55 protein-coding genes and 1 pseudogene (2 of these 56 running past the window's edge) are annotated in these 56,490 nt (G+C 66.5%); 33 read left to right on the forward strand and 23 right to left on the reverse strand.

Annotated features, from left to right (window positions below; all coding sequences use genetic code 11):
* A protein-coding gene (locus FOZ70_RS06380; protein WP_059587094.1) for an XRE family transcriptional regulator crosses the window boundary here: on the forward strand, positions 1-281 show its 3' portion. 40 nt of this gene lie to the left of the window's left edge; 281 of the gene's 321 nt are visible here — the last part of the coding sequence; the start codon falls outside the window, past its left edge; its stop codon occupies positions 279-281.
* A gap of 93 nt (positions 282-374) precedes the next feature.
* On the opposite strand, the gene FOZ70_RS06385 is transcribed toward FOZ70_RS06380, so the two are convergent.
* From FOZ70_RS06385 to FOZ70_RS06400, 4 genes are all read right to left on the reverse strand, one after another.
* Positions 375-779 carry a hypothetical protein gene (locus tag FOZ70_RS06385; RefSeq protein ID WP_021160608.1) on the reverse strand — a complete coding sequence of 135 codons (405 nt, stop codon included), beginning with the start codon at positions 777-779 and terminating at the stop codon, positions 375-377.
* A 264-nt stretch (positions 780-1,043) separates the two neighbouring features.
* On the reverse strand, positions 1,044-2,630 hold the full coding sequence (locus tag FOZ70_RS06390; RefSeq protein ID WP_059488564.1) for a DHA2 family efflux MFS transporter permease subunit: 1,587 nt from the start codon (positions 2,628-2,630) through the stop codon (positions 1,044-1,046).
* The gene (locus FOZ70_RS06395; protein ID WP_059860135.1) at positions 2,627-3,745 is read right to left on the reverse strand and encodes an HlyD family secretion protein; all 1,119 of its coding nucleotides are present in this window, start codon (positions 3,743-3,745) and stop codon (positions 2,627-2,629) included. The genes FOZ70_RS06390 and FOZ70_RS06395 overlap by 4 nt, the downstream gene beginning before the upstream one ends.
* A 47-nt stretch (positions 3,746-3,792) precedes the next feature.
* The gene (locus FOZ70_RS06400) at positions 3,793-5,217 is read right to left on the reverse strand and encodes a TolC family protein (protein WP_155635002.1); all 1,425 of its coding nucleotides are present in this window, start codon (positions 5,215-5,217) and stop codon (positions 3,793-3,795) included.
* Between the two features lie 194 nt (positions 5,218-5,411).
* Here FOZ70_RS06400 and FOZ70_RS06405 point away from each other — a divergent pair, with 194 nt between their 5' ends.
* Together FOZ70_RS06405 and FOZ70_RS06410 are read left to right on the forward strand one after the other, a co-directional pair.
* A complete protein-coding gene (locus FOZ70_RS06405) occupies positions 5,412-6,185 on the forward strand; it encodes a helix-turn-helix transcriptional regulator (protein WP_176131095.1) in 774 nt (257 codons plus the stop codon).
* Positions 6,186-6,287: 102 nt separating this feature from the next.
* Positions 6,288-6,458, forward strand: a pseudogene (locus tag FOZ70_RS06410) (LysR family transcriptional regulator); the annotation flags it as partial.
* A 104-nt stretch (positions 6,459-6,562) separates the two neighbouring features.
* On the opposite strand, the gene leuA reads toward FOZ70_RS06410, so the two are convergent.
* Positions 6,563-8,272: a 2-isopropylmalate synthase gene (leuA, locus tag FOZ70_RS06415; protein ID WP_219705516.1), complete on the reverse strand. Its 1,710-nt coding sequence runs from the start codon at positions 8,270-8,272 to the stop codon at positions 6,563-6,565.
* A 509-nt stretch (positions 8,273-8,781) separates the two neighbouring features.
* Positions 8,782-9,090, reverse strand: coding sequence for a hypothetical protein (locus tag FOZ70_RS06420; RefSeq protein WP_124923610.1), 309 nt, complete (start codon positions 9,088-9,090; stop codon positions 8,782-8,784).
* A gap of 124 nt (positions 9,091-9,214) precedes the next feature.
* Here FOZ70_RS06420 and FOZ70_RS06425 point away from each other — a divergent pair, with 124 nt between their 5' ends.
* The 3 genes from FOZ70_RS06425 (at position 9,215) to FOZ70_RS06435 (ending at position 11,546) form a co-directional block, all read left to right on the forward strand.
* On the forward strand, positions 9,215-9,604 hold the full coding sequence (locus FOZ70_RS06425) for a fucose-binding lectin II (RefSeq protein WP_021160613.1): 390 nt from the start codon (positions 9,215-9,217) through the stop codon (positions 9,602-9,604).
* A gap of 124 nt (positions 9,605-9,728) precedes the next feature.
* Positions 9,729-10,547 (forward strand): fucose-binding lectin II, encoded by an 819-nt coding sequence (locus tag FOZ70_RS06430; RefSeq protein ID WP_219705227.1) that lies wholly within the window; start codon positions 9,729-9,731, stop codon positions 10,545-10,547.
* Positions 10,548-10,700: 153 nt separating this feature from the next.
* On the forward strand, positions 10,701-11,546 hold the full coding sequence (locus FOZ70_RS06435) for an AraC family transcriptional regulator (RefSeq protein WP_219705229.1): 846 nt from the start codon (positions 10,701-10,703) through the stop codon (positions 11,544-11,546).
* Positions 11,547-11,682: 136 nt separating this feature from the next.
* On the opposite strand, the gene FOZ70_RS06440 is transcribed toward FOZ70_RS06435, so the two are convergent.
* Positions 11,683-13,047: a M23 family metallopeptidase gene (locus FOZ70_RS06440; RefSeq protein ID WP_059621173.1), complete on the reverse strand. Its 1,365-nt coding sequence runs from the start codon at positions 13,045-13,047 to the stop codon at positions 11,683-11,685.
* 339 nt (positions 13,048-13,386) lie between these two features.
* On the opposite strand from FOZ70_RS06440, the gene FOZ70_RS06445 reads away from it, so the two are divergent.
* A complete protein-coding gene (locus tag FOZ70_RS06445; RefSeq protein ID WP_219705231.1) occupies positions 13,387-14,256 on the forward strand; it encodes a mechanosensitive ion channel family protein in 870 nt (289 codons plus the stop codon).
* A gap of 80 nt (positions 14,257-14,336) precedes the next feature.
* Here the strand turns inward: FOZ70_RS06445 and FOZ70_RS06450 are convergent, their stop codons facing one another.
* Together FOZ70_RS06450 and FOZ70_RS06455 are read right to left on the reverse strand one after the other, a co-directional pair.
* Positions 14,337-15,479, reverse strand: coding sequence for a branched-chain amino acid ABC transporter substrate-binding protein (locus FOZ70_RS06450; protein WP_059621172.1), 1,143 nt, complete (start codon positions 15,477-15,479; stop codon positions 14,337-14,339).
* A 69-nt stretch (positions 15,480-15,548) separates the two neighbouring features.
* On the reverse strand, positions 15,549-16,586 hold the full coding sequence (locus FOZ70_RS06455) for a histone deacetylase family protein (RefSeq protein ID WP_059489445.1): 1,038 nt from the start codon (positions 16,584-16,586) through the stop codon (positions 15,549-15,551).
* A gap of 115 nt (positions 16,587-16,701) precedes the next feature.
* On the opposite strand from FOZ70_RS06455, the gene FOZ70_RS06460 reads away from it, so the two are divergent.
* The 5 genes from FOZ70_RS06460 to dbpA all read left to right on the forward strand — a co-directional run bounded on the left by FOZ70_RS06460 (position 16,702) and on the right by dbpA (position 21,871).
* A complete protein-coding gene (locus FOZ70_RS06460) occupies positions 16,702-17,190 on the forward strand; it encodes an Lrp/AsnC family transcriptional regulator (RefSeq protein WP_059489442.1) in 489 nt (162 codons plus the stop codon).
* A gap of 65 nt (positions 17,191-17,255) precedes the next feature.
* Positions 17,256-17,543, forward strand: a complete 288-nt coding sequence (locus tag FOZ70_RS06465; protein ID WP_059553753.1) for a hypothetical protein — start codon at positions 17,256-17,258, stop codon at positions 17,541-17,543.
* Positions 17,544-18,065: 522 nt separating this feature from the next.
* Positions 18,066-19,727 (forward strand): malate dehydrogenase (quinone), encoded by a 1,662-nt coding sequence (mqo, locus tag FOZ70_RS06470; protein ID WP_175892689.1) that lies wholly within the window; start codon positions 18,066-18,068, stop codon positions 19,725-19,727.
* 552 nt (positions 19,728-20,279) lie between these two features.
* Complete coding sequence (locus tag FOZ70_RS06475) at positions 20,280-20,477, forward strand: hypothetical protein (RefSeq protein ID WP_021157994.1); 198 nt, start codon at positions 20,280-20,282, stop codon at positions 20,475-20,477.
* A complete protein-coding gene (gene dbpA / locus FOZ70_RS06480; protein WP_048021368.1) occupies positions 20,474-21,871 on the forward strand; it encodes an ATP-dependent RNA helicase DbpA in 1,398 nt (465 codons plus the stop codon). Before FOZ70_RS06475 ends, dbpA begins: the two co-directional genes overlap by 4 nt.
* 138 nt (positions 21,872-22,009) lie before the next feature.
* On the opposite strand, the gene FOZ70_RS06485 is transcribed toward dbpA, so the two are convergent.
* A complete protein-coding gene (locus FOZ70_RS06485; RefSeq protein WP_059676326.1) occupies positions 22,010-22,834 on the reverse strand; it encodes a PhnD/SsuA/transferrin family substrate-binding protein in 825 nt (274 codons plus the stop codon).
* Positions 22,835-23,132: 298 nt separating this feature from the next.
* Between FOZ70_RS06485 and FOZ70_RS06490 the strand changes: the two genes are divergently transcribed.
* Both FOZ70_RS06490 and FOZ70_RS06495 read left to right on the forward strand, forming a co-directional pair.
* Complete coding sequence (locus FOZ70_RS06490; protein WP_175851075.1) at positions 23,133-24,158, forward strand: fatty acid desaturase; 1,026 nt, start codon at positions 23,133-23,135, stop codon at positions 24,156-24,158.
* 240 nt (positions 24,159-24,398) lie between these two features.
* Positions 24,399-25,601, forward strand: a complete 1,203-nt coding sequence (locus tag FOZ70_RS06495; protein ID WP_219705233.1) for a benzoate/H(+) symporter BenE family transporter — start codon at positions 24,399-24,401, stop codon at positions 25,599-25,601.
* Positions 25,602-25,635: 34 nt separating this feature from the next.
* Here FOZ70_RS06495 and FOZ70_RS06500 read toward each other — a convergent pair whose 3' ends face one another.
* Positions 25,636-26,523: an NAD(P)H-binding protein gene (locus FOZ70_RS06500; RefSeq protein ID WP_060220982.1), complete on the reverse strand. Its 888-nt coding sequence runs from the start codon at positions 26,521-26,523 to the stop codon at positions 25,636-25,638.
* Between the two features lie 289 nt (positions 26,524-26,812).
* Here FOZ70_RS06500 and FOZ70_RS06505 point away from each other — a divergent pair, with 289 nt between their 5' ends.
* The 5 genes from FOZ70_RS06505 to FOZ70_RS06525 all read left to right on the forward strand — a co-directional run bounded on the left by FOZ70_RS06505 (position 26,813) and on the right by FOZ70_RS06525 (position 29,670).
* Positions 26,813-27,040 carry a hypothetical protein gene (locus tag FOZ70_RS06505; protein ID WP_059676330.1) on the forward strand — a complete coding sequence of 76 codons (228 nt, stop codon included), beginning with the start codon at positions 26,813-26,815 and terminating at the stop codon, positions 27,038-27,040.
* 78 nt (positions 27,041-27,118) lie between these two features.
* On the forward strand, positions 27,119-27,682 hold the full coding sequence (locus tag FOZ70_RS06510) for a PAAR domain-containing protein (RefSeq protein ID WP_059858050.1): 564 nt from the start codon (positions 27,119-27,121) through the stop codon (positions 27,680-27,682).
* Entirely contained in the window at positions 27,679-28,428 is a 750-nt protein-coding gene (locus FOZ70_RS06515) for a hypothetical protein (RefSeq protein ID WP_059676331.1), read from the forward strand. Before FOZ70_RS06510 ends, FOZ70_RS06515 begins: the two co-directional genes overlap by 4 nt.
* 4 nt (positions 28,429-28,432) lie before the next feature.
* Entirely contained in the window at positions 28,433-28,864 is a 432-nt protein-coding gene (locus tag FOZ70_RS06520) for a hypothetical protein (RefSeq protein ID WP_219705235.1), read from the forward strand.
* Between the two features lie 293 nt (positions 28,865-29,157).
* Positions 29,158-29,670, forward strand: coding sequence for a hypothetical protein (locus FOZ70_RS06525; protein WP_133295788.1), 513 nt, complete (start codon positions 29,158-29,160; stop codon positions 29,668-29,670).
* Between the two features lie 203 nt (positions 29,671-29,873).
* Here FOZ70_RS06525 and FOZ70_RS06530 read toward each other — a convergent pair whose 3' ends face one another.
* Entirely contained in the window at positions 29,874-30,782 is a 909-nt protein-coding gene (locus FOZ70_RS06530; RefSeq protein ID WP_059586520.1) for an AraC family transcriptional regulator, read from the reverse strand.
* Positions 30,783-30,976: 194 nt separating this feature from the next.
* Between FOZ70_RS06530 and FOZ70_RS06535 the strand changes: the two genes are divergently transcribed.
* Positions 30,977-31,171 (forward strand): hypothetical protein, encoded by a 195-nt coding sequence (locus tag FOZ70_RS06535; RefSeq protein WP_048021356.1) that lies wholly within the window; start codon positions 30,977-30,979, stop codon positions 31,169-31,171.
* Positions 31,172-31,197: 26 nt separating this feature from the next.
* Here the strand turns inward: FOZ70_RS06535 and FOZ70_RS06540 are convergent, their stop codons facing one another.
* The gene (locus tag FOZ70_RS06540) at positions 31,198-32,151 is read right to left on the reverse strand and encodes a LysR family transcriptional regulator (RefSeq protein ID WP_021158002.1); all 954 of its coding nucleotides are present in this window, start codon (positions 32,149-32,151) and stop codon (positions 31,198-31,200) included.
* 100 nt (positions 32,152-32,251) lie between these two features.
* Here FOZ70_RS06540 and FOZ70_RS06545 point away from each other — a divergent pair, with 100 nt between their 5' ends.
* From FOZ70_RS06545 to FOZ70_RS06555, 3 genes are all read left to right on the forward strand, one after another.
* Positions 32,252-33,610 carry an NAD(P)/FAD-dependent oxidoreductase gene (locus FOZ70_RS06545; RefSeq protein ID WP_219705237.1) on the forward strand — a complete coding sequence of 453 codons (1,359 nt, stop codon included), beginning with the start codon at positions 32,252-32,254 and terminating at the stop codon, positions 33,608-33,610.
* Positions 33,611-33,934: 324 nt separating this feature from the next.
* Positions 33,935-34,369 (forward strand): hypothetical protein, encoded by a 435-nt coding sequence (locus FOZ70_RS06550; protein ID WP_021158004.1) that lies wholly within the window; start codon positions 33,935-33,937, stop codon positions 34,367-34,369.
* A gap of 179 nt (positions 34,370-34,548) precedes the next feature.
* A complete protein-coding gene (locus tag FOZ70_RS06555) occupies positions 34,549-36,168 on the forward strand; it encodes a histidine-type phosphatase (RefSeq protein WP_219705239.1) in 1,620 nt (539 codons plus the stop codon).
* A 90-nt stretch (positions 36,169-36,258) separates the two neighbouring features.
* Here the strand turns inward: FOZ70_RS06555 and FOZ70_RS06560 are convergent, their stop codons facing one another.
* The 3 genes from FOZ70_RS06560 to FOZ70_RS06570 all read right to left on the reverse strand — a co-directional run bounded on the left by FOZ70_RS06560 (position 36,259) and on the right by FOZ70_RS06570 (position 38,754).
* The gene (locus FOZ70_RS06560) at positions 36,259-36,789 is read right to left on the reverse strand and encodes a YcxB family protein (protein WP_059651883.1); all 531 of its coding nucleotides are present in this window, start codon (positions 36,787-36,789) and stop codon (positions 36,259-36,261) included.
* Between the two features lie 229 nt (positions 36,790-37,018).
* Positions 37,019-37,699, reverse strand: a complete 681-nt coding sequence (locus FOZ70_RS06565) for an alanyl-tRNA editing protein (RefSeq protein ID WP_111999486.1) — start codon at positions 37,697-37,699, stop codon at positions 37,019-37,021.
* A gap of 35 nt (positions 37,700-37,734) precedes the next feature.
* A complete protein-coding gene (locus tag FOZ70_RS06570; protein ID WP_059489608.1) occupies positions 37,735-38,754 on the reverse strand; it encodes a sterol desaturase family protein in 1,020 nt (339 codons plus the stop codon).
* A gap of 94 nt (positions 38,755-38,848) precedes the next feature.
* Between FOZ70_RS06570 and FOZ70_RS06575 the strand changes: the two genes are divergently transcribed.
* Positions 38,849-39,895 carry an AraC family transcriptional regulator gene (locus FOZ70_RS06575; RefSeq protein WP_219705241.1) on the forward strand — a complete coding sequence of 349 codons (1,047 nt, stop codon included), beginning with the start codon at positions 38,849-38,851 and terminating at the stop codon, positions 39,893-39,895.
* Positions 39,896-39,979: 84 nt separating this feature from the next.
* Entirely contained in the window at positions 39,980-40,285 is a 306-nt protein-coding gene (locus FOZ70_RS06580) for a hypothetical protein (protein ID WP_219705243.1), read from the forward strand.
* A 35-nt stretch (positions 40,286-40,320) separates the two neighbouring features.
* Here the strand turns inward: FOZ70_RS06580 and FOZ70_RS06585 are convergent, their stop codons facing one another.
* On the reverse strand, positions 40,321-40,617 hold the full coding sequence (locus tag FOZ70_RS06585; protein ID WP_219705246.1) for a hypothetical protein: 297 nt from the start codon (positions 40,615-40,617) through the stop codon (positions 40,321-40,323).
* Positions 40,618-41,081: 464 nt separating this feature from the next.
* Between FOZ70_RS06585 and FOZ70_RS06590 the strand changes: the two genes are divergently transcribed.
* Positions 41,082-42,650 carry an EAL domain-containing protein gene (locus FOZ70_RS06590; RefSeq protein WP_219705247.1) on the forward strand — a complete coding sequence of 523 codons (1,569 nt, stop codon included), beginning with the start codon at positions 41,082-41,084 and terminating at the stop codon, positions 42,648-42,650.
* Between the two features lie 91 nt (positions 42,651-42,741).
* Here the strand turns inward: FOZ70_RS06590 and FOZ70_RS06595 are convergent, their stop codons facing one another.
* The 4 genes from FOZ70_RS06595 to FOZ70_RS06610 all read right to left on the reverse strand — a co-directional run bounded on the left by FOZ70_RS06595 (position 42,742) and on the right by FOZ70_RS06610 (position 45,478).
* Positions 42,742-43,662: a hypothetical protein gene (locus FOZ70_RS06595; protein WP_059709225.1), complete on the reverse strand. Its 921-nt coding sequence runs from the start codon at positions 43,660-43,662 to the stop codon at positions 42,742-42,744.
* On the reverse strand, positions 43,659-44,033 hold the full coding sequence (locus FOZ70_RS06600) for a hypothetical protein (protein ID WP_219705249.1): 375 nt from the start codon (positions 44,031-44,033) through the stop codon (positions 43,659-43,661). The genes FOZ70_RS06595 and FOZ70_RS06600 overlap by 4 nt, the downstream gene beginning before the upstream one ends.
* A gap of 317 nt (positions 44,034-44,350) precedes the next feature.
* Positions 44,351-44,848 (reverse strand): hypothetical protein, encoded by a 498-nt coding sequence (locus tag FOZ70_RS06605; protein WP_111999490.1) that lies wholly within the window; start codon positions 44,846-44,848, stop codon positions 44,351-44,353.
* A 255-nt stretch (positions 44,849-45,103) separates the two neighbouring features.
* On the reverse strand, positions 45,104-45,478 hold the full coding sequence (locus tag FOZ70_RS06610) for a nuclear transport factor 2 family protein (protein WP_219705251.1): 375 nt from the start codon (positions 45,476-45,478) through the stop codon (positions 45,104-45,106).
* A gap of 103 nt (positions 45,479-45,581) precedes the next feature.
* On the opposite strand from FOZ70_RS06610, the gene FOZ70_RS06615 reads away from it, so the two are divergent.
* From FOZ70_RS06615 to FOZ70_RS06630, 4 genes are all read left to right on the forward strand, one after another.
* Positions 45,582-46,562 (forward strand): LysR family transcriptional regulator, encoded by a 981-nt coding sequence (locus FOZ70_RS06615; RefSeq protein WP_060218450.1) that lies wholly within the window; start codon positions 45,582-45,584, stop codon positions 46,560-46,562.
* A gap of 185 nt (positions 46,563-46,747) precedes the next feature.
* Positions 46,748-49,132 carry a DNA polymerase II gene (locus tag FOZ70_RS06620; RefSeq protein WP_060341408.1) on the forward strand — a complete coding sequence of 795 codons (2,385 nt, stop codon included), beginning with the start codon at positions 46,748-46,750 and terminating at the stop codon, positions 49,130-49,132.
* A gap of 150 nt (positions 49,133-49,282) precedes the next feature.
* Entirely contained in the window at positions 49,283-49,603 is a 321-nt protein-coding gene (locus FOZ70_RS06625; protein ID WP_060229000.1) for a DUF4148 domain-containing protein, read from the forward strand.
* 108 nt (positions 49,604-49,711) lie between these two features.
* Complete coding sequence (locus tag FOZ70_RS06630) at positions 49,712-50,839, forward strand: J domain-containing protein (protein ID WP_219705253.1); 1,128 nt, start codon at positions 49,712-49,714, stop codon at positions 50,837-50,839.
* A gap of 63 nt (positions 50,840-50,902) precedes the next feature.
* Here FOZ70_RS06630 and FOZ70_RS06635 read toward each other — a convergent pair whose 3' ends face one another.
* Together FOZ70_RS06635 and plcR are read right to left on the reverse strand one after the other, a co-directional pair.
* Positions 50,903-52,279, reverse strand: a complete 1,377-nt coding sequence (locus FOZ70_RS06635) for a pectin acetylesterase-family hydrolase (RefSeq protein WP_027790043.1) — start codon at positions 52,277-52,279, stop codon at positions 50,903-50,905.
* Between the two features lie 66 nt (positions 52,280-52,345).
* Positions 52,346-53,077 (reverse strand): phospholipase C accessory protein PlcR, encoded by a 732-nt coding sequence (gene plcR, locus FOZ70_RS06640; RefSeq protein ID WP_219705255.1) that lies wholly within the window; start codon positions 53,075-53,077, stop codon positions 52,346-52,348.
* 430 nt (positions 53,078-53,507) lie between these two features.
* Here plcR and FOZ70_RS06645 point away from each other — a divergent pair, with 430 nt between their 5' ends.
* From FOZ70_RS06645 to FOZ70_RS06655, 3 genes are all read left to right on the forward strand, one after another.
* Positions 53,508-54,734, forward strand: coding sequence for an amino acid deaminase/aldolase (locus FOZ70_RS06645; protein WP_219705257.1), 1,227 nt, complete (start codon positions 53,508-53,510; stop codon positions 54,732-54,734).
* A 65-nt stretch (positions 54,735-54,799) separates the two neighbouring features.
* Entirely contained in the window at positions 54,800-56,218 is a 1,419-nt protein-coding gene (locus FOZ70_RS06650; protein ID WP_219705259.1) for a D-arabinono-1,4-lactone oxidase, read from the forward strand.
* Positions 56,215-56,490: the 5' end (the start) of an MFS transporter gene (locus FOZ70_RS06655; protein ID WP_219705261.1), read on the forward strand. 909 nt of this gene lie beyond the right edge of the window; 276 of the gene's 1,185 nt are visible here — the first part of the coding sequence; the start codon lies at positions 56,215-56,217; the stop codon falls past the right edge of the window. The genes FOZ70_RS06650 and FOZ70_RS06655 overlap by 4 nt, the downstream gene beginning before the upstream one ends.

Consider the following 56,490-nt stretch of genomic DNA (forward strand, 5'->3'; position numbering starts at 1 on the left):
CAGCCGACTTCGGCCTCGATGACGCGGCCGCACTGTCGGCCAAATCCGCGCTCGTACTGAAGATCAACGCACTGACCGTCTCGCGCGGCCTGAGCGAAGACGAGGCGGCGGCGCTCGCGGAGATGGCCCGGCCGGTCGTCACGCCCGACCAACGCGAAATGCTCCGGAACGTCTCGCTGGAACTGTTGATGCAGACGCTGGTGTCGCTGGGTCAGCAGGTGGAAATCGTGGTGCGGCCTGCGGGGCCATCAAATTCGGCAGGCATCACGGTTTCGGTCTGACAGTCGGCAACATGAATGAAGGGGAGGGCGTAGCGGCCGGGCCCGGCCGCGCCCCCGTCGCCCCGCGTTCAGGCGATGCGCCGGACCCGACGATCAGGGGCGCGACAACACCATCACACGACCCGACACGCGCTGCAGCTTCAACCAGCCCGTGTCGGCCGTAAATTGAAGCTGCTGCAGCGGAAAATCGAACTCCGCGCGCTGTGCGGCGCTGATCACCGCATCGGCGATCCAGCGGATCAGTTCCTTGCCTTCGTCAGTCGTCTGGTGGCCGTTCTGGACACCATAAAAATAGCGGTTCCCGGCGTTGACCTCGTTCTGAACCTGCATCCAGTGCCCCGGCAGGCCCCGCTGCGTCCTGAACAGATCGGCCACCCGCTGCGTCGTCAGTCCGCGCGCCCACAATGCGCCGTTCACGGCGGGGCGCGCCAGGTTGTGGCGATCGGCTTCCTGGGCTTGCTCCTTGATGTCGCCTTTCAGGGAATCGGGTTTCGTCATGACGCTTTCCTCGCGATGGGCCCGACAAAGGGCCGGTTGAATGGACAAGGACCACGGAGAGGGAGGCTGACGCGCGAACCTGCGCGACCCTGGCGTCCGTGGCCACCACGAACGACAGGCCGGCGACACGCGCCGGCCTGGCTCACGATATCGGCCGCAGGCCGGTCGTCCCGCCTGCGCCGGGTGAACGATACCCCCATTGCGGGAATTCTTCGCCTGTCAGGTATGTCAGGCTTCGATATCGGGTGTCCGTCCCCATCACGCTTACCTTTTCCCCTTCAACAGGAACGCCGCCGCCGTACACCCCGCCATCGCAACACCCGCGATCAGGAACGTATCGCTGTACGCCATCAACAGCGCCTCGCGCATCACGCGCTGGTTCACGAGCGCGAGCGCCAGCTCGTGCACGCCGCCGGTCGCCGAACCCGGCAACGCATCGGCACGCGGCACATGCACGCGCGACAGCAACCGCACCAGCATCGCCATCCGCTCCTGAAACGCTTCCGAGAACGGCGTCACGGCCTCGCCGATCCGCATCGCATGCAGCTTCTGCCGCTCGACGACGATCTGGCTCGCCACCGCGATGCCGATCGCACCGCCGACGTTGCGCACCATGTTGAACACGCCGGACGCCGAACCGAGCTGCGCCTTCTCGATTCCGTCGACGGCCATCACCGACAGCGCGATCACGACGAGCGACTGCCCGATCCCACGCACGACGAGCGACGGCACGATCACGTTCGACGCGGCGTCGGCGGTCAGGTGGATGTTCATCAGGCAGCCGGCCGCGACGAGCGCGAAGCCGAGCACGATCGTCGCGCGCGGGCTCGTGCGGCGCATCAGCGGCGGCGTCAGGAACGACATCACGAACTGCACGAGCCCGTACGGGATCATCGCGAGGCCGATGTCGCGCGCGCTGTAGCCGTGCAGCTCGGCGAAGTAGTTCGGCACGAGAAACACGACGCCGAACACCACCGCGCCGAACAGGAACTGCATCAGGCTCGCGATCCCGAAGTTGTAGCGGCCGAGCAGCCGCAGGTTGATGAACGGCGCCTCGCGCCGCAGCTCGATCGCGACGAACGCGACGAGCCCCGCCACCGCGACGATCGACAGCTCGACGATCAGGTCGGATGCGAACCAGTCCTTGCGCCCGCCCTCTTCCAGCACGATCTGCAGCGCGCTCAAGCCGATCGCCATCGTTGCGATCCCGAACCAGTCGGCCTGCCGCAGCTTCGCCAACTGCACGGGCACCGGGCGGATCGCCCACGCGATCGCCGCGATCAGCGCGATCGCGGGCGGAATCTGCAGATAGAAGATCCAGCGCCACGAATACATGTCGGTGAGCCAGCCGCCGAGCGACGGCCCGGCCGCCTGCGCGACGTTGTTCGCGACCGCGAACAGCGCCATCCCGAGCGGATGCTTCGACGGTGGCAGCTCGGTGACGATCAGCTGGAACGACAGCGGAATCAGCACGCCGCCGAACGCGCCCTGCAGCGCGCGCGCGACGATCATCGTCGAAATGGTCGGCGCGACCGAGCACGCGATCGAAAACGCGAGGAACCCCGTTGCGCCGACGAGCAGCACGCGGCGCGCGGAGAACACCTGCACGAGCCAGCCGGTGAGCGGAATCACGACGATCTCGGCAACCAGGTATGCGGTCGAGATCCACGAGCCTTCCTCGAAGCTCGCGCCCAGCGACCCGCGGATGTCGGGCAGCGACGCGTTCGTCACGTGCACGTTCATCCCCGCCATGAAGCAGCCGAACACACCGCCGAGCACCGCGACCCACGCGCGCAGCGAGACGGTTTCATCTTTCGCGGCCTGCGCGGCCCGCGATGCCGCGGCCGTCACGATCCGGCTCCCGGTGCGCCGCGCGTATCGACGCGCGCGATCACCGACATGCCGGGCCTCAGCACGAGGCCCGGCGGCGGCGCATCGAGGCGGATCTTCACGGGTACGCGCTGCACGATCTTCGTGAAGTTGCCGGTCGCGTTGTCGGGCGGCAGCAGCGCGAATTCGGCGCCCGAGCCCGGGGCGAGCCCCAGCACGCGGCCATGCAGCGTGCGGCCCGAGTAGGTATCGACGTCGATCTCGACCGGCTGCCCGTCGTGCATCGCGCCGAGCTGCGTCTCCTTGAAGTTCGCGACGACGTACACGTCGCGCAGCGGCACGACCGCGAGCAACGGCATTCCGACCTCGACGTACTGGCCCGCGCGCACCGCCCGCTGGCCGATCGTGCCGTCGCGTGTCGCGCGGATCACCGTGTGCTCGAGATCGAGTTGCGCCAGCGCGAGCTTCGCGCGCGACGCCGCGAGCCGCGCACGCGCCTGCTCGATCGCGGCCGTGCTTTGCGCACGGCGCCGGCGCAACACCGTCTGCTGGTCGTCCTGTGCGCGCACGGCCGCGCCGGCGCGCGCCAGTTCCGCGCGCGCCTTCAGCGCATCGGCGTGCGCCTGTTCCCAGCGCTGCCCGCTGGCGGCCGATTCGGCGAGCAACTGCTTGTAGCGCGCCGCATCCGCGTCGCGTCGGGTCGCCTCGGCACGCGCGGCGGCCGCGGCGGCCTGCGCCTGCTCGATCACGCTGCGCTGCTGGCCGACCTGCGCGTCGAGCGTCGCGGCCGCGGCTTCCTCGGCCTGCAACGTCGCATCGGCGGCGGCAACGGCCGCCTGCGCGTCGTCGAGCTTCGCGCGATAGTCGCGATCGTCGAGCGTGACGAGCACGTCGCCGCGCTTCACGGGCTGGTTGTCGTCGACGGCCACGCTTGCGACATAACCGGCCACCCGCGGGCTGACGGTCACGATGTCGGCGCGCACGTATGCATCGTCGGTGTGTTCGATGAAGCGGCCGACCGTCCACCAGCGCCAGCCGAACCCGGCCAGCACGATGACGGTGATGAAGGCGCCGGCGGCGATCCAGTGGCGCCGCGCGAAACGGGCGGATTTCTCGGGTACGGCTGTGGTGCTCATGATCGGAATCGGAAGGGTTGAATGCGTGCGGATTCACGAACGGCCGGTCAGGGCCCGTTCACGTCAACAACGGGCTTGCGCTGGCCCTGACGCTGCCAGCCGCCCCCCAGTGCCTTGAAGACGGCAACCTGATCGAGCGCGACCTGCTGCGTCGACGCGGCCAGTGCCGCATCGACCGCGACAAGGCTGCGCTGCGCGTCGAGCACGCCGAGAAAATCCAGCGCGCCCGCGTCGTAGTTCAGTTCCGCGAGCCGGAAAGCGCGCGCGTGTTCGGCACGCGCGGTTTCGAGCGCGGCCTTGTGGCGCCACTCGGCGCCATATCGCGCGAGCGCCTGTTCGGTTTCCTTCAGCGCGCGCAGCACCTGCGCGTCGAACGACGCGCGCGCGGCCGCATCGTCAGCGCGGGCCTGCGCGAGCTGCGCGCGGCTCGCCGCGAGATTCGGAAAGCGCCAGGTAATCAGCGGCCCGACGCCCCAAGCGATCGCGTACTTGTCGCCGAGCGACGACGGATCGCCGGTCGTCGACAGCCAGTTCACCGACCCGCCGAGCACGATCGACGGATACAGCTCGGCCGTGGCGGCACCGATCCGCGCGTTCGACGCGGCGAGCCGGCGCTCGCTTTCGCGCAGGTCGGGCCGGCGCCGGAGCAGCGCGGCACCATCGCCGACCGGAAACGGCCGCGCCAGCGCCGGCGTCGCATGGCAGCGCGCGGCCGCATCGGGAATCGCACCGGGCGCGTGCCCGGTCAGCACGGCCAGCTCATACAACGCGGCGCGGCGCGCGCCAGTCAGCGCCGGCAGTTCGGCACGCGTATCGTCGGCGAACGCGCGCGACCGCGCGACTTCCAGATCGGACACGAGACCGTGCGTGCGCTGCCGTGCGGTCAGCGCGGCGAGGCGGTCGGCGATCGCGACCGAACGCTCGGCCACGTCGATCCGCTCGCCGTACGCGCACGCCTGCGCGTAGGCGGCCGTCGTCTCGGCGGCCACCGCGACGCGCATCGCATCCGATGCCGCCTGCACGGCCTCCGAATCGGCGCGCGCGGCATCGACGAGATGGCCGACACGCCCCCACAGATCGACTTCCCACGACAACGCGAACGACGGCGCGAATCCCCGGCGCGTACGCGCATCCGTGCCGTTCGCGCTCGCGACGACCTGGTCGGGCGCGTGCTTGCCGTAGTCGACGCCGAAGCTGGCCGTCGTATCGGGCAATCGCGCGGCACCCGCTTCGTCGAGCACGGCGCGCGCACGCGCGACGCGTGCCGCGGCCACCGCGAGATCGCGGTTTTGCGCGAGCGCTTCGCGCACGAGTGCGTCCAGCGCCGGATCGTCGAACAGCTGCCACCAGCGATCGGGCAACGCACCGCTCGACGCGACGGGCGCATCGACGGCGGCATCGAACGGCGCGCGATGTGTCGCATCGATCGACGGCGGACGATACGGCTCGCCGACGGAGCATGCGCCAAGCATTGCCGCGCTCAGCAGCGTGGCGGCAATGCGCGGCGCGCAAGACGAGGCGGCAAAGGGTAAATCGAAGGAAAGCGAAGCAAGGAAGGAGGCGCGCATCGTGCGGTGGCAGTCGAACAAACGATGGGCCTATGGTAATTTCGGCACATTCAGTCGATCTCGCGCGCAAAGCGCATTCGTCGTCGAGAAAAGGACACGTGGACCCATTTTTCAGCGCGCTCGAGCGCAAGGACAAGCACAAGCAGATCGCGGTCGCCGTGTCCGACGCGGCGTCCGGCGTCCTGTATCCGCCGCATTCGCACCGGCACGGCCAGCTGATTCACGCGATCTCCGGCGTGATGCTCGTGTATGCGGATGCCGGCAGCTGGGTCGTGCCGACCGGGCGCGCGGTGTGGGTGCCGGCGGGCACACAGCACGAGATCCGGATGGCCGGCGACGTGCAGATGCGCTCGGTGTTCGTCGCACGCGAAGTGCGGCCGAGCCTGCCGGCCGAGTGCCGCGTGATCGAGGTCGGCACGTTGCTGCGCGAACTGATCGTGACCGCGTGCGAACTGCCAGCCGACTATGACCTTTCGCATCGCGCGGGACGCGTGCTCGCGCTGATCCTCGACGAAATCGAAATCGCGCCGCTGCTGTCGCTGCATGTGCCGATGCCACGCCATCCGGCACTCGCCGCGCTGTGCACGCAGCTGATCAGCGACCCGTCGGTGACCGTCACGCTGCAGTCGTGGGCGCGCGATGCGCACATGAACGAGCGCACGCTCGCACGCACATTCAAGCGCGAGACGGGCATGACGCACGGCGCATGGTGCCGCCATGCGCGATTGCTGCTGAGCCTGCCGCGCCTCGCGGCCGGCACGCCGATCCTCGAACTCGCGCTCGAGCACGGCTACGATAGCCCGAGCGCGTTCGCGGCGATGTTCCGCAAGGCGCTCGGCGTGCCGCCGAGCGAATACTTCCGGCGCCGATAAGCGGCGCTGTCCGTTTCGCGACGATCGCGCGCTACCGCGCGTGCGCGGCGCAACGTGTGGCCCGCTACCGTGGCGGCATCGCACGACACTCGCGCTCCGCCGATGGATCTGATTCAACGCATTCAGGTTTTCGTCACGCTCGCCGACGCGGGAACCTTCACCGAAACCGGCAAGCGGCTCAAGCTCACGACCGCGTATGCCAGCCGCGCGATCGCGTCGCTCGAAACGCATCTCGGCATCCGGCTGCTGAACCGCACGACGCGCTCGATGTGCCTGACCGGAACTGCGCGATGCGCTTGCCGGGCCGCGCGGCGGCCACCGCGGCGGCGGCAACGCGACCGCGCCAGGCACCGCCGGCGCAGCCGCCACGACGCCGCTTACGCGACAGCCTTCACCGCCTGCTGCGCGCCAAAAAACGTCGCCTGCGCCGCTTCGTCCGCGCGCGCATACGCGCGGTTGACCCCGCTGATCACCGCGCGGATCGACGCGGTCGTCAGGTTCGCGTCGATGCCGACGCCGAACGCGCTGCCGCGCACGCCCGTGCCGGCCAGTTCCGCGATCGCGATCGCCTTCGCGTCGGCGCCTTGCGACAGCGCGCGTTCCTCGTAGTGCTGGATGCGCAGCGGCGTACGCAGCGCGTGCATCAGCGCGTCGAGCGGGCCGTTGCCTTCACCGCGCAGCACGCGGCGCTCGCCGTGCACATCCGCGGTCAGCACGATCGTCTCGCGGCCGTCGCGTTCGCTCAGCTCGTGGCCGACATAACGCAGCGGCGCATCGCCTTCCACGTATTCCTGCTGGAACAGCGACCAGATCTGCGCGCTCGTCACCTCGAGCCCGCTGTCGTCGGTCAGGCGCTGCACGGCCGCGCTGAAGTCGACCTGCAGGCGGCGCGGCAGCGCGACGCCATAACTCTGCTCGAGCAGGTACGCGATACCGCCCTTGCCCGACTGGCTGTTCACGCGAATGATCGAGTCGTACGTGCGGCCGACATCGCTCGGATCGATCGGCAGGTACGGCATTTCCCATACGGCGTCGGGTTTCTGTACCGCGAAGCCCTTCTTGATCGCGTCCTGATGCGAGCCGGAGAACGCGGTGAACACGAGGTCGCCGACATACGGATGGCGCGGGTGGATCGGCAACTGGGTGCATTCCTCGGACGTGCGCGCGACTTCGTTGATCTGCGAGAAATCGAGGCCCGGATCGACGCCCTGCGAGTAGAGGTTCAGCGCGAGCGTGACGAGATCGACGTTACCGGTGCGCTCGCCGTTGCCGAACAGGCAGCCCTCGATCCGGTCCGCGCCGGCCATCACCGCGAGCTCGGCCGCCGCGACCGCGGTGCCGCGGTCGTTGTGCGGATGCACGGACACGATCAGCGCATCGCGGCGCGCGAGGTTGCGGTGCATCCATTCGATCTGGTCCGCGTAGAAGTTCGGCGTGCCGACTTCGACCGTGGCGGGCAGGTTCACGATCGCCTTGTGCTCCGGCGTCGGCTGCCAGACGTCGAACACGGCGTCGCAGACTTCCTTCGCGAAATCCAGCTCGGTCGCCGTGAAGGTTTCCGGGCTGTATTGCAGCGTGAAATGCGTGTCGGTCGCGGCGTCGGCGAAGCGCTTGATCGTGCGCGCCGCGTTCACCGCGAGTGCCTTCACGCCGTCGCGGTCGAGGCCGAACACGATCTTGCGGAATTCCGGCGCGGTCGCGTTGTACAGGTGCACGATCGCGCGCTTCGCGCCGCGCAGCGAGTCGAAGGTACGCTCGATCAGGTCGTCGCGGGCCTGCGTGAGCACCTCGATCGTCACGTCGTCGGGAATGTGGCCGCCTTCGATCAGTTCGCGCACGAAGTTGAAGTCGGTCTCCGACGCCGACGGAAACGCGACCTCGATCTCCTTGAAGCCGATCGCGACCAGCATCTTGAACATTCGCATCTTGCGCGCCGCGTCCATCGGCTCGAACAGCGACTGGTTGCCGTCGCGCAGGTCGGTGCTCATCCAGATCGGCGCTTGCGTGATCGTGCGCGTCGGCCACGTGCGGTTCGGCAGGTTGACGGGCGTGAACGGTCGGTACTTCGTCGCGGGGTTCTTCAGCATCATGATGTTCGGTCCTCGGTCGGTTGGTCGGGAAACCGCGGCGCGATGGCCATCAGTCGTGGTGGCAGGCTGCGCGCACAGCGGTGAAAACGGTGGAAAGCGGCACAACGGCAAAGCGGTACGGCGAACGACAGCCTTGGCGGTTGAGCGACCGGGACGGAGCGGAACGATTCGGAAGAAAGACGAACTCAGGCGCCGGTCGACAACCGGGGCCAGGTCGGTGATGCGGGGGAAATCTGGCGCTTCAGGAAAGAAGCAGATGGAAAGCGCGCAGCCGCAGACCCAGCCCGGAGAAACGGGCTAGTAGTCGTAGCGAGAAGAGGGGCTGGGCGGCTTGCATGGCCGGAATCAAATCACAAGGTGACGGGGGCTGTCAACGGGCCGGGCGCAAATGGCGCCGAATTTGATCGCTCAGAATCAGTCGTGTCCGATAGGCATCGCGCAGCCCCGTCGATATGCTTCATGGGTGCGGCGCCGGTGGGGCCCTGTTCGCGTTCGGAGTGAGTGGGTCAATCCACTTCGCCGGTTGCCGCACCCCATTTCCGTTGCGATCGGGTTTCGGCGCGGGCGTTCGGTGGTGGCCGGTGGGCGCGGCCATGACCGAGATGCTGATGTTGAAACGAACGCTGCCAAATGCGAACACCGAACGTCCGCGCCCAAGCCCGCTTGCTGTCGCCTCCGCTGCCCCGCCGGCGCAATCGCGCATCGTTCAGAAAAGCGATATGCACGCCGATATAGTTTCCCGAATATTTCCCAATAGCGCCAATTAAACACGCTTCATTAAATCGATTAACCTTGGTTTTCGATTTACTGAACAATAGCCATTCCTCGGTGAATATTTTCTGATTTATTTTTCGGCATGCTCGATGCGTCGCATTTCAAACGGAAAACGTTTGTGCGACATGGCTCCAAGCCTTACCCATCATTCCTCAGGAGGAAAGCATGGCCGATTCTCAAACGTCTTCCAATCGCGCCGGCGAGTTTTCGATTCCGCCGAATACCGATTTCCGCGCGATTTTCTTCGCGAATGCCGCCGAGCAGCAACACATCAAGCTGTTCATCGGCGACAGCCAGGAACCCGCCGCATATCACAAGCTGACGACGCGCGACGGCCCGCGTGAAGCGACGCTGAATTCCGGCAACGGCAAGATCCGCTTCGAAGTGTCGGTGAACGGCAAGCCGTCAGCCACCGACGCGCGCCTCGCGCCGATCAACGGCAAGAAATCGGACGGCTCGCCGTACACGGTCAACTTCGGGATCGTCGTGTCGGAAGACGGCCACGACAGCGACTACAACGACGGCATCGTCGTGCTCCAGTGGCCGATCGGCTGACCTGACGCACGGCTGACAACCGACCACCGCCGGCCGCCTCCGGGCCGGCCGGCGGTCGGGCACCGCATTCAGCGGCGCCTTGCGCCGCACTCCACGAAAACCCGCCCAACCAACGGAGACATCCATGCCCCTCCTTTCGGCTTCGATCGTCAGTGCCCCCGTGGCGACCTCGGAGACCTACGTCGACATCCCGGGCCTGTACATCGACATCGCCAAGGCAGAGATTCGGAACGGGAAACTGCAGGTCATCCTCAACGTGCCGACGCCGTACGCGACCGGCAACAACTTCCCCGGCATCTATTTCGCGATCGCGACCAACAAGGGTGTCGTCGCGGACGGCTGCTTCACCTATTCGTCGAAGGTGCCCGAAAGCACCGGGCGCATGCCGTTCACGCTCGTCGCGACGATCGACGTCGGCACCGGCGTCACGTTCGTGAAGGGCCAGTGGAAAAGCGTGCGCGGCAGCGCGATGCATATCGACTCGTACGCGAGCCTGTCCGCGATCGGGGAAACCGCTGCATCGTCTTCGCCCGCCGTCGGCGGCAGCGAAACCGGTGCGGAGGGCGGCAGCGGTGCCGGCGGCATCGGCGGCGGCGAGCGCGACGGCACGTTCAACCTGCCGCCGAACATCAAGTTCGGCGTCACCGCGCTCACCAACGCGGCGAACGACCAGACGATCGACATCTACGTCGACGATAACCCGAACCCGGCCGCCACGTTCAAGGGTGCCGGCGCGCAGGACCAGAACCTCGGCACCAAGGTGCTCGACTCCGGCAAGGGACGCGTGCGCGTGATCGTGATGGCGAACGGCAAGCCGTCGCGGCTGGGCTCGCGGCAGGTCGATATCTTCAAGAAGTCGTATTTCGGGATCGTCGGCTCGGAAGACGGCGCCGACGACGACTACAACGACGGCATCGTGTTCCTGAACTGGCCGCTGGGCTAAGTAGCACCGCCCTGCCTGCCGTCGCCACGCCGCCCGGCGTGGCGATCCGTTCCAGTGCGTCAGCCGGCGCACTCCCCGCCCGCGCAGCAAGAACGATCAAGTGCCCCCGGCACCGATACCATATAGTCCGACCGACACCCTCATTGGCACGCCATGAACCCGGTAGGAAAAGCACTCTGGTTGATCGAAACCGAACTGGACAGGGAACTGACGCTCGACAGGATCTCCACCGGTTGCGACATGTCGCGCTTCGGCTTCTCGCGCCTGTTCTCGATGAATACCGGCTGGCCGGTGATGCGCTATGTGCGGTCGAGGCGGCTCACGCGCGCGGCACGTGCGCTGGCGCAAGGCACGCCGGACATCCTGCACGTGGCGCTCGATGCCGGCTATGGCTCCCATGAGGCGTTCACGCGCGCCTTCCGCGATCTCTTCGGCGTCACGCCCGAGGACGTGCGGGCACGGCGCACCCTCGACGGATTGTCTCTTGTGGAGCCGCTGCGCATGAAAGAACTGAAGATCATCGACGTGAGGCCATCGCGCTTCGAAACCGCCGGCAAGCGGTTGATCGCGGGCATGAGCGACCGCTATACGTTTGACACCAATGAAGGGATTCCGGCGCTCTGGCAAGCGTTCATCCCATACATCGGTACCCTTCCCGGCCAGGTCGGCGACGTGACGTACGGCGTGTGCTGCAACCCCGATGCGGACGGCAGCTTCGAATACATCGCGGGCGTGGAAGTCACGAGCCGCGACCGGCTGCCCGCACCGTTTCGCTGGGTCGAACTGGCGCCACAGCGGTACGCGGTGTTCGAACACGCCGGGCATATCTCGACGTTGCACCAGACCTTCTACAGCATCTGGAACGGCTGGCTGCCGACGTCGGGATTCAACGCGGTGGACGCACCCGAGTTCGAGCGCTACAGCGGCGACTACGATCCGGTGACGGGCGCCGGCGTGCTGGAGATCTGGTTGCCGGTCGAACCTGTAGCGTCAACGTGAACGAACGTTACAACCCATCGGACCACGCTGATTCTGCAGCCAACGTATTCGACCAGGATGTGTCCACACGATGAACCGGACGGGTTGCCGTTTCTCGAGGTGCGCGATCCCATTCTCACGTTTCACGTCCGCAGGCTCAACCATCGCGCGACGGGGAAAGCGTCGACATCGCAACTGGCTGCAGCCAGGCGGCAGACGCGAGCTGCGTGCGTGCATCGAGCGCCACCTGGTTGAACGCCACGCGCCGCTCGCCCTTCAGCTTCGCCGCGTCGCCCGCCTGTACGAGCGCGACCGGGTCGACGAGACGGTCATGCCTGCGCACCTCGAAATGCAGATGCGGCCCCGTGGCCGTCCCGGTGCTGCCGACGGCACCGACACACTGGCCGCGCGCGACCCGCATGCCGGTTCGCAACGTCGGCTCGAACGCCGACAGGTGCGCGTAGTACGACGCATAGCCGCCGTCATGGCGAATCACCACGTACTTGCCATAGCCGCGCGGTTCGGTGCCGATGAACGTCACGACCCCACGTTCCGACGCATGAACCGCGCGCCCGGCCGGTGCCGCGAGATCGACGCCGGAATGCACATGACGCACGCCGGTCACCGGATGCACGCGCGCCCCGAAATGCGAGCTGATCCGCGTGGCGTTGACCGGCATCGCAAACCGCGAACCGGCGAGCGGCACGCCGTCGAAGTCGTAATAGCCCCCCGACGCGCCGCCAGCGGGCGCAAACCACACGCCCGCGACGTACTGGCCGCGGAAGCGGAGCTCGAGTGCCGTCACGCGCGTGCCGCCCGGCTGCATCGCGCTGTCGTCGGGTTCGTATGCGACGCGGAAGGTGTCGCCGAGTGCGCCGTGCCGTTTCAGGTCGATGCGCCCGGCGACCATGCGGATGACCTGCGCGGCAACGCCGGCCGGCAGATCGGCGCGCGCCAGCGACGCCCGCAGGTTGCCGACGATCGCGCCGCTACGCGCGCCGCGCTCGGCCTCTTCGAGCACGAACGGTTCAGTGGCGGCGAGATCGACGGGACGCCGTTCGTACGCGACCCGTTCACCCATCGCGGGCAACGCCGATGCAAGACCGTAATCGAACCTCGACGCGTACGCGCGCTCGACCGCACCACGCGCCGCATCGCACAGCACGCGGTAGGCGACACAGGCACCGAAGCGCGCAACGGCGCCGTCGCGTTCATGCGCGCTCGGCACGGTCAACGCAGGCGACGCATAGGCTACGTCGAGCGGCGCTGCCGACGATGCGTGCAAGCCGCCCCACGTCGTTCGCGCGGCATTGAAAAAGGGCACGTCGACAAGGTCGGCCGTCACGGACGGGAACGGCGCGGTGTCGTTGGACACATGCGCCGGCGCGCCCGGTGCACCCGCCACACAGGCGGCCGCGACGACACCACGCAGCAGCGCGCGGCGCATCGGGAAGCCGCAAACGCCGCGGAGCGCAGGTAGACCTTGTTCGCGTGCGAGACGGAAACGCAGGTCTAACCGCATGACGTCGTCACTCGCTGTCTGTCAATGAAAAATCGGGAAAGAACCGGGTGTCGCGGAGGAACGATCGTCGCGACCCGGCAACGTGAAGACGAGTGTATCGGCGCGATCGAAACAGCTGAATAGGACACGTCTTATTTACAGGAAAAGCCGTTTCGTACTAAATCGAAATCGCAATGTCGCGCGCAGGCGGCACGCCTGTGCGGCATTCGACCCCACCCATGCGGGAGAACCATCGCGCCGCAGGGACAGTCGAACGCTGCCGGCGCGTGAACGCGAGCGTGCCCGACCACGGCACGCTCGCGTCGCATCGCGCACTGCTCCCCAACCCGGAATCCCTTCATGTTTCTCGACCAACTACATCCGGAACGCTGGACGTTCCTGTGGAACGCGTTGTCCACCCTCTCCCTCAAGCTGTCCGCCGGCCTGGCGTTGCTCGTCGTCGGCTGGTGGCTGTCGAAACGCATCGGCAACTGGCTGAACCGTCTGCTCTCGAACAAGGAGCGCGTCGACGACACGCTGCGGCCGATCCTCTGCGACGTGGCCGTGTGGGGCATCCGCATCGTCGCGATCGTCGGCGCGCTGTCGCAGCTCGGCATCGAGACCGCGAGCATCGTCGCGGTGCTCGGCGCCGCAGGCCTCGCGATCGGGCTCGCGCTGCAAGGCACGATGCAGAACATCGCGGCCGGCATCATGCTCCTGCTGCTGCGGCCGTTCAAGGTCGGCGACTATATCGACGGCGGCACGGGTGTCGCGGGCACCGTCGACGAGGTCGGGCTCTTCATGACGCGGCTGACGAAACCGGACGGCATCTGCGAGTACGTGCCGAACAGCGCGCTGTGGGGCAGCTCGATTCGCAACTACACGCGCAATCCGACACGCCGCCTCGATCTCGAAGTGGAAGTATCGGTACACGACGACATCGACCGTGCGCTCGATGCGCTGCGCAAGCTGGCGCTCGCCGATCCCGACGTGCTCCGCGAGCCGGAACCGGACGTGATGGTGATGCGGTTCGACGACAGCACGGCGGTCGCGAGCATGCGCGTGTGGACGCACACCGACAAGTTCTGGGCGATGCGCTGGCGCCTCGCGCGCCAGGTGCGCAAGACGCTTGCCGATGCGGATTGCGTCCTGCCGATCCGCGCACGCGAGCTGCACATCGTGCACGACGCGGAGCGCCGCGCCGACAGCACGCGAGTGCGCGCGCTGTAAACGGCGAGGGCCGCGAAGCCTGTCCCGCTTCGCGGCCCCCGCGATATCTGGTGCGACATCAACGCAACATCAACGCTGCGTCACATCTTGACGATATCCAGCAGCGCCTTCTTGCCGCTCTTGTACGTGAACACGGAAATCGCGCCGTGCTTCAGGTCGCCCTGCGGCGTGAAGCTCGTTTCGCCGATCACGCCGCGATAGTCGGTGGCCGGCATCGCCGCCAGCACCTTCGCCGGGTCCGTCGAGTTCGCGCGCTTCATCGCGTCGACGATGATGTACACCGCGTCGTACGAGAACGGCGCATACACCTGCATCGGCTGGTGGTAACGCGCTTCGTAGCGTTTCGCGAACGCCGCGCCGCCCGGCATCTTCTCGAGCGCGATCCCGGCTTCGGAGCACACGACGTTGTCGGAGGCCGGGCCCGCGAGCTTCGGCAGGTCGGTCGAGCACACGCCGTCGCCGGCAAGGATCTTCGCGCGCATGCCGAGCTGGCGTGCCTGCTTCGCGAGCGGGCCGCCCGTCGCGTCCATTCCGCCGTACATGATCGCGTCCGGGTTCGTGCCCTTGATCTTCGTGAGGATCGCGCGGAAGTCGATCGCCTTGTCGTTGGTCGCGTCGCGCGACACGACCTTCATGCCGGCCGCCTTCGCGGCCTTCTCGAACTCGGTCGCGAGGCCCTGCCCGTACGCGGTCGAATCGTCGACCACGGCGACCGTCCTGATGCCCATGTTCTTCGCCGCGTACATCGCGAGCGCGGGCCCCTGCTGCGCGTCGGTCGCGACGACGCGATAGGTCGTCTTGAAGCCCTGCTGCGTGTACGTCGGATTGGTCGCGGCCTGCGAGATCTGCACGACGCCGCCGTCGCGATAGACGCGCGACGCCGGAATCGACGTGCCCGAGTTGTGATGGCCGACAACCCCGATCACCTTGTCGTCGACGAGCCGCTGCGCGACCTGCGTCGCGGTGCGCGGATCGCCCGCGTCGTCCTGTGCGTCGAGCTGCAGCGTGACCTTCTTGCCGCCGATCACGAGCCCCTTCGCATTGATTTCCTCGACCGCGAGGCGCGCGCCGTTCTCGCTGTCCTTGCCGAGATGCGCGATCGCGCCGGTCAGCGGCGCGACGTGGCCGATGCGCACGATCTCGTCCGCGTGCGCGGGCCATGCGGACAGCGCGCACGTCAGTGCGGCCGCGCTGGCGAGTACCGTCTTGTGATGTCGATTCATGGTTGTCTCCGTCCTTGTCGCGCTTCGTTCGTGTTCAGATCCGTCGTTCGTCGAAGTCATCCCGCACGCTCACGCGCGCCCTTCGAATCCCAGCAGTACGTTCACCGCGTTGATGCCGATCTCGTCGACCATGTAGCCGCCTTCCATCACGAACAGCGTCGGCAGGTTCAGGCGCGCGAGCGCCGCGCCGATGCGCAGGTAGTCGGGCGAGCGCAGCCGGAAATGGCTGATCGGGTCGTGCTCGAAGGTATCGACGCCGAGCGAGACGACGAGCGCGTCGGGCGCATGCGCGGCGATCGCGGTTGCCGCCTGGTCGAGCGCCGCCGAATAGGTGTCCCACAGCGTGCCCTTCGGCAGCGGCAGGTTCAGGTTGAAGCCTTCGCCCGCGCCGATGCCGCGCTCCTCCGCGTAGCCGGAGAAGTACGGGTACGACACCGGCGCCTCGCCGTGGATCGACGCGAACAGCACGTCCGCACGGTCGTAGAAGATGTCCTGCGTGCCGTTGCCGTGGTGGAAATCGACGTCGAGCACCGCGACGCGCGCGGCGCCCTGCGCGATGCAGTGCTGCGCAGCGATCGCCGCGTTGTTCAGGTAGCAATAACCGCCCATGTACTCGCGGCCCGCGTGATGGCCGGGCGGGCGGCACAGCGCGAACGCCGCGCGCGCGGCGCCGCTCGACAGCAGGTCTGCGCCGGTGAGCGCCGAGTTCGCGCTCGCGCTCACGGCGTCCCACGTGCCGGCGTTGATCGGTGCGCCGGCGTCCATCGCGTAGAAGCCGAGCTTGCCGTCGATGAACGCGGGCGGCGTCGCGGCGGCCGGCATCGCGCGCACCGGCCACACGAGCGGCAGCGCCTGGCAGGTGCGGCCCGTCGCGGCCCACTCGTCCCACGCGCCGGCGAGGAAATCGACGTAGCGCGCGCTGTGCGCGGCCGCATAGTGCGCGCGATCGAACGGTTTCGGCGCGATGACGTCGCCCAGTCCTGCGGCACGCACCTGCGCGAGCACCGTTTCGGCGCGAAGGGGGTTTTCGAACGAATCGGTGATCGCGCCGTCCTTCAGTTCGACGCCGCGATGCAACTGGTGATCGCTGCTGTAGACCGTGAGCATGGTTGACTGTTGCAGTGAGGGTGGCAACAGTTTATTGACCGCAGGCGGCAATAACTTTGCTTTCGACGCGCGCCTTTCGTACAATTTTGAGAAAACCGCCTACGGAATCCCGGAAATGAGCAAAATTCGCGCTTCGGTCGAACTGGATGGCGTGGACCGCGCCATGCTCCGCCTGCTGCAGGACGATGGCGCGCTGTCGAACGCGACACTCGGCGAGAAGCTGTCGCTGAGCGTCACGCCCTGCTGGCGCCGCCGCAAGCGGCTCGAGGACGAAGGCGTCATCACCGGCTACCAGGCGAATCTCGACCGGCGCGCGCTCGGCATGAACGTGTTCGCGTTCGTGCAGGTGACGTTCAACATGCATTCCGACCAGGATTCCGATCACTTCGAGGAGGTGATGCGACGGCACGACGAAGTGACGTCGTGCCACAAGATCACCGGCGCGGCCGACTACATCCTGCAGGTCGTCGCGGCCGATCTCGATGCGTACGCCGAATTCGTCGAGCGCGTGCTGCGCAAGCAGGCCGGGGTTTCGTCGATCCAGTCGAGCCTCGCGTTGCGCGAAGTGAAGTTTTCGTCGCGCGTGCCGGTGCCGGGCGCCTGAACGACGCGGCGAACGCAGGGGCCGTCGGCCGATTCTCCGAATACTCATCCCATGGAGCACCACCCATGAAGCGTTTCGTCCCTTCCCTGTCGCTGGCCGCCACGCTGGCCTGCGCGTTCGCCCTGAGCGCCTGTGCCGCACCATCCACGCCGCCGGCCCAATCGTCGGCGCCGCCCGCACCGCCGATGGTCGGCAGCGATCGCGACGCGCACGGCTGCATCGGCTCGGCCGGCTATTCGTGGTGCGAAACGACCCAACGATGCGAGCGCCCGTGGGAACTCGCGAAGCAGAAGGGTTTCGCGAATTCGGCGCAAGCGTACGACCAGTTCTGCCGGAACGCTGCCGCCAGGTAAAGTGACGTGACGTCGCGCGATCGTGTCGCGGCACGCTGCCGCGACACGACGAGACACAAGCAAGACGCTCCCGAAAAACCGTCACGATCCCGCGCAGTTATCCACACGTTCCCCGGTTCCGCCGACCGTCGTTCCGGAAACCCGGACACGCAAAAAACCCCACGAAAACAACGGTATTTTTCGTTTGTGACACAGCAAACGAGTTCGGTTACATTACGCGCCCCTTGCCACCCCGCCCCCCGCAAAACGCGTCGCGCGCGGCCTCTTTCCACGCAGCCTGAAGCGCCTTCCGCCCAGGCTTGCCGCAAGGGCCCGGGCGCGTCGTGCGCCACTGTGACGCAGGCGCTTGCCTGCCCGCGGGAAGCCGATCCGAAGGTGTCCTTCCCGATGGTTTCGCGTGCGCAAATGCAACGCGGCGCGGCGTCGATCCGGAATTCCGGATTCGCGATCCGGATCTCCGGATCGACGTTTCACCGCGGTCGACACGCACGCCGGGCGGCTTGGCAAACCGATGCATCCAAGTTGAAAAAGGGATCTGCTGTGATCAAAACGTTACGGGTAATACTGTCGGCGCTCGCGCTGTGCGTCGCCGCGTCGTCCGCGCACGCCGCCGATACGAAGAAGGTCGACGTCCTGCTGGTGGGCGGCGGCATCATGAGCTCGACGCTCGGCGTCTGGCTGCACGAGCTCCAACCTGACTGGTCGATGACGATGGTCGAGCGCCTCGACGGCGTCGCGCTGGAAAGCTCGAACGGCTGGAACAACGCCGGCACCGGCCACTCGGCGCTCGCCGAACTCAACTACACGCCGGAGAAGGCGGACGGCAAGGTCGACATCTCGAAGGCCATCGAGATCAACGAGTCGTTCCAGATCTCGCGCCAGTTCTGGGCGTGGCAGGTCAAGCAGGGCGTGCTGAAGAACCCGCACTCGTTCATCAACTCGACGCCGCACATGAGCTTCGTGTGGGGCGACGACAACGTCCGCTTCCTGAAGAAGCGCTACGAGGCGCTGCAGGCCAGCCCGCTGTTCCGCGGCATGCAGTATTCGGAAGACTACGACCAGATCAAGCAGTGGGTGCCGCTGATGATGGAAGGCCGCGACCGCAACCAGAAGGTCGCGGCGACGTGGACGCCGATCGGCACCGACGTGAACTTCGGCGAGATCACGCGCCAGTTCGTCGGCTACCTGAAGACGCAGCCGAACTTCACGCTGTCGCTGTCGAGCGAAGTGCGCGAGATCACGCGCAATGCCGACGGCACGTGGCACGTGACGTGGGTCAAGCTGCACTCGGATGAACCGGCGCAGTCGGTCGACGCGAAGTTCGTGTTCATCGGCGCGGGCGGCGGTGCGCTGCATCTGCTGCAGGCGTCGGGCATCCCCGAGGCGAAGGACTACGGCGCGTTCCCGGTCGGCGGCTCGTTCCTCGTGACGGAGAACCCCGAGGTCGTGAAGCAGCATCTCGCGAAGGCGTACGGCAAGGCGTCGGTCGGCTCGCCGCCGATGTCGGTGCCGCACCTCGACACGCGGATCATCGACGGCAAGAAGATCATCCTGTTCGGGCCGTTCGCGACGTTCTCGACCAAGTTCCTGAAGAACGGTTCGTACTTCGACCTGGCGAAGAGCACCAACCTGCACAACGTCGCGCCGATGATGCGCGTGGGCGTCGACGAATTCCCGCTGGTCCAGTACCTCGCCGGCCAGCTGATGCTGTCCGACGACGACCGTTTCAACGCGCTGAAGGAATACTTCCCGAACGCGAAGAAGGAAGACTGGCGCCTGTGGCAGGCCGGCCAGCGCGTGCAGATCATCAAGCGCGACCCGGTGAAGGGTGGCGTGCTGAAGCTCGGCACCGAGATCGTCAGCTCGCAGGACGGCAGCATCGCGGGCCTGCTCGGCGCGTCGCCGGGTGCGTCGACGGCCGCGCCGATCATGCTGAACCTGATGAAGAAGGTGTTCAAGGACAAGGTCGCGACGCCCGAGTGGCAGCAGAAGATCCGCCAGATCGTGCCGAGCTACGGCACGAAGCTGAACGACAGCCCGGCGAAGGTCGTCGAGGAATGGACCTACACGAGCGACGTGCTGCAACTGGCGCCGCCGCCGAAGATCGACATGGCGACGCCGTCGCAGGCAACGGGCACGGTCCCGGCACGCCCCGCGAAGGCGTCGGCCGACATGGCGCTGTAACGCGTCCGGCCCCGATTCGCCGCACCGCACGGCCACCCTCCGGGGTGGCCGTTTTGCATGGCGGATGCGGATGACGTGGCGTGCTTCGTCCTGCGGAGGCTTCGCCGGCTGCCATGCCGCCCGCGCGCCGCTGCCGATCGTCCGCAGCCGGCCGCCCGCAGCCGGCCGTCCGCCACCGGTCGTCCGCCACCGGCCTTCCGCCACCGGCCTTCCGCCACCGGTCGTCCGCCACCGGTCGTCCGCCACCGGTCGTCCACCACCGGTCGTCCGCCACCGGTCGTCCGCCACCGGCCTTCCGCTATCAGCCGAACCGCAGCCGGTCGCCCCGGCTGCTCGCCCGCTACGGGCCGTGCGCGGGCGGCCACCCCCAGCCGCCTGCCCGCATCCGCTAGAATGCGGGCACGCGCGACGCCGTCGCCACCGATCCACCATCCGCATCGACGCGGTCCACGCGACCGCCGGTGCGGCCCGCGCCCGAGCCGCGCGAGCGCCGCACCTCGTTGCCGCGCCCGCCGGGCGCGCCATCAACCGAATTCAGCTGGAGAAAAATCCGTGTTTACCTGCCGAAACCAGAGCTGCGGCACGCAGTGGGAACAGTCCGACGTCGTCATCAAGGACGAAGGCCAGGGGCTGCTGTTCCGCTGCCCGCTGTGCGGCGCCCGCAACTACCTCGAGCGCTTCGAGGACGATGAAGGCAACGTCGCCTACGAACAGATGGAAGGCAAGCCTTACCTCGGAGACCTCGAATGACCCAGCCGACCGCCACGCCCTTCAGCGCGCTGCCGCTGACGCCGGCCACGCTCGCCAACCTCGCCCAGCTCGGTTATGTCGACATGACGCCGATCCAGGCCGCGAGCCTGCCGATCGCGCTGGCCGGCCAGGACCTGATCGCGCAGGCGAAGACGGGCAGCGGCAAGACCGCCGCGTTCTCGCTCGCGCTGCTGGCCCGCCTCGACGCACGCCGCTTCGACGTGCAGGCGATGATCCTGTGCCCGACGCGCGAACTCGCCGACCAGGTCGCGCAGGAAGTGCGCCGCCTCGCACGCGCCGAGGAGAACGTGAAGGTGCTGACGCTCTGCGGCGGCACGCCGATGCGCCCGCAGGCGCAGAGCCTCGAGCACGGCGCGCACATCGTCGTCGGCACGCCGGGCCGCATCATGGATCACCTCGATCGCGGCAACCTGAAGCTCGACGCACTGAACACGCTGGTGCTCGACGAAGCCGACCGGATGCTCGACATGGGCTTCTTCGACGACATCGCGAAGGTCGCGCGGATGTGCCCGACCACGCGCCAGACGCTGCTGTTCTCCGCGACCTATCCGGACGGCATCGTCAAGCTGAGCCAGCAGTTCCTGCGCAATCCGAAGGAAGTGAAGCTCGAGGAGCGTCACGACAACAGCAAGATCCGCCAGCGTTTCTATGAAGTGACGGAGAACGAGCGTCTGCATGCGGTCGGCCAGTTGCTGAACCATTACCGGCCGGTGAGCACGATCGCGTTCTGCAACACGAAGCAGCAGTGCCGCGACCTGCTCGACGTGCTGCACGCGCAGGGCTTCCACGCGCTCGCGCTGCACGGCGAGCTCGACCAGCGCGAACGCGACCAGGTGCTGATCCAGTTCGCGAACCGCAGCTGCTCGGTGCTGGTGGCAACCGACGTCGCCGCGCGCGGGCTCGACATCGCGCAGCTCGAAGCCGTGATCAACGTCGACGTGACGCCCGATCCCGAAGTGCACGTGCACCGCATCGGCCGGACGGGCCGCGCGGATCAGGACGGTTGGGCGCTGAGCCTCGCGAGCATGGACGAGATGGGTCGCGTCGGTGCGATCGAGCAGGCGCAGAAGCGTGACGTCGAATGGCATCCGCTCGCGGAACTGAAGCCGGCCGACGACGGCGTGCTGACGCCGCCGATGGAAACGCTGCAGATCCTCGGCGGACGCAAGGACAAGATCCGCCCGGGCGACGTGCTCGGCGCGCTGACCGGCGACGCCGGGTTCGACGGCAAGCAGATCGGCAAGATCAACGTGACCGAGTTCTCGACCTATGTCGCGATCGAGCGCGGCGTCGCGCGCGACGCGCTGCGCAAGCTCAATGCGGGGAAGATCAAGGGCAAGCGGGTCAAGGTCCGGTTGATGGACGAGGAGTAATGCCTGCGCGCGCCGTGCGACTTGCGCGGCGCGCGCCCGGCATCGTCGGATACTGACGCCTCCCGTTGCGCGTCGATCCGGCTGAGCGCGGCGCAGCGGTGCTCACAACGCTCATGCTGCTCATGCCGCTCACATCGTTCACGCCAGCGCGGGATACCCGTGCGCGGCGGCCTCCTGCACGAATCGCTCGATCGTGTCGTAGTCGTTCGGCGACAGCCGCTCGAATCCCTTCAGCCGCAGCACGCGCGCCCGTTCGTCATCGGCCGCGACCGCGACGTCGAGCGCATCCTGCAATGCGGCGACCCGTGTGTCTTCCAGCGCCCGCGATGCGACGAACGGCAACCCCGGCGCGGCGGCAGTCATGCCGATGACCCGGATGTCCTTGAGCAACCCGGGCAGCGCGTCGCCCACATACGCGAACGTCACGCAGTCGATCGCCGCGCAATCCGCTTCTTCCGCAGCCAGCGCACGCAATACGTTAAGGTGCGAGCCGAGCGCGGCAACCGAGCCGAAGAAGCGTCCGTCGTGCGCATGCGGCGCAACCGCATGCCGGAGCGCATTCATCCCGCTGTGAGAGTCCTCACCGTTGAATGCGGCCCGCAGCCCCCGGCAGGCAGCAAGCGTCGTCGCGCCGCCGGCATGTGCGCATGCCGACACGACCAGCATGCTGCGGTATTGCGCACCGTCGCAGCCGTCCGCATCGAAACGCGGTGTCGCGATCAATCGCACCTCGTCACGCAAGCCCAGCATACGGTACGGGTAACCGCAGGTCTGCGACAGCAGCAGGTCACCGCGCCGCCACAGCGCGTGCAGGTCGCCGAACGGTTCGTCGGGCAGCGCGACATCGGCGGGCCCGCCCGCGTTCGCAAACGCGACGAACGCGTCGCGCAGCAGCGCGCGCCACAGCACGGCATGGCGCGGCGTCACGTTGTACATCGGCAGGGCGGCGATCCATTGGCTCATGCGGGCATTCTACGCAGCGACGGCGGCACAGTGGAACCCGGTTCAGCGCGCCGGAACGGGGCACGACCGCCAGGCCGCGCGCCCGAAGCTTATCGGCCGCGCAGCGATAAGCAAATGCGAATCGATTGGTTGGCCGTGCCGGGCGATCCCGGTACCGTCGTGATGCCTGCCCGAGCATCGCGATCGCCGCAATGCCGGACAGGCCGACCGTGATCCGCGAGACACCTGCGCACCGGGCCGAGCGCACCGGTTCAACCGCTCGTTCCCCGCACTGCCCGTTCAATCCTGCCTCAACGCCATGGCCGAATACTTCGACGTCGACCACGCACGTGCGATCGCCGCGCTCCACGCCCGCTTCACCGCCCGTACCGAGTGGCCGACCTGGCTGCTGGTCGCCGTCATCTACGGCGGCTGGCTGGCCGTGCTGCTGCTCGTGCGCGACGGGCACCTGTCGCTCGCGGCCGCGACGCCGCCGCTGATCCTGCTCGGCGCATGGCACATGTCGCTGCAGCACGAACTGCTGCACGGCCATCCGACGCGTTCCGCGTTCGTGAACAAACTGCTCGGCTATCCGCCGCTGACGGTCTGGTATCCGTACACGCTGTATCGCGACACGCACCTCGACCATCATCGCGACGAAGACCTGACCGTGCCGGGCGTCGATCCCGAAACGAATTACGTGACGCGCGAACGCTGGGCGCGGCTGCCGCGCTGGCGTCGCGCGCTCACGGTCGCGCGCAAGACTTTCATCGGACGAATCGTCGTGGGGCCGCCGCTCGCCATCGCCGCGACGGCCGCCGATGCGGTCGCCAGGTTCCGGCGCGGCGACTTCCGCCATCTGCCGATGTGGATCATGCACGTAGCCTGCGTGGTCGTGCTGCTCGCATGGCTGCAACGCGAGATCGGCGTGCCGTGGTGGTACTACCTGCTGGCCGTCACGTGGCCCGCGCTGTCGCTCGCGATGATCCGCTCGCTGTACGAGCACCGCGCCGCGTGGCACCCGAAGGCACGCATCACGATCAACGAAGCCGGCTTCGCGATGCGGCTGCTGTACCTGAACAACAACTACCACCTCGTTCATCACGACCTGCCGAAGCTGCCGTGGTACGACCTGCCGCGCGCGTACCGGATGCGGCGCGACGCGTATGCGAAGAAATGCGGCGGCTTCGTGATCCGCGGCGGGTATCGCGCGTTGCTCGCGCGCCATGCGTGGACGCCGACCGATACGCCCGTGCATCCGTTCGACCAGGGCACGGCGTCGCTGTCGACGGGGAGCGGGGTGAAGGTGGCCGTTGTCGACAAGGTGCTGCAGATCAGTACGTGACGTGCGGCGGCGCCGCACTTCTTCGTGAAGCAGCCGGATTCAGCGACGTGGGCGTCAGGCCGTACGGCCGCCGATTCGTCCGCCGCGTCGCATTTTTCTTACGAAATGCCGACGATGCCGCTCGCGCTCGCGCATTGCCAATTGCGCCGCCAATGCCCAGAATGACGGCTCATCCGGGGCTTCCAACAATCATTCGCCCCGGCTCTGCCTCGCGACCGCGCGCCGCATTCCCCGACGACGATGCAACCGAACTCCCCGCCCGGCGCAATCCGCGCGATCGGCAACGACTGGTCCATTTCCGCGATCACCGCGGGCTTTCTCGCGGTCCTGATTTCCTACGCGGGCCCGCTCGCGATTTTCTTCCAGGCGTCGCAGGCCGCGCATGTGCCCAATGAAATGGTGTCGTCGTGGGTCTGGGCGATCTCGATCGGCGCGGGCATCTCGGGCCTGTTCGCGAGCTGGAAGCTGAAGGTGCCGGTCGTCACCGCGTGGTCGGCACCCGGCACCGCGCTGCTCGTCGGCCTGTTTCCGCAACTGACGCTCAACCAGGCCGTCGGCGCCTACATCACGGCCGCGCTGATCATCCTGCTGATCGGCGTGACCGGCTATTTCGACCGGCTCGTGCGTCACATTCCGCGCGGCATCGCATGCGGGATGATGGCCGGCATCCTGCTGCCATTCGGCACGCACGCGTTCGCCGCCGCATCGGAGCAGCCCGCGCTCGCGTTCGGGATGATCGCGGCCTACGTGATCTTCAAGCGCCTGCTGCCGCGCTACAGCATCGTGCTCGTGCTGCTGACGGGCGCCGCGCTCGCGACGGCGCTCGGGATGACGCATCTCGGCAACGTGTCGCCGAGCATCGCGCACCCCATCTTCATCGCGCCCGAATGGACGCTCGGCACGACGCTCAGCCTCGCGCTGCCGCTCGTCGTCGTGAGCCTCACCGGCCAGTTCCTGCCGGGCATGACGATCCTGCGCGTGTCCGGCTATCACACGCCCGCGCGCCCGATCATCACGGCGACCAGCGTGATGTCGCTCGTGGTCGCGTGCTTCGGCGGGATCACGATCGTCGTCGCGGCGATCACGGCCGCGCTGTGTACCGGCAAGGACGCGCACGAGGATGCGGGCCGGCGCTACGTCGCCGGGCTCGCGAACGGTGCGTTCTACCTGGTCGGCGGGCTCTTCGCGGGCACGATCGTCACGGTGTTCTTCGCGCTGCCGAAGGCGTTCGTCGCGATCCTCGCGGGGCTTGCGTTGATCGGCGCGATCGGCGCGAACGTGCACGGAATCTTCGAGGACGAGAATCACCGCGAGGCGTCGGTGATCACGTTCCTCGCGACGGCGTCGGGCATGACGTGGCTCGGGCTCGGTTCGGCGTTCTGGGGGATCGTGATCGGGTCGTTTTCGTATGCGGTACTGAACAAGGTGCGGCGACAAGTGTGAAGCGCCACGCGCGCAACGCTCGCCGCCGCGTCGTTCAGCGCGCGTGCTGGCGCAATAGCTGCACGAGTGCATCGGCCGGCGCCGTCGCCCCGTAAAGTCGCTCCGACACGCCCTCCTCGACGTCGATCTGTCCGGCGTTGTGCACGTCGTAGAGATCGACGATCAACTGCGCATGGCGTTCGCTGAGGCCCGCGCGCAGCAACGTCGCGGTCCAGGTGTCGCGCGGCAGTTCATGCGCGACGATGGCACGGCCGGCCGCCGCGCCGAGCGTATCCGCAATCGTCGTCACGCTCACCCGCTGCGGCCCTTCGACGCTGACGATGCGCGGCCCGTTGCCGCCTTCTGGCGCATCGAGCAGCAGCCGCGCCGCGACGACGCCCACATCGGGCGCCCAGACCGTCGGGAACACCTTGCCGACAGGATGGTGGAAGCTCGGCAGCACGCCGGTGCCGAGCGCCACCGGCAGGATGCGCGTCCAGTTCTGCAGGTGCTCGGCCGAACGTAGCAGCGTCAATTGCGTCGGGATCGTTCTCAGCCGTTCCTCGAGGTAATGGAACAGACGGGTGATGCCCGTGTTGCCTTCGCGCTCCGCGCCGTAATCCGACAGGGCGAGCAGCGCAGGCGGCGGGTTGGCGGCGAGCGCGGCGGTCGCGACGTCGATCGTGCGCATCATCGTCGCCGCCGGATCGGGGTCGGCGACCGGCACCGGGCACAGTATCTGTACGGCCTGTGCGCCGTCGATTGCCGCAGCTATCGCGTTTGCGTCCGTCAGCTCGGCGATCACGACGTCGCAGCCGAGCTGCGCGAAGCGTTCACGATGGCGTGCGTCGCGCAACACCGCGCGCACGGGATGGCCGGCGTTGCGCAAGGTCGTCACGGTCGACTGGCCGACGTTGCCTGATGCTCCGAAGATCACGAACACGATCCGCTCCTGGGGGGATGAAGGTGGGGTGATTGTCGGGCTGGAGAGCCGGGGTGTCGGACACAAACGGATGAATCGGACAGAAATGGACGAACGATTCAACATCTGACGATTTTTTCTGATTTCAGAAGCGTTCAGCTCCTACCGGACGAAAGCGTCCCCCAACCGGAAGTACCTGTCACCCACGTTCGACGGGATGTCGATGAGCGACATTGGCGTTACCAATTTTCGGACTCGTCTCATAGACGCTTAGTGATTCAAAAGACCACTATTCGACTGTGGAAAGCCGATGCTGTTGAGCACCGGCAAACCCAAACCGGTGAGCGATGGCGGCCATCGAAAATTCGAAATGACTTACGACGCCGAGAAGCGCACTTTGACCGCCGCCGTGTGTATTGAAGTCGAGCTTCTGGATCTTCATCACATCAACCAGTTCACCGGACAAGCTGCCGTCCGTCGGCTTGGGACGTTCGAAAGACGAAGCCCGCGTCACGTGGGTATGGATGCGGCCACTTGATGTGGCGGTGCGCTAGGTAGCATCGCCGCCCTTTCAGGCAAGGCATCCCGCAAGGCCATGGGCCAAGGAGTTGCGAACATGAAGATTCTCGGATGGATACGTCAAGGCGACCAGGCCGCCTGCGGCGCCCCCGTATCCGCAGGCGACGCGGCTTATGAAAGCCACGGCAGGTCGCTGGCATATCGCGGTGCTTCGATGGCGTGCCCCAAACGATGCGTCATTGCCGAAGGGCACCCTGATTTTGTGCTGCCTAACGGTTGCACGGTGCCGCATCATGGGCAGCGCACCAGTGGTGGGTGTCCACTACAGTCCTCTCTCAACGACGTGCACGGCCTGCGTAATGCGAGTGGTAAGCCAGTCGCGACAACGTTCTATCTGTCCAGTAGCGGCACATGGCTGCCCCGGTTCGGCCCCGAGCGGCTGACCAACAGTAGCCCCGACGAGCAGGTGCGCGCCATCGACCCGAAAACGGGCCGCCCTATCCCTCATCTGGCCTACTACATCGAGGCACCGGATGGTTCGGTCTACATGGGGCACACAGATGCTCAAGGGCTATGCAAGCGCATTGCGACCCATCATCTGGAAACGTTGATCGTATGGTTCGGCGAGGAGGCAACCCGGAAGCAGGAGGACAGCCGATGACCAGGAAGGCGCAGACCAATCGTCAGCAAGGCTCCGTGGCGCAACTGCCCTATCGGCGCAAAATCCGCCTTGTATTGTGGGGTGGCGCGGCCACAACGGGAGATAACTCGGCCTTTCAGTTCGCGGCACTCAACGTCATCAAGGATTACAAAGCACGCGATAAAGGTAACTACGAGATCATCCAGAAGAACATCGCCGTCGCGAAGGACATCGTGTTTCATGTCAACGCCCAAGAGGACGACAGCATCGCCTCGCTAGACATTTTCACGCACGGCGGACCGCAGGCCCTGTACTTGACAACGGCCAGCCCCGACACCAGCCCGACGCTACGCTACGTACTTCATAACTCCAGCCTTTATCGCTCGGTGGGGCGGATGGTTTTCAACGCCGCCGGATGGACGGCCGGATCGGCACTCATCCGCGAAATCTCATTTTCAACGTTTATCACCAACGCCAAGATCGAACTGCATGGCTGCAAGACGGCGGATGCCGCCTCCGACGGTGACAATATCGCCGCCGATTTTTCGCAACGCCTTTTTGCCGCCGGAAAATCGACGTCCACCGTGATCGGCCACGCCGACAAGGCCACCCCCAACATCAAGGGAGGCGGCGAGAAACTTAACGAGCAGGACTATAGACATGGGCTGCGCCTGATCTATCGGAACGGCCAGGTATTGAAGACAACCCGGCAGAAGGGCCAGCTCTCCGAGCGTGAGTTGGAAGCCTTGTCGAGTGAGGAAGGTTAGTGCGATGGTCCGAGGAATCCTGCGCTCACTCGCGGTAGCGTCGCTGGCCGTAGCCGTTGCCCTGGTCTTCTATGGCTTGCTCGACCTATCCCACACGGCTAACGGCGACGAATACGTCGACACCCGGCGAATGCTGTTTGATAACGGCGTCTACCCCTTCTTGTGGGGCGTCTCGTTCCTGGTGATCGGCCAACTCACACGATGGTGGGGTTATTGCCCCGTGGTACGGATAAGCTCGCTGGCCGCGCTTGCGTGGTTGGTGACGTTGCGCTTGACCACCCCCGCCCTCGTTCCGGATAGCGGGGTCTTTCCTTCGCTACGGCTATTGGACGAATTGCTCGTCCTGAGCGCAGGATGGCTGTTGCTTACCATGGCGGACGGCTACATCCAACGCGCAATCGCCGCGATACGCCACCTATTTTGGCGCCGCTCCTGACATGACACCAAGCGAAATGGATGAGGTGATTTGTCAGCCTGAAGTCAGAGCGACCACAGCGGCACGCGCGCAACCTAATCTCCATCGTCCGAGATTCACGAAACGCTTGTTCGCCACCGCGGTCCAGACGGAAACAGCGTAGGCACCCTCATCGTCAAAGGTCAACCTCGGAGAACAAGATAGTGCGTAGCCGCCCCCTTTTCACCGCTTGCTTTCTCGTTGCGTTCATCGGGTTCTCCGGTTGTTCATTCGCATCATCTGATTTAAACAGCAGTCCCGCAACCGAGTGGACCATGTTCAGAAGAACAGTCGAAGGATATCGAGAAAATATAAATAAAAAGGAGAGCATTAAAAATGCCAGGGAAGCCGAGGAGAGAGGTCGAAAGGCATTCCTAAATGGAGATCTTCAAAAGGCTTACCTCCATGGCTACGGTGACGCAATAGCATGGCTCCCGAGGCCCGAGTATTTTTTTATAGTCGGAGATATCAATCTTCGCCACAAATTATCACTTCACAGCGACTCCCCTTACGCAACATCAGAATACAAGAAATGTTGGGATAAGTATCTATTCGCCGTCGATGTACAGAGAACTATCAATTACGATTTTCAAAGAGGATTCGGGCTGACAGAGGAATTGAATTTATCGACCACCAGGAACTCAAAAATCTACAAGCAAGCCATCGCCAACGCATCCTGCTTCGCACGATTGACAAGCAAATATTCTGAAGGAGTAGGTCCACAGTGCGTGCCAGTCAATGAAGTAAAAGCATGCCTTGGGAGTCCGCTCTTGTTTCTATATCACTAGGCCATAAAACCGCCATCGCCGCTGTTTAGGTTGGGGGTGGCGTCCACTCGCGCTCCCTTTCACCAACCCCATTACTGCCCCAGACACATCGCCGTAATCGGTGTACGTTCATGCCCGGATTCCCGGCCGATTGCCTGCAATCACGGTGGCCGTGTCGAAACAGGTACCGAAACCGACACGGTCACCGGACTTGTGGCCATGCGTCAGCCCTTCCCCTCGCCGTCATACGCCAGCCTCAACCCACCCCGCTCCCCCGATCGCGCAATCTCCGTCGGTGTCGCACCCACCACGCGATTCATCCAGTTCGCCATGTGACTCTGGTGCGCAAACCCGGCTTCGAGCGCGATCTGGCTGATACTCAGCCGGCCTTCGAGCAGCAACGCCTTAGCCCGCTCGACGCGGCGCCGCACGACATACTGGTGCACGGGCATCCCGAGCGTTTCGCGGAACAGCACCTTGAAATGCGGGACGCTGATCGACACGAGCGCCGCGAGTTCGGCAAGCGTCATGCGCCGCTCGAGATTCGCTTCGACATAGTCGATCACGCGTGCGGCCGCCTTCGGCGCGAGCGTGCGGCGGCGCTCGCGAAACGCCGGCTGGCCGTCGACCAGCCGCGCGACGAGCGCCGTGCACAGGCTTTCCGCATAGAGCGGATCCGACGCGTCCTCCGCTTCGAGTTCGGCCGCCATCGCCCACGCGATGTGCTGAAGGCGCGGGTCGCGCACCTGCAGCCGGCGACGGATCTGCCCCTGCGACGGCTTCAGTTCGAGCTGCTCGACCGTGCGCCGCACGAACGTGTCGCTGAGCATGATGTGCAGGATCCGGCAGTCGGCGCTGTCGGTCCACTGGCCGGGCAAGCCGGCCGGAATCACGTCGACGTCGCCATGCGCCTGGATACGCGATACGCGCTCGCCGTCGCACACGCAATCCGCGCGAACGGGCCCGCCGATATGCACGCCGATCCGGTGATGCTCGGCCGCCGGAATCCGGTAGGTGCCCGCGCGGATTTCCAGCAGCGACGCGCCGAAGCCCTGCCAGCCGAGCCCGCGGCTGGAGCGCAGGCTGACCGGGACGCCGTTGTCCGTCGGCGCCGCGAGAATCGCATCGCTCATGGCCTTCCTCCGGTTGATGGGGATGTCGAACGCGCATTGTGACTCGTTTTTGGCCCGCCTGCCGGGCCTGCCGGCGGCTCACCCCGGTCGAGCAGAAAAAGATCATCCGTTTCTGCTCGAGGCCATCCTTGCGTGTGCGCCGGCGGGCGCCGTGCCGCTTACGATGGCCCCATCCGACACCTACGGAGACCGTCATGCCTCACTGCCTTGCGCAACGCACCGCGCTCACTGCACCGTCGCCCGCCGCCACCCGCCCCTCGTCCGGCCCCCGCTCCCGCAACGACCGCACCACGCTCGCCGCCCGGTGCCTGCGCATCGTCGGCTGGTACCGGCTCGAACGGCTGCTCGCGTCGATCCCCGACAGCAACGACGACTTCGGGCTCGTCTGACTGGCCGCGCGGCCGGTGTCGTCTACCTACTTGCGCCGCCGCTCGTGCGGTGCCACCGTCGCGCCGTCGATCACCGGCGCGCCCTGCTTGATCAGGAAATCGCGGAACAGCCCCGTGACCTGCGAAATGCGCCGGTCGGCGAGCGTGACCACATACCATTCGCGTTCGATCGGGTTGCCGGGGAACGGCAGTTGCCCGAGCAGCCCGGTGCGCAATTCGAGTGCACACGCGTGCAACGACAGGAACGCGACACCGAGCCCGGCTTCGGCCATCTGCTTGATCGCCTCGTTGCTCGACAGTTCGGAGCCCACATGGAAGCGGTGGCCGGCCGTCTTGAACAGGTTCTCGACGGTCGAGCGCGTGCCCGCACCGCGTTCGCGCACGAGCAGGTGCGCGGATTCGAGATCCTTCAGCGAGATGCGCTTGCGCTGCATCAGCGGATGGCCAGGCGCCGCGACGAACACCATCGGATGCTTCGCGAACTCCACCGCATGCGTACGCAATTCCTTCGGCGCGCTGCCCATCACCGCGAGATCGATTTCATGCGTGGCGAGCATGCGGATGATGTCGTCGCGATTTCCAACCTTGAAATAAGTCTTCACATGCGGACGCGTCGCGGTGAATTTCACGAGCAGCGGCGGAATCAGGTACTCGGCCGTCGTGATCGCGCCGATCCGCAGCGTGCCGCCGAGATCGCCCGTCAGCGCGGCCACTTCGTCGCCGGCCTCGCTCCACAGATGCAGGATCTCGCGCGCATAGCGCGACACGATCTCGCCGGCCGCGGTCAGCTGTACCCCGCGCCCCACCCGCTGCAGCAAGGCGGCGCCCACCGCCTCCTCGAGCAGGCGAACCTGCAGCGACACGGCCGGCTGCGTCAGGTTCAGCTCCTCGGCCGCCCGCGACACGCTGCCGAGCCGCGCAATCATGTCCAGCGCCTTCAGCTGCCGGAACGTCGCGGTCTTTCCTATAAGTGAATACATATGGGTCGCTTATAAACATTAAATTGTTCGAGTGGGTTCGAAACTATATCGTCGGTTCTTGAGCAATGTCATCCGAATCGTCATTCAGCGGGAGCCCCACATGGACAACACCACGCCCAACCTTGCAACGGACCGCGCACCGCGCCTGCCGCGCATCGTGATCGTCGGCGGCGGCGCCGGCGGCCTGCACCTCGCCACGCGTCTCGGCGATACGGTCGGACGCCGCGGGCAAGCCGAAGTCGTGCTCGTCGACCGCTACCCGACGCACTTCTGGAAGCCGCTGCTCCACGAAGCCGCTTCGGGCCATCGCGACCCGGCATCGCACACGATCGAGTACGCGGCGCAAGCAAAGCGCCACGGTTTCCGTTTCGTGCAGGGCGCGTTGCAGCGGGTCGACCGCGCGGCACGCACCGCAACGATCGCGGCCGTGCAGGACGCGGACGGCACGGAAATCCTGCCGCAGCGCGAACTCGACTATGACGACCTCGTACTCGCCGTCGGCAGCGTGACGAACTTCTTCAACGTGCCGGGTGCCGCGCGCCATGCGCTGCCGCTCGAAAACCTCGACCAGGCCGAGGATTTCCGCCGGAAGTTCCTCGCGGCCTGCACGAAGGCGAATCACCTGGCCGAGCAGCAACCCGCGCGGCGCGCGGCGCCGATCTGCATCAACGTGATCGGCGCGGGTGCGACGGGCGTCGAGCTGGCCGCGGCATTGCGGCATGCGATCCAGCAGCTGACGACGTACCGCTTCAAGGCGCTGGTATCCGCACGCGACGTGCACATCCGGTTGATCGAAGGCGGCCCGCGCATCCTGCCGGCACTCGACGCGCGGCTGTCCGGCAAGATGCACGCGCAGCTTCGCGCGCTGAACGTGGACGTGCTGACCGATACCCGCGTCGCGGAAGTCGGCGCGGATGCGGTGACGACCGCGACGGGCGTACGGCTCGCGAGCGACATCACGATCTGGGCGGCCGGCGTGGCGGGCCCCGCGATGCTGCGCGAAATCGGCGACATCGCGCTCAATCGTGCGAACCAGGTGATCGTGACCGACACGCTGCAGACGCCCGACGATCCGCACGTGTATGCGTTCGGCGACTGCGCCGCATGCCCGACGGCCGGTGCGAGCGGCTTCCTGCCGCCGCGCGCGCAGGTTGCGTACCAGCAGGCCGTGTATCTGGTCAACGCGTTCGCGCGCCGTGTCGCCGGCAAGCCGGTGGCCGGCTTCACGTTCCGTGATGCAGGCACCGTCGTGTCGCTCGGGCATGCGGGCGCCGTGTACCAGGCCGACCTCGGCGTGCGTTCGCGCTCGCTGATCGTCGACGGGCTCGCCGCGATCGGCCTGTACAAGTTCCTGTATCGCAAGCACCTGTTCAGCGTGGTCGGCGTGAAGCGTGCGGTGTTCCAGTCGCTGAGCCACTGGCTGCAAAGCCGCAACCAGCCGTCGATCAAGCTGCACTGAGCGACGACTCGCACGCAGCATCGCACAACGGCATATCGGGCGGCCATCGCTCGATATGCCGTTTTTTTATATGCATATAACGGTTGCATCCACAACGTGCGCGAGTTTGGTGCATCACATCGAAGACCGTCGATGCGAGGCTTGTCGCTCGAAAAATGTCGCGCGACACACATCCCGCGCCGGTTCTGGCTGACACCCCGATTCATTAGTCGAATTGTATAGGTCGGATAAAAATATTAATTGGTTGTGTTTTCAGGATCGACGCTAAGGTGTGTGGCATTCCCGTCGGCGAACGGATCATCACGTTTCTGAAGAGGAATCACCGTGGTTATCGAAGCCATCGTCACCCGTCTCGACGCAGCATTCGCGCAAATCGAAGCAACACCGGATTCGCATGAATCGCGCCATCAACGCGACGCGATCATCCAGTGGCTCGACCGGGCATCGGAAGAAGGATATCGACTCGGTCTCGTCACGACGCTGCCGGCTGCACGGCTCAGCGACATGTTCGAAGGCCAGTTCGGCCGCGCGAACCTCGACCGCTTTTCGGTCGTCGTCACCGACGCCAATCAGCAGGACTCCGGATCAAACCAGCATCCTTTCGACGTCGCACTGCAGGCACTCGGCGTACCGCCCGAACGCGCGGTGGGGATCGCGAGCAGCGAACCGGAGCGCCGGGAAGCCGAGCATTTCGGCCTGTCGCGCTGCGTGAACATCACCGACACCGTGCGCTCGATCGCATCGGCCGGCCTGCACTGACCGCCGGCAAACCGGCTGGCGACGGCCGGCCACCCTCGATCCGGCGGCCATCCGACGATTGCCCGACCGAATCCTGACATTCTGCTGTCAAAGTCGCTTGCAACACTTCCGGGCTTGACCGATCCCTCCCGGAGACGGGACGACGCGAAACCGCATCGTCCCGCCCGTTGCACACCACGATGACACGCCCGACCCGCACCGCCGCCGCCCTTGCCGTTGCCTGCCTGCTGCTCGCCGCTTGCGGCGGGGACGATTCGACACCGCCCGCGGCCTCGGCCGACAACAGCGGCTCGACGCCCGCACCGCAACCGCAACCCGAGCCCACGCCGGCACCCGCGACCTATTACCAGACGAAGACGCCATACCGTCCGCAGCAGGACGCCGCGACGTACGAAGCACCGCCCGCCGGCTACGCGCCCGTCTACACCGAACTCGTCGCGCGCCACGGCTCGCGCGGGCTGTCGGGTTTCAAGTACGACGGCGCGATCTACGCGATGCTGGTCAAGGCCGAAGCCGACGGCGCCCTGACCGCGCTCGGCGCACAGCTCAAGGCCGATACGTACGCGATGATGAAAGCCAATGCGCTGCTCGGCTATGGCGTGGCGGGCATCTCCACGCCCGGGTACGGCAACCTCACGCAAACCGGCATCCGTGAACACCAGCAACTCGCCGCGCGCCTCGCGCAGCGGCTGCCGGCGCTGTTCGCGGCCGGGAACCGGCAGATCGTCGTCGTCAACTCGGGCCAGGACCGTGCGGTCGACAGCTCGACCTTTTTCTCCGCGTCGCTCGTGGCCGCGCAACCGGCGCTGGCCCCGGCTATCACGCTGCCGGCCGCGCCGTCCGGTTATCCCGCGAGCGCGCCGGTCGCGCAGCCGGCCGGCACCAACCGTTTCCTGCTGTACTTCCACTCGCTGAAGCCGGCCACCGACCTCGTGACCGATGCGGGCAATTCGTACTACGCGACCTACCAGGCGAGCCAGGCCTACCAGGCCTATGCGAACGACGCGACGGTGGCCGCGAAGCTCAACGCGATCAAGGCCGCGCCGCAGGCGGCCGACGTCGCGCAAACGGTGCTGTCCGCGCTCGTGTCGCAGGCATTCATCGCGAAGCTCGGCACCAACGGCTACACGTTCGCGAACACGGGCACCTATGCGTTCACGTCGGCGGACGGCAAGTTCACCAACACGCTGAAGGGCGACGGCAAGACGAAGATCGCGACGGCTGTCGATGCGGTGAACGTGCTGTACAACCTGTTGCAGGTCGCGCCCGCGATGGTGGCGGAAACGGGCGGCGTCACGATGGAAAAGTACATCGGCGCGGAGCAGGCGCAGTATCTCGCGTATCTGCAGGATGCCGAGGACTACTACCAGAAGGGGCCCGGCATCCAGGAAGCGAACCCCGTCACGTACCGGATGGCGAAGGTGCTGCAGGACGATTTCTTCGGCGAAGTCGATGCGATCGCGCGCGGCGACCTGACCCACGCCGCGAAGCTGCGCTTCACGCATGCGGAGATCATGATTCCGTTTGCGTCGATCATGAACCTGAAGAACGTGTTCGTGCCGACGCCGCAAGCGCAGACGTACACATACGCGAACAACCCATGGCGCGGCGATCAGGTGTCGCCGATGGCCGCGAACATGCAGTGGGATGTCTATCGCAACGGATCGCGTCTCATCGTGAAGATGCTGTACAACGAGCGCGAAACGGATTTCCAGGCTGCATGCGACGGCGCGAAGCTCACGCCGGGCAGTCACTTCTACGACTACGCGGGGTTGAAGCAGTGTTACGGGTATCAGTGACGTGATGCAGGCAACGCCGCGCGCGACAGGCCCGTTTCGAAACCCGGACGCTGCACCTCACCCGGGTTTCAGCATGCGCGCGCCTGCCTGCTAGATCTTGCGGACGCCGTTCTGAAGCAGCGTCCGGTGCAGGAGGTCCACCTGCGACGCCGCGAGCACCCGCTTCGGGATGAGGCGGAACATCACCGCCGACTGATAAAGCAGGATCACAAAACGATCCTCGCTCCAGTGAACGAGATCCGCGAAGCGAAATTCCTCGTGCGAGGTCGGGGATTCGACCACGAAATGGTCGCTGCGCCAGATGACCGTGTGCGGCTGCTGGAGGGTCTTTTGCTGGCTGTAGATCTTGCGAGCGGCACGACGCAACAGCAGATGGTTGAGCAGCGGCACGCCGATCGTGACCACCGCCGCGATTCCCACCATCCACCAGACGTTCCGCCAATCCGGCAACGCGCCGCTTGCCACCCGGAAACCACCGAACAAAAGGACGGCATACGCTATCGACGTGATCGCGAATGCCTTGAGCAGATATTTCCAGTTATATCTGCGCCAAAGATTCAGGCGGTAAGCGTGGACCAGATCGTCCACCGTCGGTTGAAACACGATATCGGTATCGCTCATGTGCGGGCTCGGAATGTTCGCTGTTTTTATGCTTGCGCTGGATTGTTCACCGCGAGCGCCGCGATCCGGACCGTCGGCGACGCGTGCGCAGGGTAACCTGCAAACGAAGCCGCGCGAAAGCGCCGGCCATTCGATGCATGGATCGCCAATATACATGCGCAGAACGCGGACTCAGGCGAATCGCGGATCGGCGACGGCGCTCAACCGGCCCGGCATGCACTTCCGACGCTCACGCAACCCGACCGCCCCCCTGCCCGCTGAGCATCCCGGGCTCGACCAGCATGACCTCGATCCGCTCCTTGCCCTTCCCGGTATTCCGGCGCTTGAGCGTCAGCATGCCGATCTCGCCGGTCGACGCCGGATGCGTGCCGCCGCACGCCATCGTCGCGAAGCCGTCGACCGTCCAGAAGCGGCGTTGCGCGTCGACATCGCTGAAGCCGGTCACGATGCGCAGGTCGCGCATCGACAGATCGGCCGCGGCCGATTCGATCTCCGGAAACAACGGCGACAGGCTCGTATCGCTCGCGAAGTCGACGCGTGCCTTGTCCTGCCCGATATGCGCGCCGATGCGGTCGATACCGGGCCGGAGCCGGTAGACCAGTTGCAGCACCATTTCGGCCGCGAAGTGCAGGCGCATCAGCCGGTACCGGCGCACCCAGTCGATGCGCCAGGTCACGCGATCCCCGACGTTCAGCAAATGATCGTGCGGCAGCGTGTAGACGATGTCGAGACCCTGTTTTTCGGCGCGGACGACCTGATAGCCGCCGAGCGAACCCGCGTCGCTTTCCTGTCCGCCCGAAAACGCGAAGAAGATGGTCGCGTCCACCTGCACGCGTTCGCCGTCGACGTGCGTGACGACGGTATCCAGCGTGGTCCGGTAGGGATCGTCCCAGAATACTTTCTGCGTCATTGCCGCCGCGCCTTTCGCCGAGGAAAGCACGCAGGTTAGCCGGATCGCGTCGGGGTGGCTTGTACGATCTTGCGCCCTTGCGCCGGCGCACCGTCGTCAGCCATGGCACGCGCTGCAGTCGCGGTATCTTCTTCGCCCTTGCGCTCGACGCTCCACGTATGGATCGGCCGGTGGCCCGGCCGCTCCCATTCGGGCGGCATCCACAGATGCTTCAGTCGCTGCAGGATCGGCCCCGGCGCGAATACGTCACGCCACATGTCGACGAATTCGTGCAGGTTCAGCACCAGGAAGTTGTACGAACGAATCTGCTGCGTGATCCCGTAGTCGACGGGCTCCGTTTCTTCGACATAGGTGCCGAACAGGCGATCGAAGACGATCAGCACGCCGCCGTAGTTCCTGTCGATATAGCGCGGATTGCGGCCGTGATGCGCGCGATGGTTCGACGGCGTGTCGAACACGTACTCGAACCAGCGCGGCAGCCGCCCGATCGCTTCGGTATGCACGAAGTACTGGTACACGAGATCGACCGCGAGCAGGAACAGCACGACCGCGGGCGGGATGCCGAACCACACGGGCGGCAGGTAGAACAGGAACACGCCGACGAACGCGTTCAGCAGAGACTGCCGCATCGCCGTCGTGAAGTTCATCACTTCGCCGCTGTGATGCGGCACGTGCGCGGCCCAGAACCAGCGCACGCGGTGCGACGTGCGATGAAACCAGTAGTAGCAGAATTCCACGACGACGAAGATCGGCACGATCGTGAGGCCGTTCACCGGCACGTCGAACAGCCGGTGCCGGTAGACCCACGCGAAGATCGCACCGGTGAACAGGAGCCCCATCACGGTCTCGGCCACCTGATAGCCGGCGCCGAGCGACAGGTTCGCGACGATCTCCTTCCAGCGAAACGGCTCGCGGCGGCCACGCCCGGTCATCACCGCGTATTCGATCGCGAACGCGATCAGGAAAACCGGCGTCATGCCGATCAGCAACACCTGCTTCCAGTCCACGTCGTTACCCAGGAACGCATGGAGCCACGTCATCAACTCGGTCGGCATGTTCGCAGCCTCGATCAGGAACTGCCGGGCAGTATGGTCGCGCGCGGGTCGCTCCGCGTTGACACTTGCCGACGATTACTTGACACTTTCCGCCATGCCCGCCGCCTCCCCGCTATCGACGCAGCGCGTCTACTACTCGAGCACCTACGTGCGGCTGCTGTTCGACTATCTGTCCGAGCAGGGCAAGGATGCCGCGCGCGTGCTGGGCGAGGCGCGGCCGCCTGAGGACGACCGCGGGCTCACGCTGTACGCGAGCGCGCACTGGCGGCGCCTGCTCGAATGCGCGGTGCGGGCGCTCGACGATCCGCTGCTCGGCCTGCACGTCGGCCAGCGGATCACGCCCGCCCACCTCGGCGCGCTCGGCTACGCGCTGCATGCGTGCCGCGATGCCGGCGCCGCGCTCGCGCGCTGGCAGCAATACGAACACCTGATCGCGAACGTCGCGCGCATGGAAGTGCGCGTCGAGGCGGCGTCGGTCGCGATCGAATGGCACGATGCGCCCGAGCCGCTCGGCCCGCTCGTCGACGAAGTCGCGCTCACGGCCATCGTCCAGTTCGCACGCAACATCACCGGCACGCGTGACGGGCCCGACGAAGTCTGCTTCGTGCACCCGTCGCCCGGCGACGATCGGCCCTACGTCGATTATTTCGGCTGCCCGGTGCGGTTCGGCCAACCGGTGAACCGCCTCGCGTTCCCGCTGCACCTGCTCACACAGCCGCTGCGCCAACCGGACGACGCGCTGCTGCAGATGATGGAACGCCAGGCAAGCGCGCTGCTGGCCGAGTTGCGGCAGACGGACGATCTCGAACAGTCGGTGCGCGAAGCCGTCGCGCGCCTGCTGACGCATGGTGAAGCGAGCATCGAACAGATCGCGTCGGACCTGCATGTGTCGTCGCGCACGCTGCATCGGCGGCTTGCCGAACTCGGGCTCAACTTCCGGACACTGCGCGAGGACACGCGGCGGCGGCTCGCGATCGACCACCTGAACGATCCGCGGCTGACCCTCGCGGAAGTCGCGTGGCTGCTCGGGTATTCGGAACACAGCGCATTTACGCGCGCCTTTCGGCGCTGGACCGGCGAATCGCCACAGCAGTGGCGCAGCCGGCAGCCCGCGCGGGCGGCGAGCGTCGCGCGCGGCTGAGCGCCACCGAGCGCAGCGCACAACCGCGCCGCCGACGAACTCGCGCCCGCCCGCGCGGTCGAACGAGCATCGCCGGAGAATCCCATGAAACGCGTTGCCGCTGTCGCTGTCCTGACCCTGCTTGCCGCCGTCAGCTTGCCGGCGACCGCCGGTGCACCATCCGGCAGCGCCGGGCCGGTTCCCGTTCAAATGCATGCGAACAACTGCGTGCCGTCCCGCAGCGCCACGCCCGATGCGCGCTCGCCGTCGAAGGCGCCGCCGATCCGCGTATGCGTCGGCGATTCCAATACGCAACTGAACCTGCCGTGGTTCCTGACCGATGTGCTCACCGCGGTGGACACGCACCAGTCGGGCGGTGACCTGCTGCGCAAGATGCGCGACGATTTCTGAATCGCGGCCCGCGCGACGCGCGGGCACAGCATCGTTCACTCATCTTGGGACGCCTGCAACACCTGCGTGAACGTGCCGACCATGCCGGCCCACATCGCGGGGTCGGCAATGCTGCGCAGCAGCGCAAGCGCTTCCTTTCGTTCGTCTTTCGAAAGCGGACCATGTGCGCCGCGGATGGTGTTGTAGCGCGGCGTGCCGCGCGACGCGAGCGCGCGATCGAGCACGTAATCGCGGGCCTGCCCGTTCACGTCGATCCGGATCCACAGCGAACCGCCGTCGGCTGCGGCTGCACCATCGGTCACGATGACCGTGCGCACGGTATTTTCTTCCATCCCGAAGCTCCGGCGAGACATGCGACCGTATCGCGCGGCGACCGAACGCGGGCCGCGGGCAAGTCGGCAAAGACAGCATCCCGAAAGAATGTTTCTTGTCGAGACACAATGACAAAATTACACCAATTGTTGAATAACAATATTTCGTAATCTCTCATCACATCTTATACTTGCCGCGCACCATCCTCGTGCCAAGAGACGGTGTTTTTTCGTCCCGGCCGCAAGACCATGCGGCCGGGGTTTTTTCGGTGTGCTCCGCCAGTTCATATGCGCCGAATGCGCATGTTCATGGAGGCAAGCCTCGGAATGAACGGCCCATTGCGACGAGGCGGTCACGGGTGTCCGTCGCGACCGTAGGATCGATCGCATCGAGATGGCGGCGCGCATGACGCAGGCGTGCCGTCGATGTATCGACCGGTACGACTTGCCTCTCCCAACACACAACACCAAAGGCGACCGCGGGAATGTCGGCGTTCACGCCAGGCTCGAAACCAGTGTTCCAGCGCAGCGGCGCGTGGCCGCGGGTCGTCTTGTTCGTCGCCGTTATCGTTTGCGTACTCGTGCCGGCCTTCGCGATCGCGCTTGCCGACCGCTATGCGCGCGATACCGTCATCGAACATGAACACGTCGTGGCGAACGATATCGTGGCATCGGTCGACCGCATCCTGGACGGCACGCGCCTGCGACATGTGGACGAACTCACCGCACTCGTCGGGCGGCCATGCTCGGCGGTATTCCGGACGCTCGCCGAGATAGGCACGCGCCTGCGCTACCTGCGCGCCGTCGCGCTGGTGTACGACGGACGTGTCATGTGCTCGTCGGCGCTGGGGGCAATCGACTTGCCGCTGGGCGCGTACACGCACGAGCCGGAGCCGGGTTCGACGCTCGTCACGCTGCTGCGCCAAACGCCGTTCCAGCAGGGCATCCCGGTGCTGCCCGTGTTTTACGCCACCGCGCCCGGCGCGGGCGTGCTCTACCTGGTCGAGGGTGACTACGTGGCCGACGCGCTCGCGCACGGCGCCCGCTACGGGACGGAAACCGCGACGCTGTCGATCGCAGGTTCGGGCCATCTCGATCAGTACGGGAAGTTCGCGCCGGAATCGGCCGCGGAACCCGCACGCGGCAGCACGATCGTGTCGCCCCGCTGGCCGTTCACGGTGTCGGTTGCGGCATCCACGCGCTACGCGTCGCAGGTTCGGCACCACTATCGGCTGATCGGCATCACGATCGTGCTGCTGGCGGATGGCCTCGTGATGGCGGCCTACCTGCTGGCGATGGCACCGCGCCGGCTGCTGCTGAAGGCCGTGCGCAACGCGCTCAGGCGCGACGAACTCCATGTCGTGTACCAGCCGATCGTCGAGGTCGGGACGCGCAGGACCGTCGGCGTCGAGGCGCTGCTGCGCTGGCAGCATCCGAAGTGGGGGGCCATCAGCCCGGCGGTGTTCATCCCGCAGGTCGAATCGAGCGCGGTGCTGCCGAAAGTGACCGAATTCGTGCTGCGGACCGCCGTGTCGGAACTCTCCGCGCTGACGCCGTCAACGCCGCTGCGCATCGCCGTCAACATCGCGCCGAAGGATCTCGAGCGCACGCGGTTCGTGTCGATCGTCGAGGATGCGATTCGAGCACTGCCGCCCGGCTTTACGCTGGTGCTCGAAGTCACCGAGCGCATCCTGCTCGAGAAGAACGCGCGGACCACCGCGATCTTCCATGCGCTGAGAGCGAAAGGCGCGAAATTCGCGATCGACGATTTCGGCACGCATCACAGCAATCTCGACATGCTGTCGCGTTTTCCGTTCGACTACGTGAAGATCGATCGCCAATTCGTCTCGCAGCTGAACGGCGGCGGCGCGGGATTGATCGAGGGGATCGCGTCCGTCGCACATCACTACGACCTGAAGATCATCGCGGAGGGCGTGGAAACGGAAGCGCAGCATCGCGCGCTGCAGACGGTCGGGATTCAGTATGCGCAGGGATATCTGTATCAGCGGCCGCAACGGGCAGAGCACTTGAAGCGGGATGTCGCGTGGGTGTAGGGCGCCGGTGCGTACGCTGATGCGCCCGCTGCCGAATCGCCGCGGGTCGTCTTGTCGTGCACGCGGCTCACGCCATATCCGCTTGCGGGTTTCACGCCGACGGCATGCCTTGCGACGGTCCGGCGGTCTCGCGACGCACAGCGGCATAGAACACGCGGAACCACACCCAGTAGGCCGCGCCGGTTCCGGCGAGAACGACGACCGGCATCATGCCGGACATCAGGCTGGCTATTCCGAGCACGTCGCCCACGAGGCGCAGCACCGCATAAGCCAGCAGCAGGACCGATACCATCGACGCAAGCGACGCCCCCAGCAGACGCCGGACGTGCAGCCGACCGAGATCGCGAGGCAGGCCGAGCATCGCGCCTGCGAAGACGATCGCGGCGGGCACGACGATCCCCCCGACGTAGTTCAGCATCACGAGCTTGAGATCGTCGTCGAAATGGTCGAGCAGGATCATCACGGCCTGCGTCATGAAAAGCAGCAATACGCTGGCAAACAACCAGGCCGCGAGACCCGCAATGCGCCGCCGCGCATTGCCGCGCGGCGCCCCGGGCAACACGTCGTTGCGAAACAGGTGGGTGACGAACCACCACGCAAGCCAGGCGACGAGCGCGTAGAGGACGGCATTCACCGGCGCGATGAGCGTCACGATGTGCGTCAGGCTGAGAGAACCACCGCGCAACATGCCCACGAGCGCCTGGAATACCAGCACCTGCGCGGCCTGCCAGACCAGCAGGCATAACGCAAAGGCCGTCAGCGGCAACGCGGGGCGACGGAATGCGAGCTGATCCCGGTACTCTCCGTGCCAGCGGACGATCAGGAACACCAGGCCGCTTCGAAACACCAGGCTCCCGATGAAAGTGGACAGTTGCACGGCCAGCATATTCACGGACGGCGAAGACTTCGTCGACCACACGTAGAGGCCGATCAGAAATTGCGCCGTGGTGATGACCGCCGCGATGAGCGCGGCGATACCGGGTAAGGAAATTTGCCGGGAGGAGGCGTTCATGGGGAGTCCGAGGTAAATGGGTTCATCGGCAATGCGTGCGGCGCCGCACTTCCAGGCAAACCGAACAGCCACGCCCTCCCTGCAGCAACAGGACGGCCGGGCATCCGCCGGGAGAATGCGCGTGTGGGTTTCGTGTGGTGTTTCCGGGCAGCGACCCGCGGCCCCGACCGGGGCGACGCACCGGTTGCGACCGTTTCCGGCGAACCGGCTGCACGGCCAAGACCCTCGAGCATGTCGCGCAGAAGGGCCCGCCCCGGCAACCCGAGGACGAGCGACAGCGAGCCGAATTCAATCGGGATCGGTGGATGCGTGCGGTTTTGCGGTCGATTGCCTTCGCTCATGTCGAGCGACAGGCCGGTCGACTGCGGCATGGAGGCTTTCACCAGCGGCGACTGGAAACGAGGCAGGCGAAGTCAGGTCGGCATGCGTCATGCGCTCCCACGCAGCTTGCGCGATGTGTCGGCACGTCATCGCGACCGATGCAGGGATGCCCGGCCCTGCGGTGGCGAATCGGAGCACGATTGCCAGGCCGGAAATTGAACGCGACAAGCGACGCTTGCCGAGCCGGCCGTTCCGCAATTGCGTCCATCATGCGGTACGCATTCATGGCGCCTCTCTCAGAATGATGTTGTTCTTGACCGGCGATTCTACGAACGATGGTTCCGTGACGTCAATCGGGCGGGATTCATCAGCATGCCGGCGGATGATCGGGATCGGACAGGCATGTGTCCCGATAGGCGTCGTCGACGGCACGCAGAAACGCCTTCCGTCCGTTCTCCAATGCCGTGGCCGTGTGCGCGTCCGGCGGGACGGGCATCACGCGGCCATCGGGCGACATCGAATAGCCGAGATCGACGAACGCATCGTCCGGCGCGCGCTTCGTTCCGATCCAGTAGCCGATCGAAACCGAGCTGGCAACGCCGGTCGCGCCGTTGTAACCCACTTCGAATCGTCCGGCCTTGAAGATGCGCGGCCTCATTTTTTCCGCATAGGACAGCACTTCGGCAACCGTTGCGCCATCTTTTGTCCGATGCTGCCTGACCGCCTGTATCCAGTTGGCTTCCGTGGTCGCCGGCAGTGCCTTCACTTTCGGGGAAGCGCATATCGCACGCCCGCTTCCACACAGGCAGGCCGCAACGACGACACAGCCGGCAACACGTGCGACGCGATCAATCGCGAGTTTCATTCAATGATCCTTGACGGGTTCAATCGAGCCCGAATCTTACGATCATCGGCCGGATCCCGGAACGGTATCGCGCATCCCGCGCCGGCACTCCCCCGCCCAAGCACTGAAATCGGCCGCCCGGGCATCCATGACGAGCGGGTATCTTGACGGCGTTCGAGCGGGGTCCCATTACGGATTCCCCCGTTGATGCCGAGACACCGCATTTCGTTGACGCAAAAAAACCGGGAAACCGATGCGCATCTGCCGTGCGCCGCTTCAGTCGAACGTACGCACCACGGCGGACGCCTTGGTTGCGATCAACCAGCTGCCGTCCACCTTGTGGATGACGAAGTGATCGTTGAACAACCGGTTGCCGATCCGCACCCGCACCGTAGCCGTTGAAAGGCCGTCCGACACATGCGCCATCGAGAGGATCGCCTCGTCCCTGGGCGCGCCAGTCGATCGCGGACTCGGCCTCCCGTTGATGAGCGCCGCATACTCGGGCGACGCCAGCGTGCGAAACCGGCCTTCATCGAGCCACTGAATCACGCAGCTCGGGTGAAAAACCTTGTCGAAGTCGCGGCTCTTCGGCTCGTAAGCCAAATTGAAGTAGTCGTCGATCAACGCGACTACGGCCTGGGTCTGGGTCATGGCTGGCTTTCCTCGATAGTGAACCGCTCGTATAGTGAGCGATCGCCCCCGCCCTCGCCTACGGCGACCCGGTTATCGCTGCCATTACAGGAACACATGGATCATGGAAGACCTCGACGGAGGACTGGTAAGCGGCTTGCTTGTCCTTGCGGCCCTGGCCGAATCCGGTAGCTTCGGTCGAGCAGCCTCCCGCCTGGGCAGGACTCAGCCCGCGGTCAGTCGCGCGATCCAGCGACTGGAGGACCGCCTGCGCGCGAAGCTCGTGCATCGCACCAGCCGGCACGTCGAAGTGACGGACGCGGGCCACGAACTGTTGTCGAAAGTGCTGCCGTTACTGCAGGGGATCGAGGAGGCGACCGCCGGCACTTCCGGCCAGGCCTCGGTCGCCAGCGGCACGCTCCGTGTGGCGTGCGATGCCGCATTCGCCCGCCTTGTGCTCGCGCCGGAGCTCGCCCGGTTCATGAAGGAACACCCCGCTCTGCACCTGAAGCTGGAGACCCGGAACGACCTCTCGGACCTCGTCAGCGACGGCTTCGATCTCGCCATCCGCTTTGGCCCCCCATCCGTTTCCACCTTGGTCTGTCGAAGGCTGTACAGCCCGCGGGTGCTGACGGTGGCCGCACCGTCCTACCTCGAGCGACGCGGCCGACCGAGGTCGCCGCAGGATCTGGTCGACGACGGCCACGAATGCATCCTGGCCATCGACCCGGCTACCGGCCGCCCCTTCGACTGGGAATTCTGGCGTGACGGCGAAAAAGTGAAAGTGGCCGTAACCGGCAGCCTGACCGTCACGGATGCGGGCACCAAGATCGGCGCCTGCGTCGCAGGCTTCGGGATCGCCCAGGTGATCGACCTCGGAATCGACACGCACCTGCGTGCCGGCACACTGGAGCCGGTGCTGACCGACTGGTGCGACGAGACGTTCCCGCTTTACGTCTACTACCCCAGCCGGAACCACGTTCCGGCCAAGGTGAGAACGTTCATCGACTTCGTCGTCGGCATGATGCCCAGGCTGCAGTCCAATGGCTACGGCGCGTGCCGGCAACCGCCATCCGCCGTGCTCGAAACGCTGCGTCGCGAGTAGTCGCCTTCTTTCCGTCGCGCGCCGGACGTCAATCGCGTCGAAAAACCCGAACGCCGGCCGGCACGCGGAAGATCGCGCATCGCGCGCCGGCTTCCTGCCACCTGTTGCCACGCACGCCCCCGTCGGCACGGCCGCCATTCAAGCGCTAAAATCCGCCGCCTGGGCATTCACGACGAGCAAGCGTTTTGACGGCGTTCGAGCAGGGTTTCATCCTCACCCGCCACTGGCGGGACACCGCATCCGGCATCGAGATCGAGTTCTGGCTGGCAACCGAACACGGTCCGCGCCGCGTGCGCCTGCGCCCGCAGGAAGCCGTCGCGTTCATCCCCGCCGAACAGCAGGCGCTCGCCGAACGCACGCTGGCCGGCGAGCATGACGCCGAGTTGCGCCCGCTCACGCTGCGCGATTTCCGGCAGCGCCCCGTCGTCGGCCTCTATTGCAAGCGCTATCGCCATCTGTCCGGGCTGCAAAAACGCCTCGCCGCAGCGGGCGTCGACGTCTACGAAGCCGACGTGCAACCGCCCGACCGCTACGCGATGGAACGCTTCATCACGGCGTGCGTGCAGTTTCGCGGCCGGCCCGGCCGCGACGGCACGCTGACCGGCACCGAGCTGAAATCCGCGACCGGCTATCGCCCGGCCCTGCGCTGCGTGTCGCTCGACATCGAAACCAGCGTCCACGGCGAGCTGTATTCGATCGCGCTCGAAGGCTGCGGGCAGCGGCAGGTCTACATGCTCGGCCCGCCGAACGGCGATGCAGGCAGCGAAGCGGGCACGCGGGACTTCGACCTCGACTATTGCGACAGCCGCGCCGCGATACTCACGCGGCTCAACGACTGGTTCGAAACACACGATCCCGATGCCGTGATCGGCTGGAACCTCGTGCAGTTCGACCTGCGCATCCTGCATGCGCATTCGGAGCAATACGGCGTGCCGCTGAAGCTCGGGCGCGGCGGCAGCGTGCTCGACTGGCGCGCACACGGCCAGCAGCCGGACCACTTCTTCGCGGGCGCGGCCGGCCGGCTGATCCTCGACGGCATCGACATGCTGAAATCCGCGACGTGGACGTTCCCGTCGTTCAGCCTCGAATACGTGTCGCAGGCGCTGCTCGGCGAAGGCAAGTCGATCGACAATCCGTACCAGCGGATGGACGAGATCCAGCGCCGCTTCGATCACGACAAGCCGGCGCTCGCGCGCTACAACCTGAAGGACTGCGAGCTCGTCACGCGCATTTTCGACAAGGCGGACCTGCTGTCCTTCGCGCTCGAACGCGCGAGCGTGACGGGCCTCGCGGCCGATCGCACCGGCGGGTCGGTCGCGGCCTTCACGCACCTGTACCTGCCCCGCATGCACCGGCTCGGCTACGTCGCGCCGAATCTCGGCGACGTGACCGGGCAAAACAGCCCCGGCGGCTTCGTGATGGATTCGCGCCCCGGGCTGTACGACTCGGTGCTCGTGTTCGACTACAAGAGCCTCTATCCGTCGATCATCCGCACGTTCCTGATCGATCCGGTCGGGCTGATCGAAGGGCTCGCGAATCCCGGCGACGACGCATCGGTGCCCGGCTTTCTCGGCGCGCGCTTCTCGCGTACCGCACACTGCCTGCCCGATATCGTGCGCCGCGTGTGGGAAGGCCGCGACGATGCGAAGCGGCAGCGCAACGCGCCGCTGTCGCAGGCGCTGAAGATCATCATGAATTCGTTCTACGGCGTGCTCGGCTCGACCGGCTGCCGCTTCTTCGACCCGCGCCTCGCGTCGTCGATCACGATGCGCGGGCACGAGATCATGCACCGCACGCGCGAGCTGATCGAAGCGCAGGGCTACGAAGTGATTTATGGCGATACCGATTCGACGTTCGTGTGGCTCGGCCGCGCGCACGACGACGACGAAGCCGGCGCCAAGGGCCGCGCGCTCGTGGCGCACGTGAACCGCTGGTGGCACGCGCACCTGCGCGACCAGTTCGGGCTCGAGAGCGCGCTGGAACTGCAGTACGAGCGGCACTACCGCCGCTTCCTGATGCCGACCGTGCGCGGTGCGGAAGAAGGCAGCAAGAAGCGTTACGCGGGCCTCGCGGCGGCGGCCGACGGCGGCGAGGACCTCGTGTTCAAGGGGCTCGAAACGGTGCGCACCGACTGGACGCCGCTCGCACAGCAGTTTCAGCGCGAGCTGTATCGACGCGTGTTCAGCCGCGAGCCCTACCAGGATTTCATTCGCGACTACGTGCAGCGCACGCTGGCCGGCGAATTCGACGACCAGCTCGTCTACCGCAAGCGCGTGCGCCGGCCGTTGCGCGAATACGAGCGCAACGTGCCGCCGCACGTGCGCGCGGCGCGGATCGCCGACGAGTTCAACCACGCGCAGGGCCGGCCGCTGCAATACCAGCGCGGCGGCTGGATCAGCTACGTGATGACGACGGCCGGCCCCGAGCCGCTCGAGACGATGCGCTCGCCGATCGACTACGCGTTCTACCTGAGCCGCCAGCTGCAGCCCGTGGCCGACGCGATCCTGCCGTTCCTGCGCGACGATTTCGAACGCGTGATCTCCGGGCAGGGGCAGTTGTTCGGCGACTGACGACGTGGCGGCACGGCGGCACGCCCGTCGCCCACTGTGGCGCATTCCGGAAACACAGTTCACCCGGAATCGGCATTTATCCGGCCGGCATGGATTCCTAAACTTGCTTCGTCGGTTCGGTGAACCGCCACGCAACCGTCTGAGGAAATCATGAAATCGATCATCGCCACCGTCGTCGCCACCGCTGCCGCGACTGCCCTGCTCGCCGCTCCGGCCGTGTCGTACGCGCAGTCGTCGCACTCGACGCTCACGCGTGCGCAGGTACGCCAGGAACTGTTCGACCTCGAAGCCGTCGGCTACGACCCGGTCGCCAGCAACGGGGACAACTATCCGGGCGACATCGTCGCCGCGCAGGAGCGCCTGACTGCCAAGCGTCTCGCGGAACGCAACAACGCCGCTGCCGCATATGGGCCGGGCGGCACGCCGGGCACGGATTCGGGCGCACCGGCGGTCGCGGCGCCGCGGCCGTAACGCGCTGGCGGAAGCGTCGGCGAAGCGGGCCGTTCCGCGCCGCCGGCCGCACATCCGGCTAGAATACCGGCCTGCTGCGCGCCCTGCCGCGGCCGGAGGACATTCATCATGACCGCACGACGCGGTGCCGCGGTCGTCATTGCGCCCGGCCACGAGACAGCCAGCCTGTCGAAAGCCCAGAAGACGTTCAATACGCTCGTCCAGCAGATCGAAACACGGCGCGAACGCCTCGGCGCATGGGACGCCGTGACGCCGGCCTTCCACAAGAAATTCGTCGACGTGCTGCTGCCGCTCGAGCAGGCGGCGACGGCGTTGCGGATCAGCTTGCTCAACCGGCTCGACGACGCGTTCCTGCAAAAGGGCTTGAGCAAGGCCGAGCAGCGCACGCTGTCCGACGTGATCGCGAACATGGCGCGCGACCTGCTCGACGTCAGCGACGACGCGCAGTTGAAGATCCTCTACAACCGGCACCGCACATCCGGCGACGACGACCGCACGGCAGCCGACCGCGCACGGCCGAAGCAGGCACCGGAGCCGGCGCCCGCCCCCGCGCAGGAAGACGATCTCGACACGCTGTCGGCCGACGAACTCGCCGAGCGCATGCAAGCCGAGCTGGACGAACAGTTCAGGCGCGACATGGCCGAGCACGAGGCCCGCGAGGCGCAGCGCGCGAAACGCAAGAAGGCGCCCCGGCAATCGGCGGCGCAAGCGAGGCGCGAAGCCGAGCAGGCCGAATCGAGCAAGTCGATCCGCGACGTCTATCGCAAGCTCGCGAGCGTGCTGCATCCCGATCGCGAAACCGATCCGAAGGAACAGGAACGCAAGACCGTGCTGATGCAGCGGGTCAACCACGCGTATGCGAAAGGCAACCTGCTGCAACTGCTGGAACTGCAGCTGGAGATCGAGCAGATCGACCGGCGCGCGATCGACGGCCTCGGCGAAGACCGGCTGATGCGCTACAACGGCATCCTGGAGGAACAGGTACGCGAGCTGGACCAGGAGATCCGGCACGTCGAGACCCACTTCCGCCGAACCTACGGCATCGCATCGTCCGTCAAGATCGCGCCCGATACGGTCATGCGGATACTGACGCGCGACATTGCCGGCATGCAGCGCAGCAACCAGGACCTGACCATCGCGGTGCGCGAATTCGACGACCCGGACAACGTCAGGGAATGGCTGAAGGACATGAAGCGCCGGCCGGCATCGTCCCGCTTCAACGACGATTCGTACTGAACGCGCACGCCAGGCGCAACGGCGGCGCGGCGCAGGGCAGCGCACCGCGCCTCCGTCACCCGTTCACGCCCGGTGCCCCGAGATCGGCCCCGCTTCGCCGGTCAGGTTGAACACGCTGTCGATCCACGCGAGAAACGTCGAGAACGTGAAATCCGACCACTGCTGCGTGCGGAACGCCTTCATCACCGGCGTCTCGGCCGGGTCCTGCTGGTTCAGCAGGTTGTCGACGAAGGTGCCGATATCCGCGTCGGTGCCGTTCTCGTGGATCCCCGACCCGGTGAAGCTGACCGCCGTTACCTGATGGTTGGCGATGAAGTCGTTGCGCGCCCACGGCATGAAGTAGCCGAAGTTCGGCAACGGGTTCAGCGTCTGCTTCAACCCGTCCAGCTCCTTCCCGAACATCGCGAGCGACAGCGCATCCTTCGTCGCGTCGTCCGGCGCAGCGATCACGGCCGGCACGAACGCGCGATAGTGATACGCGGCGATGATCTTGTCGCGCTGGTAGCTGGAAAAACCGAAGCGATCATGCGGAAAGGTCGCCGACAATGCCGCGTACGCGCTCCCCATGTTGCCGGGGTCGAACCGGCTGGTCAGCCGGCTGTTCACGGTGATCATCCCGTCGGGGCCCGTCATCCCCCACTCGGTGCGCACGCGGTCGTACAGGCCGACCGACGGATGCGTGGCCGCGTCCGCATCGAACGGCGTGTTGAACACCGTGCCGGCGTCGTCGAGCAGCGAACTGTGCGCCTGCGGCTGCAGCGTGTTGCGCAGCGTCGCGTAGTTCGCGAGCGTGCCGTAGCCGCCCGCGCTCATCCCGTACACGAGCAGCCGGTTCGGCTTGCCGAAGCCGTGCGACGTCAGCCACTGCGCGACGGCCTGGATGTTCTTCAGCCCGCTGTAGTGCTGCAGGCGCCAGTCGCCGGACGGCGACGTGTAGTTGCGCACCGCGCTGCCCATGTGGATATCTCCGGTGCAATAGGGCACGAAAACCTGTGTCCATTGCTGCGTTTCGACCTTCGGCTCGCCGACGAGAATGTGCGCGAGATCCATGCGCGTCAGCAGCGGCGACAGGAACGACGACAGCAGGCTCTCGTTTGCGGTGCCGTTCATGTAGTTGTGCGGGATGCCGTCCGGGTTGAAGCCGCCGAGGCCGGCCTCGGCACCGGTCGACGTCTGCGTGCAGGTGCCGTAGTCCCAGCACGCGCCGCCCGGCTCCATCATGTACAGCAGGTTGTCCGACTGCGCGCGATTGATGTAGAAGCGCATCGGCGTGCCGTTGCCGCAGGATGCACCGGTGCTCTCGGGCAACGTCACTTCGTACCACGAATAATAGGGAACCGACGGATCCGGCATCGTCGTATCGGCCGCGTGACCGTTCAGTGCCGCGCAACCGAGCAGCGCGGCAACGGCCGCGCGCAGCAGGCATCGTGCTGTGGACATCTCCCCTCCTTGTCGATGGACATGACGCGGCCGCCGGGCGCCGCCCCGGCCGCGCGGATTCGGCGCTCAGTGCACGCCGGACGGTGAAGCGCCGTCGAACAGCTGGACGCGCAGCGCCTGCAGGCGTTGCGCGATGACGGCTTGCTGCTGGTCGGGATCGGGAATGCTCGCCTGAACCTGCCGGACGACGTCGCGGCTCTGCTGTTCGTACGCGAGATAGCGCGGGTCCTGCGCCGGCGACGGGCCGACCGTCCGCTGCGCATAGGTGTCCCATTGCGCGCGCATCGACCGGATCGCCGCGCCGCGCGTCGCCGGGTCGGCTTCGGTGTCGGTCAGCAGCGCCGCGCTCAGCGCTTCGGCCTGCACCGGCACGATCTCGTTGCGCGCGACGTGGTCGGGAAGTTCGTCGAGAATCCGGCGCGCGAGCGCGTCGCGCTCGGCTTGCGGCAGGCTGTTGCGGCGATCGCCGTAAGCGGCGACCTCGTCGCGGAAGCGCGCGAATGCAACGACGCGCTTCACTTCCGCGTCCGCATCGGGGCGCCCGGCAAGGCTGCGGCGCAGCGCGTCGACGTCGAGCCGTCGCTCCTCGGGGCCCGGTGTCACGACGCCGGTGCCGGTGCCGGTACCGGTACCGAACGTATCGGCCGCACCGGACCGTGTGCCCGCCGTCGCGACCGGCGTGCCGGACGACGCGGCTTGCGCCGGTGTCGCCGCTTCGTATCGCCAGATCGCAACGACGGCCACACCGATCGCCGCGATCGCGCCCGTGCGCCGCCAGAGTGCCCTGTTCTTCTTCACGTCGCCTCCTCGTCACGTCATGCCGTTCTTCGCCGGTGCATCCGCGAGTAGGTTCTAGGTCGAATCCGGCATGCAGTCAAAAGCGGCACTAGAACGCGGGCACTAAACCCGCGCGCAGCGGCGATGGCCGGCAAGACGTTTGAAACGCATTTCGTTGTCGCGTCGGCACGCGCGTGATGTCGAGCGTCGTGCCCGTCCGGCGGTGGTTCGCGCCGGCACGCGCGATGTGCGCCGCGACACCAAGCAAGCAACGATCCACCTTCACGGGGCGCGACGCTCACGCGTGCGCGTGGCCGATACGGATGGCCGGATAAGACCCGTCGAACGACCCGCTGAGCGCTTGGTCGTCATTTTGGCCGGCCCTATGCTGGTTTCCGACACGCGTCGAACGGTCGGCGCGGCACACACCCCACCCAGCCGAGCCCGTTCCATGAGCCGTGCAGACCTTCCGCATCGCGCACCCGCCGCCGTCCACGACTATCCGACCTATCGCGACGCGCTCGCGGGCCGCCGCCTTCCCGCCGCATTCGTCGATCTCGACTGCCTCGACGCGAACCTCGCCGACCTGAAGCGCCGCGCACGCGGCGTGCCGATCCGGCTCGCGACGAAATCGGTACGCTCGCGCGAACTGATCGGCGCGGTGCTCGCCGCCGGCCCGTTCATGCAGGGGCTGCTGTGCTATTCAGCCGCGGAAGCCGCGTGGCTTGCGGACGGCGGGTTCGACGACATCGTGGTCGCCTATCCGACCGTCGAGGCCGACGACCTTCGCGCGGTGGCCGCGCAGCTCAGGCGGGGCCGCTCGATCACGCTGATGGTCGACGCTGCCGCCCAGGTCGACGCGATCGACCGCCTCGCACGCGCGGAAAGCGTGACGATCCCGCTCGCGATCGATCTCGACATGTCGTCCGCGTATCCGGGCCTGTATTTCGGCATGTACCGCTCGCCGGTGCGCGACGTGGCCGCTGCACTCGCCCTCGCGAACCACATCGGCGAGCGGCGGCACGTGCGGCTCGACGGGCTGATGGGTTACGAAGGACAGATCGCCGGCGTGGCCGACACGGAGCCGGGCAACGGCGCGCGCAACGCGCTGGTACGCCACCTGAAGCGCCGCTCGGCGCGCGAGATCAACGCGCGCCGCCACGCGGCCGTGCAGGCGCTCGCGGCGGCGGGCTACAGGTTGCGCTTCGTGAACGGCGGCGGCACCGGCAGCTTCGAAAGCACGCTGGGCGATGCGTCGGTCACCGAGCTCGCGGCCGGCTCCGGCCTCTACGCGCCGGCGCTGTTCGATCACTACGCGGCGTTTCATGCGCAACCGGCCGCCGGCTTCGCGCTGCCCGTCGTGCGGATTCCGCAGCCGGGCATCGTGACCTGCTCGGGCGGCGGTTATATCGCATCGGGCCCGGCCGGCAAGAGCCGGCTGCCCCGCCCGTGGCTGCCGGCCGGCTGCACGCTGATCGACAACGAAGGCGCGGGCGAGGTGCAGACGCCCGTGCGCGTGCCGCGCGGCGTTGCACCGGCGATCGGCGATCCGATCCTGTTCCGCCACGCGAAGGCCGGCGAACTGTGCGAACGCTTCAACACGCTGCTGCTGATCCGCGGCGGCCGCGTGGTCGGCGAGGCGCCCACCTATCGCGGCGAAGGCAAGAGCTTTTTCTAGCGGGCCGCGCGGCCCGTCGTTCAAACCGTTCAACTCATTCGATCGACAACCACGGAGACAATGCCATGTGGCGTAACTGGTCGGGATATGTCTGCAGTCCTGATGCAACCGTGTCGACGCCCGCGTCGCACGCCGCGCTCGCGGCGGTGCTGCGCGACGCGGCAGCAACGGGCGCCACCGTGCGCGCGGCCGGCGCCGGTCACTCGTTCTCGCCGCTCGTGCAGACCGACGACGTGATCCTGTCGCTCGACGCGATGCAGGGCGTGATCGACGTCGACCGCGACCGGCGCGTCGCGCGCGTGCATGCCGGCACGCGGCTGTGGGCGCTGGGCCCGGCGCTCGCCGCGCACGGCCTCGCGATGGAGAACCTCGGCGACATCAACGTGCAGTCGATCGCCGGCGCGACCAGCACCGGCACGCACGGCACCGGCATCACGCTCGGCAACCTGGCGACGCAGATCGACAGCCTGACCTTCATGTGCGCGGACGGCAGCGAGATCCGCGCGAGCGCCGACACGCATCCCGAGCTGTTCGCCGGCGGCCGGATCGGGCTCGGCGCGCTCGGCGTGCTGACCGAGATCGGCCTGCGCCTCGTGCCCGCGTTCAAGCTGCGCCTCGAGCGCGGCGGCATGCGGCTCGACGACTGCCTCGCGCAGGCGGACGCGCTGATCGCGAAGCATCGCTCGTTCGAGTTCTACTGGTTCCCGCACACGGACACCGTGCTGACCAAGGCGTGGGACATGACCGACGAGCCGGCCGACGCGGTGCACTGGGCGAGCCGCGCGTCCGAGTCGTTCCTCGAGAACACGGTGTTCGGCGCGCTGTGCGGGCTCGGCCGGCGCGTGCCGTCGCTGTGCCCGGCGCTGAGCCGGCTGTGCGCATCGACCGTGTCGGCCGGCCGGCACGTGGATGCGAGCTACGCGATGCTGTCGACGGTGCGCCGCGTGCGCTTCAACGAAATGGAGTGGTCGGTGCCGGCCGACCGCGGCGCCGACGCGCTGCGCGAAATCCGCGCGTTCATCGCGCGCCGCAGCTTTCCGCTGATGTTCCCGATCGAATATCGCTGGGTGCGCGGCGACGACATCTGGCTGAGCCCCGACTACGGACGCGACAGCGTACGTATCTCGGCGCACCAGTATCGCGGGATGCCGTTCGACGCGTATTTCTCGGGCGTGCAGGCCATCTGCCGCAATCACGGCGGGCGGCCGCACTGGGGCAAGGTGCACGCGATGAAGGCCGCCGAGCTGGCGGCGTGCTACCCGCACTGGGACGATTTCCTCGCGCTGCGCGAGCGGATGGACCCGCACGGCCGCTTCCTGACGCCGTACCTGCGCACGCTGTTCGGCCTGCCGCAAAGCGCAGGCGCAGGTGCAAACGCAAGCGCCACCGCTCGCGCCACGCCGGCCCGCCGCGGGACACACCCGATGCACGAAACGGCCGGCGTCGCGCAAGATCGGCCGCGATCCAGCCAGGAGGCCTCATGAGCACAGCCACGCTGCACGCGGCCGCGCAATCGCGTCCCGATCCGTCGACCGGCGCCGTCGTCCGCCTTGCGCTCGCGTTCGCGGCCGCCACCAACGGCCTGATCCTGTCGCCGTTCCTCGTCGCGGCGGTGATGACGCGCTTCCGGCTCGACGAAGGCACCGCGACCGCGCTCGTCAGCGCCGAGATCCTCGGCATCGCGATCAGTTGCGCGCTGCTGTCGCACCGGATCGCGCGCGCCGCGCGGCCGTTCACGCTGGCCGGCCTGGTCGGT

Source organism: Burkholderia sp. COPS (assembly GCF_019425585.1).
Lineage (GTDB): Bacteria > Pseudomonadota > Gammaproteobacteria > Burkholderiales > Burkholderiaceae > Burkholderia > Burkholderia cepacia.

Coding starts and splice junctions, on each gene's coding strand:
- FOZ70_RS06385 (WP_021160608.1), bottom strand. CDS start 779: ATGACGAAACCCGATTCCCTGAAAGGCGACATCAAGGAGCAAGCCCAG.
- FOZ70_RS06395 (WP_059860135.1), bottom strand. CDS start 3,745: ATGAGCACCACAGCCGTACCCGAGAAATCCGCCCGTTTCGCGCGGCGC.
- FOZ70_RS06400 (WP_155635002.1), bottom strand. CDS start 5,217: ATGCTTGGCGCATGCTCCGTCGGCGAGCCGTATCGTCCGCCGTCGATC.
- leuA (WP_219705516.1), bottom strand. CDS start 8,272: ATGCTGAAGAACCCCGCGACGAAGTACCGACCGTTCACGCCCGTCAAC.
- FOZ70_RS06425 (WP_021160613.1), top strand. CDS start 9,215: ATGGCCGATTCTCAAACGTCTTCCAATCGCGCCGGCGAGTTTTCGATT.
- FOZ70_RS06430 (WP_219705227.1), top strand. CDS start 9,729: ATGCCCCTCCTTTCGGCTTCGATCGTCAGTGCCCCCGTGGCGACCTCG.
- FOZ70_RS06435 (WP_219705229.1), top strand. CDS start 10,701: ATGAACCCGGTAGGAAAAGCACTCTGGTTGATCGAAACCGAACTGGAC.
- FOZ70_RS06440 (WP_059621173.1), bottom strand. CDS start 13,047: ATGCGGTTAGACCTGCGTTTCCGTCTCGCACGCGAACAAGGTCTACCT.
- FOZ70_RS06445 (WP_219705231.1), top strand. CDS start 13,387: ATGTTTCTCGACCAACTACATCCGGAACGCTGGACGTTCCTGTGGAAC.
- FOZ70_RS06450 (WP_059621172.1), bottom strand. CDS start 15,479: ATGAATCGACATCACAAGACGGTACTCGCCAGCGCGGCCGCACTGACG.
- FOZ70_RS06455 (WP_059489445.1), bottom strand. CDS start 16,586: ATGCTCACGGTCTACAGCAGCGATCACCAGTTGCATCGCGGCGTCGAA.
- FOZ70_RS06460 (WP_059489442.1), top strand. CDS start 16,702: ATGAGCAAAATTCGCGCTTCGGTCGAACTGGATGGCGTGGACCGCGCC.
- FOZ70_RS06465 (WP_059553753.1), top strand. CDS start 17,256: ATGAAGCGTTTCGTCCCTTCCCTGTCGCTGGCCGCCACGCTGGCCTGC.
- dbpA (WP_048021368.1), top strand. CDS start 20,474: ATGACCCAGCCGACCGCCACGCCCTTCAGCGCGCTGCCGCTGACGCCG.
- FOZ70_RS06485 (WP_059676326.1), bottom strand. CDS start 22,834: ATGAGCCAATGGATCGCCGCCCTGCCGATGTACAACGTGACGCCGCGC.
- FOZ70_RS06490 (WP_175851075.1), top strand. CDS start 23,133: ATGGCCGAATACTTCGACGTCGACCACGCACGTGCGATCGCCGCGCTC.
- FOZ70_RS06495 (WP_219705233.1), top strand. CDS start 24,399: ATGCAACCGAACTCCCCGCCCGGCGCAATCCGCGCGATCGGCAACGAC.
- FOZ70_RS06505 (WP_059676330.1), top strand. CDS start 26,813: ATGCTGTTGAGCACCGGCAAACCCAAACCGGTGAGCGATGGCGGCCAT.
- FOZ70_RS06510 (WP_059858050.1), top strand. CDS start 27,119: ATGAAGATTCTCGGATGGATACGTCAAGGCGACCAGGCCGCCTGCGGC.
- FOZ70_RS06515 (WP_059676331.1), top strand. CDS start 27,679: ATGACCAGGAAGGCGCAGACCAATCGTCAGCAAGGCTCCGTGGCGCAA.
- FOZ70_RS06520 (WP_219705235.1), top strand. CDS start 28,433: ATGGTCCGAGGAATCCTGCGCTCACTCGCGGTAGCGTCGCTGGCCGTA.
- FOZ70_RS06525 (WP_133295788.1), top strand. CDS start 29,158: ATGTTCAGAAGAACAGTCGAAGGATATCGAGAAAATATAAATAAAAAG.
- FOZ70_RS06530 (WP_059586520.1), bottom strand. CDS start 30,782: ATGAGCGATGCGATTCTCGCGGCGCCGACGGACAACGGCGTCCCGGTC.
- FOZ70_RS06535 (WP_048021356.1), top strand. CDS start 30,977: ATGCCTCACTGCCTTGCGCAACGCACCGCGCTCACTGCACCGTCGCCC.
- FOZ70_RS06540 (WP_021158002.1), bottom strand. CDS start 32,151: ATGTATTCACTTATAGGAAAGACCGCGACGTTCCGGCAGCTGAAGGCG.
- FOZ70_RS06545 (WP_219705237.1), top strand. CDS start 32,252: ATGGACAACACCACGCCCAACCTTGCAACGGACCGCGCACCGCGCCTG.
- FOZ70_RS06555 (WP_219705239.1), top strand. CDS start 34,549: ATGACACGCCCGACCCGCACCGCCGCCGCCCTTGCCGTTGCCTGCCTG.
- FOZ70_RS06560 (WP_059651883.1), bottom strand. CDS start 36,789: ATGAGCGATACCGATATCGTGTTTCAACCGACGGTGGACGATCTGGTC.
- FOZ70_RS06565 (WP_111999486.1), bottom strand. CDS start 37,699: ATGACGCAGAAAGTATTCTGGGACGATCCCTACCGGACCACGCTGGAT.
- FOZ70_RS06570 (WP_059489608.1), bottom strand. CDS start 38,754: ATGCCGACCGAGTTGATGACGTGGCTCCATGCGTTCCTGGGTAACGAC.
- FOZ70_RS06575 (WP_219705241.1), top strand. CDS start 38,849: ATGCCCGCCGCCTCCCCGCTATCGACGCAGCGCGTCTACTACTCGAGC.
- FOZ70_RS06580 (WP_219705243.1), top strand. CDS start 39,980: ATGAAACGCGTTGCCGCTGTCGCTGTCCTGACCCTGCTTGCCGCCGTC.
- FOZ70_RS06585 (WP_219705246.1), bottom strand. CDS start 40,617: ATGGAAGAAAATACCGTGCGCACGGTCATCGTGACCGATGGTGCAGCC.
- FOZ70_RS06590 (WP_219705247.1), top strand. CDS start 41,082: ATGTCGGCGTTCACGCCAGGCTCGAAACCAGTGTTCCAGCGCAGCGGC.
- FOZ70_RS06595 (WP_059709225.1), bottom strand. CDS start 43,662: ATGAACGCCTCCTCCCGGCAAATTTCCTTACCCGGTATCGCCGCGCTC.
- FOZ70_RS06600 (WP_219705249.1), bottom strand. CDS start 44,033: ATGCCGCAGTCGACCGGCCTGTCGCTCGACATGAGCGAAGGCAATCGA.
- FOZ70_RS06605 (WP_111999490.1), bottom strand. CDS start 44,848: ATGAAACTCGCGATTGATCGCGTCGCACGTGTTGCCGGCTGTGTCGTC.
- FOZ70_RS06610 (WP_219705251.1), bottom strand. CDS start 45,478: ATGACCCAGACCCAGGCCGTAGTCGCGTTGATCGACGACTACTTCAAT.
- FOZ70_RS06615 (WP_060218450.1), top strand. CDS start 45,582: ATGGAAGACCTCGACGGAGGACTGGTAAGCGGCTTGCTTGTCCTTGCG.
- FOZ70_RS06625 (WP_060229000.1), top strand. CDS start 49,283: ATGAAATCGATCATCGCCACCGTCGTCGCCACCGCTGCCGCGACTGCC.
- FOZ70_RS06630 (WP_219705253.1), top strand. CDS start 49,712: ATGACCGCACGACGCGGTGCCGCGGTCGTCATTGCGCCCGGCCACGAG.
- FOZ70_RS06635 (WP_027790043.1), bottom strand. CDS start 52,279: ATGTCCACAGCACGATGCCTGCTGCGCGCGGCCGTTGCCGCGCTGCTC.
- FOZ70_RS06645 (WP_219705257.1), top strand. CDS start 53,508: ATGAGCCGTGCAGACCTTCCGCATCGCGCACCCGCCGCCGTCCACGAC.
- FOZ70_RS06650 (WP_219705259.1), top strand. CDS start 54,800: ATGTGGCGTAACTGGTCGGGATATGTCTGCAGTCCTGATGCAACCGTG.